Here is a 57671-nt window from a genome sequence, read left to right as displayed (position 1 = left end):
TACTCGTTAAACCTAATTTCTCAATAGTTTGTTTAATCGGTTTCTTTGCCTCATTGGATTCCTCCATCACTAATTCATCCGACGTAGGAATGCCTACAAACGTAAGTTCGGAAACAAAATCGGCATAAAAAAGACTGCTCTTCAACTGCCGAGTGCATTCTGAGAGTGGGGAAATCCTGCTTATTTCCTTCATTCAATTCCTCTTCAGCATGCGTAATTTTCACATTTGTAAAGTTTTAAGGATTTCTTACAAGACGACCTCATTTACCACCAATAATCTCCATATTCCAAGAATTAAGCCTCATTCGCTCACTTTAACTGGCTGTCAGCGTCTGCCGCTAAACCGTTTGATTGCTTCCTCGGTCACCGGCTTGAAGAGATTAACGAGGTTACCATCAGGATCGCGGAAAAGCACAGAACGGTTTCCCCACGGCATCGCGGTCGGTTCCTGTACCCAATCATCGACAGCTGACTTCAAACGAGCGTATTCGGCATCGACATCGTCGACGAGGAACTCGATGATGACAGAGCGGTTTTGGGCCGCCACTACGGAACCAGCGCCAAATAGCTGCCCCGTCTGGGAGTGGCCGATTGCCAAGGTGCATGAAGGTAAAATAAATTCGGCAAATACGGGCGCGGGGCGCTCCGCCGAAACACCTAAAACTCTCTCATAAAACTCGACGAGACGATCCACGTCGTCGGTTATAATGCGTACAGAAGCGAAATTCATAAGAAATCATCCTTTCTTAATAAATGATACAATACCGAATCATATCGCGGGCCAGGACCAGCGAAGTTTCCTTAAGGGACAATGCATCCGTAAAAGACTTGATTGGCTATGTCCCCAACCGATACAATTCCTATCTCACATTTATCTCCTTTATAGATTTACATATCCGAATATAAAACAACGCTACTGACAACGTTATGTCAGTAGCGTTTTAATATTTTTAGGGCTTCCTCACGAATCCGATCCCGGAATGCTGCAGGCTCCAATACGGTCACACCCGCTCCCCAGCCAAGCACCCATCGCAGCACTTCATCCTGTTGCCGAATTCGTAAGACCACATGTAAGCCATCGGGGTGCTCTTCCATATCCTCCATGTAAGGATAACCCGATTCTTTCACCTTATCTGCGAGGTCTGGGTTAAAAAGAAGGCGAACCCGCAAGTCCCGATCATCCTTAGGGGTATACTCCCTCAAGTTAAAATCTGCCGGCAATTTGAACCGTTCTTCCAGAGCGATTAGTTCGGTCATTCGGGACAAACGGAAATGGCGGATGTCTTGGCGTAGATCGCAATAGCCTACAAGCATCCAAGCTCCTTCTACGAGAACGAGACCATAGGGAGCGACGGTTCGATCACTATGGGGATTCCCGCCCGAATCCCCCATCTTTTTGGAATAATGAAATCTGATCTTTCGTTCATCTAGTAGGGCCTGACGGATCTTTTCGAAATATTCCCTTTCTTTGGACAGCGCGACTTGTTTACCGGGAGCCAGCAAACGCAGCGCCTTGCGCAGACGAGAGGCCTCACGGCGGACGTTCTCCGATAGGACGGCCTCGACTTTTTTTCGAACGGCTTGAGATCTGACACGATACTCCTCATCAAATCGCTGCTCGATAAAATCCGTTCCTATAAGCAAGGTCACGGCTTCTTCTACCGTGAAACTGACAGGCGGCAGGAAATAACCTTTCATTAAAGAATACCCTGTCCCCGGGGCACCTATAATCGGCACTCCCGCCTCACTAAGCGCCTGAATGTCACGATAGATGGTCCGCACGCTGGTTTCAAACAGGGCCGCCAAATCTTCGCCCCGTACAACTTCCCTGCTTTGCAGCTCCAGCACGATGGCCAATAAACGGTCGGTTTTGTTCATGGGGGCCTCCCTTGAGACTTACTTCTGTTCATAAATCACTTGCCGTCGCTTGTGGCAAAGTCTAGCGTAACGAGGCTAACAGCACTCTAAAAGAATTCAACTCCTATCCGGGGAATCCAGCTCACCACAGAACAGAAGCTTGTGGATTTTGAATATTTATACAAGATCGTAAAAGAAAATTACCCCTTTTTAAAGGTGAATCAAAGGGTTAATAGCTCGATTGGCTTGCTAACAAAGAGAAATATCGAAACCGGATTAAACGCACGAAAGATGATTCAAGCTTTAATCGCACGTTAAGAACCATTATAAATGAATTGAACAATGGATATACGAACTTAATGAATTCAGAGGAATATGAACACCTCAAGAAGCTATACACAATTACCAAAGAGAATGCGATCATCCACGAACCTTGGTGAGATGTAATTAACCAACCGACGGTTAAATCCAGATATGCTGCCGCTGAGAACTCTAACCTGAACAGCCAATTAGAGCAGTCAACCTCCCTCCCAGCAGCAGCGACAACTGAGATGATTAGTAAAGACATTGCCTACATAAAGATCCCAACCCTAGATACTTATCAAATTGAACCTGATATGAAGATAATTAAACCTTTTTTGCAGGGGCCAAGCGGTTGAAGAAATAGAAGCCGCTATATTTATCTATATAGGGGACTCTCATTCTCTTTCTCCCTGTCCCCTTGCCTTTTATTCGAATCAGGGCACCGCGGATTGACCGTACCAAAGAAAGAAAACGGTGTGATTCCATTTGCAAATAGGCTATCAATGAGCTTGACCAATTCTTCAGACGATAGATCTTTGCCGTTGCGTATCCAAAGGCGAAACATAGAAATTAATGTTGATATATAAAACTCAATTATGTAGGGGGCTAGGACATCATCTGTTGGAAAGTCCACAATCAATCTCTCAAAGGGAATTTCTCTTTTCAGGCGTTCAACAAAATGAACAGAACCATAGTCGCCCAAGAGGGCTTTAAGAATTGAAATTTCCTCTACATTTCCCAAGCATTGAAGGGCATCTTGGAAAGTATGTGTAGAGAACTCTCTGCTTGCCATTTCCTCGTTAATGGATTTCAAGACACGCTCTTCAACGCAGTCCAACAATTCATAGATATCCGTAAAGTATTGATAAAAGGTACTGCGGTTATATCCTGATTGTTTGGCAATCTCTTGAATCGATATTTTTTCAATGGGTTTTTGGCTATATAAATCACAGAATACTTGGATAAAGGTTTGTCTTGTTTTGTCCGTCACTTCAGGCTGCTTCTTCATGCTTAGCCTCTTTTCTATTTAATCAATGATCCGACAGATATTAAAAATCTGATGGTTGATGACCCTATAGGGAATGCATACAATACCATTATACAACACGTTGTCGGATCATCAACAAGGATGATCAACTATTTTTTTAAGGGGGCTAACATGCGAATTTTATTCTTCGGCAGAGGTTTAATATCGACCCAATATGCGTGGGCTTTTGAACAGGCAGGGCATACCGTGGAGTTTTACGTTAGGAAAGGGAGAACAGAAACCTACGGAAGTAGTATAGAGCTTGAAATGTGGGATGGACGAAAAGGGAAAAAGCTCATCAAAGAAAGTTGGAACATCAAACTTCATGAGGAAATCCTTCCCAAGTATGATCTCATTATTGCGAGCGTCAACACGGAACAGCTTCCGGGAGCGGCACAATTGCTGGCAACGGCTGCAGGCCATACTCCGATCCTCATATTCAATAACATCTGGCAAGACTTGAAATCATCAATCGCACCCTTGTCTATGAATAAGGTTGTCTTTGGTTTCCCCGGAGCAGGGGGCGGCATCGCGGACAATCGGCTTAGAGGCGGCTTTTTGAAAATGGTATTTCTGGAAAAACCACGGGCAGGCACAGAACAGATTAACAACAAGATCAAAGAACTATTTGAAAGTGCCCATTTTAAAATTAGCTGGATCAAGGATATGCAAAACTGGCTATGGAACCACTTTGCCATGAATGCGGCTATGGAGACGGAGGTGATCAGACGGGGGAGCTTTCCAGCGATATTGAACCATCGCGACTCTTTTTCCAATGTTGGGTTGAATATGAGGGAAATGATCCCTGTACTGAAAGCAAGAGGTGGAAAGCCGGATGCCATTTCTCTCCTGCTGACTAAAGTTCCTCCGGGACTTCTGGGCATCCTGTTTAACAAGGTCATTTTTGCAAAAGGCAGCTTGGCGCGGCTTTTCATGGAACACAACAACAGCAAAGCAGGTTTTGCGATACTTGAAGTTGTAAGAGAAGCCCAAAAGGCAGGCATTCCTTTGCCACGACTTACAGCGGCACTTGAAAACAGTGAATATCATAAGGCTATTGAAAATTCCATATTATAAAACATTTGCAGAGCTTAGCTTTTGACTATCTTGGAAGCACCCGCCTGGATCACAGCGTTAATAACGCGAAGATGTTGTACGCTTTCTATGGGTTGGCGTCCAGAAACGGCTTTTTTGCCGATATCCACGATCCCCTTATATATCCGGTCCTGAAATCCAGCCCCGCTTCAGGGTTCATCTGAAGAACAGGGAGCGGCGGATACCGGTTACTCTGAGTAACCTCTTTTTACTCCGCTTAGGAATTGGCAAGAAAAGTCTCAAAGAGGATCACTCCGCCTGCCAAGAAGCCGGACCGGAGTGCCTTTCCCCTTGCAACTGCTCCGCATACCGTTGCTTTTTATGTTCAATGAAAGCGATCTGCTCCTCTAGTTCCCTTTTCTTCTGCATGAGTATGTCCTCCTGATGCAAAATAATAGAATAACGCTCCTGGATACCTTCCTCCTCTATTGTCGACAACTCAATATAGTGACGTACATCCTCGATACTCATCCCTGAGCCTCGCATGCACTGGATTGTTCTTAAGCGCATCACATCATCGTCAGAGAACATGCGGATGTTGTTTTTATCCCGACTGACCTTGAGAGCAAGTCCAATCTCCTCGTAGTAACGGATTGTCGGCTTGGCTATATTCAACATTTTCGAAACCTGGCTAACCGGCTTTATTCAGGTTGCCGTTGATACGCTTAAAGAATTTCAGTTCAGCACTACGATTGGTACTGCCCAGGTGGTTCACCAGCCTGTCGGTGTCGTCGGCATGATTACTCCTTGGAACTCAAGTACGACACAAATCGCAAGCAAAATCGCTCATGCTGTAGCTTCCGGCTGCACCTGTGTGGTCAAGCCCAGTGAAATAAGCGGCCTTCAGACCCAAATTCTGCTGGAGTGTATTCATGAAGCAGGTTTGCCTGCCGGCGCCATCAACGTGGTGAACGGTTTAGGCGAGGTGGTAGGCACAGAATTGACTCGCAATCCAGATGTAGCCATGATCCCCTTTACCGGCTCCACCAACATCGGTAAAATCATTTACCGGGAATCCATAGCCACTATGAAACGAATCGTGCTGGAGCTTGGCGGAAAATCGCCTAATATTGTGCTAGAGGATGCCGATTTGAATAAAGCTATTCCGGGCGCTGTCATGCGCTGCTTCATGAACAACGGGCAGGCCTGCATAGCAGGAACCAGACTGATTGTCCCCGAGGGTCGGCTTGACGAGGTAAAAAGCCTGATCAAACAAACGATTGCCAACATTAAAGTCGGTGATCCTTCAGAGAAAGACACGCTGATCGGTCCCATGGCTACCGAGAAGCATTACAACAACGTTCAACGCTACATTCGTTTGGGTTTGGAGGAAGGAGCTGAGCTGGTTGCCGGAGGCGAAGGACATCCTGACGGACTGGAGTCAGGGTACTATGTGAAGCCGACCGTTTTCGCTCATGTAAACCAAAACATGACTATTGCTCAAGAGGAAATATTCGGCCCTGTGCTGTCCGTAATCACCTACCGAACAGAGCAAGAGGCGATTAAAATCGCAAATGACACCAAGTTCGGACTTGGAGGGTACATCAGTTCAACCAATCCAGTGAAAGCTCGGGAGGTAGCAGCCCAATTCGACGCGGGTGTTATACTGATCAACGATTCCACGTTCGAAATGAATGCTCCGTTCGGCGGTTTTAAGCAATCGGGAATCGGCAGAGAATATGGTCCATTAGGGATGGATGAATATATGGAGTTAAAGACGATCGTAGGTTAATATCAATTAGCTAAGAAATCTAGAATCAACTGTTTGCTCCTGGAAAATAAAGCACAAAAAGACGCTCGGCTGATTCGCCCGAGCGTCTCTTTTGTGTCAAATTATCACATATGAACACTACCTATCTGTACCCATTCCCTGGCAACCTTTGCTTAGTAGGCAAGATTTAATGTCAAAGTCCTAAATAGTCATATCACGCATGTCACCTTGCCCTCATCTCTCTCCGCCTTACAGCCACAAGGCTTTTCCCGCCCTCCCTCGTACCTATCCTCAATCCCTTCGAGCAATTAAAGTCGTACTACAAACATGGGGAAAACAGGGGCTACGACCGAGAAAATCCGGGACATAAAAGCAATTAAAGTCGTGTTATGGCAGAGGGATATCAGGGAATAGGGATTAGGTTTATTCAGAGGGAAAATCGAAGAAAGCGATCGAGTAAAACAGGAGTAAACCGTCCGAATCCCTTGTTCCATTTAGGCGTCCCCTGCTTTCCCTTATCCCTCATTCCTCCCCCCTGAATCAATGAAAATCCGAGGAAAAACAGGGACAGATCCCCGCTTCTCGCTCGGCTCGTAACACAACTTTTTAGGCTTTAATACGACTATTTAGGCTGTGAGATGACTTTGATTCATTTCTACATTTAATTTCTGACTAACAAGGCCACCGACTCCACATGCACCGTATGCGGGAACATGTCCACCGGCGTCACCTCCACCGTCCGGTACCCGCCTTCCTCCAGCACCGCCAAATCCCGCGCCAAGGTCGAGGCATTGCACGACACATACACCACACGTTCCGGCTTCATTTCGAGGATCGTATCCAGCAAGCGTGGGTCGCAGCCTTTACGCGGTGGATCTACCACAATAACATCCGCCTCAATCCCCTGCTCTTTCCAGCGCGGAATGACGTCTTCGGATGCGCCGACCTCAAACTTCACATTGTTCATATTGTTAAGCTGGGCATTGCTGCGCGCATCTTCAATCGCTTCTTTGACGATCTCCACGCCGTACACCTGGTCCGCATGCTGCGCCAGGAACAGGGAAATCGTGCCGATGCCGCAATAGGCGTCGATGACGGTTTCTTTGCCGGTCAGGCCGGCGTACTCCACCGTTTTGCCATAGAGCACTTCCGTTTGGACCGGGTTCACCTGGTAAAAAGAACGCGCCGAAATGGCAAATTGCACATCGCCGATGTAATCGTAAATGACATCGCGGCCCCAGAGGATGCGGGTTTCGTCACCGAAGATGACGTTAGTCTGCTTCGTGTTGACGTTTTGGCAGATGCTCGCCACATCGGCAATCTGTTCACGGATCAGGCCGATCCATTCGTCCTTGTGCGGGATGTCCCGCCCGTTGGTGACGAGGACGAGCATGATTTCGCCGGTGCGGAAGGCTTTCTTCACCACAACGTGGCGGAGCAGACCGCGGCCGGTTTCTTCATTATAGGCCGAGATGCCGAGCTCGCGGCCGATCGCTTTGACGCGAGAGACGACTTCGTCGTTATGCTCGTGCTGGATGAGACAGGTTTCCATGTCGATGATCCGGTGACTGTTCCGCGCGTAGAAACCGCCAACCAGGCCGCCTTCGGCTACGCCGATCGGCACCTGGGCTTTGTTGCGGTAGCGCCAAGGCTCGTCCATGCCAAGCGTGTCGCGGACAAGGATGCCCTCACCCCTGCCTATGACCGGCCCCTGTGCTCCTGCATCATTCTGAACCGAATCAGCCGAGTTTGCGAAGCTATCAGAAGGATTGTCCGTATTCAGGCCACCAGCGCTTTCGGATGTACTGGAACTATTCCCAGCACTCACGTCATTAACCACACCAGCACCAGCACTCGCATTAACATTCGCTTTTAAATCCGCACTCCCGTCAGCGTTCACCTCGGCAGCTGCATCGGTACTCGCCCCAACGTTCGCCTCTGCATCCGCTCCAATCCCCGCACTCCCCTGCACCCGCAGCTTCCCGATCCGCTCCAGCGCATCGACAACGCGCTGGCGTTTCCAGGCCAGCTGGCCGGCGTAGCTCATATGCTGCAGCTGGCAGCCGCCGCACTGGTCGTAGATCGGGCATGGCGCCGCCACGCGGTCCGGGCTGGCTTCCAGCACGTCCAGGAGTTTGGCGTAGCCGAATTGTTTTTTCGTGCTAATCACCTTGACCCGTACCTTCTCGCCCGGCAAAGCGCCCGCAACAAAAAGGGTATAGCCCTCCGCGCGGCCTACCCCTTCCCCGTCGTGATTCATACCGATGATCTCTATGGTGTAATCCTCGTTTTTCGTTACTGGCAGGTTCCATTCGGCGACGGCCGCAGTGTTGCTGCGATTACCGCCCGAAGAACGCCCGCCCCGTCCGGATGACGCGCCTGCGCGTGTTCGGCCCCGGTTGTTTTTCATCTTGATCCCTTCACTTCTTTCCATTTAATAAAAATGTATACTCCATTTATAGAAAAAGCCTTGCCCGGCCGCCTGGCCAGCAGCAAGACCTTTTGAATGTTCAGTAAGATGCCCAATTAATTCTTCCGCAAAATCCCCTCAAGCAAAAATCTGCATATGCGACGGCAAAATCTCGAACACGCCAGGCAGTTGGCCGCCAAGCTCCCCGTCCAGGTTCAGAAGAACCGGGCCTGGAGAAGTGATCTCCATCCGTTTCGTCTTGAAGTACACAACATGCGAATCGTTAAAATGGTCGCCCCGCAGCGCCATCGTCACCAGCCTGATAAACTCCGGCAGGTTGCAGCGTTTGACCGCGATCACGTCGAGCAGGCCGTCGTCGATGCGCGCGTCCGGCGCCAGCTTCTCGAAGCCGCCCACGGAGTTCGTATTGGCGATCAGGAACATCATAAACTCCCCGTGCATCTGCTCATAGCCGTCGGCCGTAATCGTCAGCTCGGTCGGGGAGAGATTCACCATTTTCTCGATGCCCTTCATATAATAGGCCAGCTGCCCGATCATTGTCTTCAGGCGGCTTGGCACCTCGTAGGTCAGCTGAGTCAAGGAACCGCCCCCGGCGATATTGATAAAATAACGGTCGTTCGCTTTTCCGATATCAATCGGCCGCGTTGCGCCGTTAATCACCAGATCGCAGTAGTCCTCCCAGCGTCTGGAGATGCCCATGGCGCGGGCGAAGTCGTTGGTTGTGCCCATTGGAAAAACACCCAGCGGCGGCAGGTTCTCCTTGCCCGCCATGCCATTTACAACCTCATTGAGGGTGCCGTCGCCCCCGGCCGCGATGATAATGTCATAACCGCGGTACACGGCATCCGCCGCTTCGCGGGTCGCGTCGCCTTCGCCGTTGGTGGCGTGGCAGGACGTTTCAATGCCGGCCAAATCCAGCCGGTTCAGAATATCCGGAAGCAGCCTTCTGATCTCTTCACGTCCGGATGAAGGATTATATATTAATCTGGCTCTTTTCATTCCTGCTGCAGCTCCATTTACACTCGATTAGTTTCATCTCTTCATTATATTCGAGATTTGGTCCCGTATCCAGTCACCCAGCTCCGGGTGAGGCAGCAGAGCCTCGCCATTATAGCGGTAGGTCAGGCCTTCCAGCCTGGACGGGATCACCTGCTTCGTGAAATACCCCGCGCTCAAAAATAACGGCGCCACGATTACCTCGTAGCCCTTATTAACCCATTCGGACACCTTCTCACGCACGGTGTCCGTCCGCAGCAGGCCATAATCGGCGGCAGCAACGCCGCTGATGGCCTGCACGCTGGCCGCCAGGGAGGCCATCCCTGCCTCCCAGCGCTGCCGGAAGCCGTCATGCCCGCTTCCGTGCCCGACCAGAACCACCACTTCCCGGTCCGGATCCCGGGAAAGCCCGCGCACCTTGTTCCAGACCATGTGCGCAATCCGCGGATCGTCGTCCATCGGGGTGCCAAACAGCACCCGCACCCCGGCTCCGATCCGAAAACGCTCCAGATCCGTCTCGAGCTCCGGCTCCGGCTTCAAACCCAGCGCATAGCACAGCTCATCGATATGCGTGCTGCCGGAAGAGACAAACAACGGAACGACGATCAAGTCAGCGGCGCCAGCCGCCTCCAGCCGGTCGATACCGTGCTGGATACTTCGGTCCCCGTCCGTCTCCAAGAAAGAAGCTTCCACCGGAATTCCGGTTGGAAGCTTCAAGGTTGCCACGGCGTCGTCGACGAGCTTGATCCAAGCGTCGTCCGGAGAACCGTGGCTGATAATGAGAACGCCTGGCTGCATTAGCGGTCCAGCCGATCCAATGTCATTTTATATCCGTCGTTGCCATAGTTCAGGCAGCGTTTGACACGGGAAATCGTAGCCGTGCTGGCGCCTGTCTCGGCTTCGATTTGATTATACGTACAGCCTTTGCCAAGCATGCGGGCCACTTCAAGCCGCTGGGCCATGGACTGGATTTCGTTCACAGTACAAAGATCGTCAAAGAAGACGTAACATTCTTCGAGGTTATCAAGAGTAAGAATTGCTTCGAATAATTGATCAATGCTGGTATCATTCAATTTCTTGAGCTGCACCTGTTTATCATCCCCTACCATTAGTAGTTTCATTGTACACGAGGGAAGGCCTCATTTTCAAGCATTAACGATTTCACGCGGTGCAGAGCCCGATCCGCATTTCCGCTCCTGCCCAGCCGCAATCCGGGCGTTTGTCTATACCCCGCTCCTGCCTAAATCATACATTATTGTAGAAAAGGCCTCCACGAATGTCTATCAAGCATAGACACAAATACTGGAAAAGGAACGTGATGCAAATTGCCTCATTATAACAATCCCCATCGGAACACGAATGCACAGGGCATGAACCGTCATGCGGATTATGCCCGTTACCGGAACATGAACGCCCCAAGAAGCGCCGCTCCTCCGGAGCTGCCCTCCGTCCCGCAATATTATCCCGGGGTGAATCCTTACGGAGCTGCCGGCACCTTTGCCGAGTCCTCGGCCCTGGTTCCTTATAATGCCGCCGGCTCCGCGCTGGGAGCTGCCGCTCCCGCAGCTGCAGCCGCAGAAACCGCAACCAGTGCCGGACTGCTCTCCAATCTCGGCAGTCTGAAAGGCGTCTTCGACCGGCTTGGCGGCATCGACGGCATTATGGGCCATATCGGCCGTGTGCAGAAGGTCATCGGCGGCTTTCAGCAGTTCGCCCCTATGGCGAAGCTGCTGATGGGCTCCTTCCTGCCCGGAGCCAAAGGCGCAGCCGGTGTAACGACCTCCGAACCGCTGGATGAATACCGCCCGCCGCGCAGACGAAAAAGCTCAGGCAGCGGCAAACGCCGCAGCTCAGGTTCCAAAGGTTCGTCCAGCCGCAAAGGCACGCGCCGCAGCTCATCCTCCAAACGCCGCAGTAGCTCCCGCCGCCGTTAAGCCGTTAAGTCGTCGAGGCTATAAACGTATAAACGCTAGGCGCATAAACGCTTAGGCTCAAACGATCAGCTTAAACGACCGTGCTAATACCGATCAGGCCTGAAGTACCGTGCCAATAGGTGAACACCGCCCGTTGGATAGCGCTTTCACAACTTCCCAATTTACATCTTACCCAACATCTTAATAAACTTCCAAGTAATTTTCTTATCGGAATTTTTAATCAGCTTATTTTCTGGTAAACGGCCCAAGCTTAGGGGCCATTTCCCCTTATGATTCTGTTTTGCAGAGGGAACTCTTAACCGGTTCATTCCCTTAATCCGGCGTTCACCAGCTCAGTAAAACCTGTTCGACCTGAACGCTTCCTTGGCTTCCTCAAGAGTGACTTCCGACTTCCCGGCCCTTCTTGGCACGAATCGCTTCAGAAGCACTTCAAGGTTCTCTAACTTCTGCCGCAGCTATCCCATCAGCCCAGTGGCCTAACAGCTTATCAGCATCTTCCCGCAGCACCATCCCCAATCTAGGCAATATCTGCACTGCGAGGCTGTTAGCCCGTCGGCTATAATACTTCGCTGACCATTCTGCACCGCCACTACAACCGGATGTGCTGCTCACCAACATACTACTACCAGCTATACTGCTCGCTGGCTATGCCGCACTGGCATACTACTACCGGCTATGCTTCCCAACCCGATACTGCTTACCGACAACTACAACCTTTGCTGCCCAACCGCATGCTTCTCACCGGCAATACTGCCGGCTATGCCCATAAGCATACTGCTCACCGGCACCACTGCCATCGGCAGGGCCCGCCCCTTACTCAATAGCCCACTCGCCAAACAGGCGTGCAGACCCGTCCGCACGCCTTTGCTTTTTCTCATACGGAGGAACTTGGCTTCTCCCTCACTTTCTCACCCTAACAATCTACTTAAACCAGCCCCGCCGGTTAAACCACAGCACCATCCATAGGGACAAGCCGGCCATAAACAGCAGCACCGTAAAATAACCATAAACATAATGAAGCTCCGGCATATGATCGAAGTTCATCCCGTAAATCCCGGCGATCAGCGTAAGCGGCATAAAGATCGTCGTGATCACCGTCAGTGTCTTCATGATGCCATTCATGCGGTTCGAGTTCAGCGAGATGTAGGAGTCGCGTAGATCGGCCGTCATCTCACGGTCCGCTTCGATCATATCAGACAGCTTGAGCAGGTGATCATAAATATCTGCAAAATAAGCCCGGTGCATCCCCTGTTCCTGCAGATGCTGGGAGTTGATGATCCGGTACAGCAGATCACGCATCGGCACTACCGAACGGCGCAGCTTTAGCAGCCGCCCCCTCAGGTCGAACACCTGGTTCATCAGCTGCTCGACCGACTCTTTTTCCCCCAGTGATTCAATGTCCGCAAGCTCGTCTTCTATCGAATACAGACTTGGAAAATACGAGTCCACCAGATCGTCGATCACCGCATAAGCGGCCGCCATCGGGCCCTGACGCAGATCCCGTCCTCCCCTGATCCAGCCGATCATCTGCTCCCAGGCCTGCTCTACCTCCTCAAGCTTGTGTTTATGGAAGGAAACGATCAGCCTCTCGCCCACAAACAGATTCACTTCCCTTGCCTTCAGGCTCTCCGGATCGATCGCGTGCAGCACGTAAAACCTCACATCCTCATAAACATCCAGCTTTGGCCGCTGCAAATTGTGCAGCACGCAGTCCTCAATCGCCAGCGGGTGAAAGTGAAAATAGCTGTCCAGCAGCTTACACTCCTCCTCCGTCGGCTGGCCGAAATCGACCCAAACCCACTCGGAGGCCTCCAGATCAAGCCCATCCAGGCCGCTGCCTTCTACAATCTCATTATTAGGTAAAATAGATAAAGTGCGAATCATCGAATGCTCATTCCTCATTTCATTTCAAGAACGTTTGGGCATGCCGCCGTGCGGCTGTTTGCAGCCCGTTCAGCTTTATTTTAGCCGATACGCCTGAAATTAACTAACCTTGTTCAATTGCTCCTTGAGTTTTGTCACTAATCCCCTGCAGAACAAAAAGACCGACCAAAACAACAATTGTAATTGCAAGGTCAAGGTAGAAATTTGTAATCAAGAACGCAATGAACAAACCAATAAGGACAAGGATGCTCAACTAACCTCTGGACCATGAAACACGCCAGACTCCACTCTCCCGCCAACAAAAAAAACGGTGCCAAAGACTTCTCAAGTCTCCAGCACCGCCTGCTTTGTCCCGTTTCACTCTGCTTAACCGCCTTAACGGCAACCCACTTCCGCACCTTAAGATACCTTACAGATCCAGCAGCCTTATCAGCTTGCCCTCAATCTTCCTGCCGCCCTGCTGCATCCAGCCCTTGAATTTAAGGCTTCACCCAAGCCTGCTGCAGATCCATCTCCCGGATACATTCCTCGTCATCATGCTGATTACCGCCAACCCTTGGCGTCACTGCGTAAACATTCATCTCTTCCGCCGCATGAGGCCGCAGGATCGGATGCAGGGCATCCAGATCATTGGTATCCTCATCAAGCCAGCGGGCGATATCCTCCTGGCTCAAAATAGCCGGCATCCGGCTTTCGAACTCTCCAATCAGCAGATTGGCTTCCGTCATGACCAGCGTGCAGGTGCGGAGCGGCTCCCCGCGCGTATCCCGCCAAATTTCATACAGACCGGCTACGCCGAACATGCTTTGGTCCTTCATGACTACCCGGACCGGGTAACTCTTTTTGCCTTCCTGCCGCCAGTAATACAAACCGTTGCACGGAATGACGCACCGCTGCTGGTCCACGATTTTGCGGTAGCTCGGATTGCCGTGCACATTGCGGAGATCGGCGTTAACCGCATCTTTGCCCCAATAGGGCATAAATCCCCAGCGGAATTCGTCCAGAATCCGCTCCCCGTTCTGCTGCAGCACCACCGACGTAGGTTGGGTCGGACTAATGTTATAGCGGTTCTTATAGTAAACCATCACCCGATCAATCTGAAAATGCTGCTGAACCTCCGGCAGATCTGCCGCCATCGAGAAACGTTGACACATACCCATCAGCTCCCTTTTGACCGTAGTATTTGTCATGGGAGGAAAAATATGCATCTGAATTTTGCGTAAAAGCCCCTCCTTCCTTCAAACCATTGGGCTATTTTGAGTGATGAAGGATTTTAATAGTGCAGCCTTTGATGGAAATAAACCCTTTAAATGTAAGAGAATCAAAACAAAATGCAAGTTCCATACGTCTATTAGGGTAACGGAATTGCAAGTCGATAACTTTACCAAAGGAGCGATTATAGATGCAAATGAGAAAAATACTCCCGGCCATCCTGCTTACAGGAGCGCTGACCCTGGCAGCCAGCACGCTGCTCCCTACTGCTTCCCCTGCCCATGCAGCCTCTGCCGCTCTATCCATCCAAATTGACGGAGCAGCTGTTCAGTCCGACGTGAAACCCGTGCTCAGCCACAACCGGACGTTGGTGCCGCTGCGTGTGATCAGCGAGAATTTGGGCGCCAAGGTAAACTGGTCCAATTCGCAGGTTACTTTTACTAAAGGAGACCTAAAGGTCACGCTGAAACCCGGCAGCACTTCCGCCGTAAAAAATGGCAAAACGGTTCAGCTTGACGCCAAACCGTATATCCAAAAGAACCGCGTCATGGTTCCGCTGCGCTTCCTTGCCGAAACGTTCGGCTGCAAGGTCGGCTACAGCAGCGGCGGATCGTCCACAATCACAATCAGCACTACGCCCCTTGTCATCGGCCAAACCCCGGTGAAAGCTTTGCAGTACGAATACCATATGACCATGGGCGGCGTGATCTCGCAAATTAGCGGCAACGCTTATAACCAAACGATTTATGATCTGTTAGAACAAAATAAAGGCGCCAAGGTTGACGCCCCTGCTAACTATTCCTGGATGCCAAACATTGATGTGCCCGGCTCTTATTATAAATTGGGGCAATATGATTTCCTGGACAAACAAGGCAACAGCATCAAGCGCTATGACATCTATGATCTGGTTGGAGCATTCCCTGCTGAAGAATTAGCCGGATTTGAGAAAGACTTGCTTTACGACGTAACGGAAGATCAATGGTACATTTTCAGTCCTTCTGCTGCAGAAACCATTTACGAGCAAATCAATACGGCGTCACGGAACGGATTCCTGAAGGAGATTAGCAATACAGTGGTTTAAGAATCTGATCTTGTCCCCTCCACAAACAAAAAAAGCTCTCCGCTATCGAATCGATTGGGGAGAACTTCTCATCAGCTAATGAAGTAATCTTTTATAAGGTAAACGATAAGTTAAACGGTTTAAACGTCCGATCAAGACCAGCCGAACAGCAGCTTGTAGATCAAACCAGCCAAAACGGCGGAAATCGGAATGGTAATGAACCAGGTGATCACGATTCGTCCGGCAAGTGACCAGCGCACAGCGGAGAAGCGTTTCGCAGCGCCTACGCCCAGGATCGCCGGGGTAATCGCATGTGTGGTGCTGACCGGCAGGTGCAGCAGCGTAGCCGAGAAAATGACGGAGGCCGCCGAAATGTCGGCCGCGAAGCCGTTGATCGGCTCGATTTTGAAGATTTTGGTGCCCATCGTTTTGATGATTTTCCAGCCGCCAACCGAGGTGCCGAGCGCCATAGCCAAGGCTGCCGAGATCTTAACCCACAGAGGGACGGTTAAATCGGAAAGCTCGCCGGATGTCACCAATGCGAAGGTAATGATCCCCATCGCCTTCTGGGCATCGTTAGTGCCATGCGTGAAGGACTGCAGCGCAGCCGTCAGAATTTGCAGCGTGCGGAAGCCTTTGTTCACGCTATGAGGACTTCTTTTGGCGAAAATGTATTTAAGTATCGTCATGACGATATAACCGACAATAAAAGCGATAATCGGCGACAGCAGCAAGCCTTCCAGAATCTCGCCAAAGCCGGACCATTTCACTTGGTCCGAACCGGCTCCGACAAACACGGCGCCCACCAGCGCACCGATCAGCGCATGGGAGGAGGACGATGGAATGCCGAAGAACCAGGTCACCAGGTTCCAGATAATCGCTGCCAGCAGCGTGGCTATTATGACTTCAAGACCGTTGTCCATCGTGGTCGGGTCGGCGATTTTGCCCCCGATTGTCTTCGCTACCCCTGTAAACAGGATCGCGCCCAGGAAGTTCATCGAAGCGGCCAGCAGAATCGCTCTGCGCGGCGTCAATGCCCGGGTCGAAACGGAAGTGGCGATCGAGTTCGCCGTATCATGGAACCCGTTGATAAAGTCAAAGGCAAGCGCAAGGATGATGACGACGCCTAATACGAGCAAAGTTGTATCCATGTGTTTGTCAACGCCCCTTACGAATTGCGCATGATAATGGATTCCAGCATGTTAGCTACGTGCTCGCAGGCATCCGTCGTCGTCTCAAGACGCTCGTAGATTTCTTTTTTCTTGATCAGCTCGATCGGATCGGTCACCGATTGGAACAGCTCGTTGATGCAGATGCGAAGAAGCTCGTCGCCCTGGTTCTCCAGATCGTTCAGGCGGATCGTGTGTTCACGGATCGCCAGCAGCTTTTTCGAAGAGAGCAGGTGTACGGCCTTCTGGATTTCATAAGCGGAATTGCGCAGAATTTCACCGAACTGCACGATATATTTATCCGGATTGCCCAAATGATACATATAGAAACGGGATACTGTGGCTTCGAGTCCGTCAATGACGTCGTCCATGGTTGTGACCAGACCCATAATGTCATCGCGTTCAATAGGCGTAATAAACGTTTTGTTCAATTCTTTAATGGTCGTATGCACAAACTCGTCGCACTTCTTCTCAAACTCTTTCATAGCTTTGGCAAAATCGGAAATATTGTCGAAATCCGAAACGTTTGCCGTAAAATAGTCAGCGGCTTGTACAATTGTATCCGCCATATTTTCGAGTGTCTGGAAAAAAATATCCTTCTTCTTGACTCTCACCTGGATATCCCCTTTTTCAAATAATTTGATGAAATAGCTCTATTGATGACAACCCTTGTTATCTTACCAACCTGAAAGACGTATTGTAAAGGTTATGTAAACGCATTATTAAAAACTTTCAGACAATATTTAATTAACATTACCCCATCTAGTACCTGCTATCCCTAATATTAGTAAAAAGAGGACTTTCCATGCATCACAGGCCTTCCAGAATTTGAATATGACTGTCGAAATCGGGACTGTTCGGCACGATATTGAAGTACGTTTTTCCCGGGTACAGCGGTACCTCGGTGCCATCCTTTACGAACCGGATCACATCGTTTTGGTTGTGGACCCACTGCCCTGTTATGACCCTGCCCCGCTGGAGCAGCAGCGCTTTGCCGCCCGCGGCCAGATCCACGCTCAGCCGCCCGACATCATCCAGCACCTTGTGGTCAGCCCCCATTACGATGACATTGCTCATCGTCAGCGGTTCGCCGGTTTCCTTGTCCGCATGCACCTTGTCGCCGATATACCTCGTATAAAGCTGCGTCCCGGCATCGTAACGGTAAGACACCTTATAGCTCTCCTGCAAAAATTTCACCTGCACACCGGCCGCGGCTTCGCCTACGGTGAGCGGCTCATCCGCCTGTCTAAAGCTATAGGCCGGAACGGCGTCGTCAGTCGCCTTGAAACCGGACTTGTCCACGCCTTCGCGCAGCTTCTCCAGACTTGTATAGAGATTGTGCGGAGCTTTGCGGGCGGAGTCCCGCCAGAAGTAGGCGCCCGCTTTGCCGATTTCGTCCAGCTCCTCTTTATGCTGGGACTGCAGAATCGAATAGGCGTCCGGGCTCCCGCCCGCGTGCACCAGCACGCCGTGGTAGCTTTCGCCCAGCTCGATCAGGTAAGGCCGGATGCTGCGCACCGGCCCCAGCTTGGCCGCTCCGCCGCTTTCCGCGCTTTGAAAAATCGCCACAAGGCGCGTAATCCCGCCTTCGGCCAGCACCTCGTACACCACGTCCGCATCCTGCAGACCAGACTGCGGACGGGCCGCCGGCGCGTTGTTGATCATCACCGCGACCGGCCGGTTGTTGACCGCTTCTTCGGCCGTAAGGCCGGTCAGCGGTGACGTATAGGCTCCCGTTGGCGCGGAAGCCGAAGGGGACGGCGCCAGGTCCGGCGCCGGTGACTCCGTCGCAGGCGGCTGCGACGGCACGGGCTCGTCCGCCTGCTTCGAGCTGCAGGCGGACAGCAGCAGCGAGGCCGCGGCTGTGAACACCGCCGCGGCAGCGGACCATTTTCTCCAATTCTGATTCGGCAATAGAACTTCCTCCTTCGATCCTGAATGGGTCATTGTTCCATTATAGCGGAATACGGCGGTACCGGAACCGTTTAATAGGAAACCGAAGCGTTTCATCCTGGTTTACCTTCCCTGCTTCCCCTCAACTGGAACCGGCAGCCCGGCCCTCTGCTCCTGCACACTCAATTCCCAAGCCAAGCCGCACACTCCCTGCCGCAGCTGCTCCTGCCTCACTCCCTTCTGCATGGGGTCCCGGGCTCAGCGAAAAACGCTCTTATGTCTATCCCTATGCCCATGCCCGACATCAAAAAAGCCGCATCCCTTAGGATACGGCCTGTTTTATAGTTTGTCCTGATGTTTGAATCTGCCTTAAAATTTACGTCAGCCTTGCCGATCTCACCAGACTTCCTTAGATCTCGCCGAGATCGGTTCCCCCGAACTGCCAGACATCCAGGTTCAGCGCTCCCGGTCTGCGGTCCTGGAACAGCCGTTTGGCCGTCCGTTCATTGTCTGCCGCTCCCATAGCGTAGAACAGCGGGCAGAAATGCTCGGCGGCGTACGAAGGCACCGCGTCCCGCACATTGGGCGCCAGCTTGTCGAAACGGAACAGCTCGGACAGGTTCCACTGACTGATTTTGTCGCTGACCCACTGATCGAAGGCTTCGACCTGCGGCACAGGGCCATTATCGCCGGATAAGCGAAGGTTATGCACCAGCGCTCCGCTGCCGATAATCAGCACGCCTTTGTCCCGAAGGGCGGCCAGCATTTTTCCGATTTCGTACTGCTCCATGGGTGAACGTTTGGAATCGATCGACAGCTCCAGCGCCGGGATTTCGGCATCCGGATACAGCCGCCTTAGAACGACCCAGGCCCCATGATCCAGCCCGCGGTCCGGCACCGTCTTGAACTTCAGATTGCTTTGCTGAAACAAGTTCTGCACTTCATAAGCAATCTTCCGGTCGCCGGGAATCGAATAACGAATTTGATACAACTCCTCAGGATACCCGTAAAAATCATGAATCGCTTCATAACGGTCAGCGTCCGTCAGCAGCTGCTGCGGATCATCCCAGTGGGCCGAGAAAATGGCAATGGCCTTAGGGACGGGCAGGCGACGGCCCAGCCGCTGCAAATAAGCGGTGTATGCGCTGTCTTCTAGTGCCAGCATCGGAGAACCGTGTGCGATAAATAAGGATGGCATCGTCATCCGGGCCACCTCCTTATCCCTTGATAGTGTATATATATTTATTCTATCGCTTCCCCGTCTATTTTACCACTCGCAACCTTCTACCAATAAAGGCTCTTGATTACCAGCAACGAAAAAAGCGCCCCGTCTGGGACGCCCTATACTATTAAATCATCCAGTTCTGCCACTGCGTCTGCAGGGTTTCCTGTCCGTCCAGCCACTCTTTCGTCGTCTTGATCAGCTGGGCGCGGTGCTCGCCGCTCGAATACGTATGATTGGCCTGAAAAATAATCTCCTTGTCGCAGCGTCCCTCATGGCGGGTCCAAAGGACCTTCTGGTACAGAAACGCATAATCGACCGGAATCACATCATCGGAAGTGCCGTGAACGACCAGCACATTGCCCTGGAATTTGCTCACTTCCTGGAACGGCTGATAAGCGGCCAGCGACTCGAAAAAGACTGGCGTCAGCTCATAGCCGAGATAATCCGAATGCCCGAATTTCACGGCATCGTCATACAGCTGACGGCCTGTAATCTTCACAATATCGCTGAACGGATACCCGACGCTCGACCAGAGCACCAGATTCTTCACCCTCCGGTCTGCCGCTGCCGTTACTACCGCTGCTGCCCCGCCCAGGCTGTGTCCGATCAAGGTCACCTGCGTCGGGTCCACATCGCTGCAGCTTATTCCGTAATCCAGCACCGCCTTCGTTTGAGCCACCATCGAAGCCAGGCCTTCCCGACCGTAGCTGCCCGTACTCTCCCCGCAGCCCAAATAATCGAAGCGGATGACCAGATAACCGGCGTCCGCAAGTTCTCTGGCCGTCGTAACGAACAGGCGGTCCACGCCGATCCGGCTGCCTACAAAACCGTGGCAGATCAGCACAAGAGGTACGCGGTTTTTACAGCGCCCCTCCTTCAAAGGCGTTTCCGCTGGATAATGCAAGCTTGCGGCTATCGTTTCCTTGCCGTATTTTATCGTAATCTGCCGCTCCATGCGGTTTCCCCCTTCAAGCTCAAACCAAAAATTTTGGACGGAACAAGCTTCAAAGCTCCAAAACTTATAATTCCGATTTGTTTAATTGTAATTAATAATATCATTCCGCCAGTCTCTTTGTCAACGCAACCTTCCCTTTCCAATTATCGTCTAAAGGGTAAGAAAGGGAAGCACCCAAACTGGAGGTTGATGACATGATAACCAAGTCCATTAGGTCCACATTCCCGGCAGTCTGCCTGCTGGCTGCCAGTCTGGCCGCTGCCCCGCTAAGTGGAGCAGCCGGACCGGCCGATAATGGGACAGCTACGGCCGCTACGGCTTTGCCTAAGGAGGCAGCCGCTTTGTCCGCTTCAGCTCAGTCAACGGCTAACAGCCAAACCTACGGCCGTTACGAGGCTCTGCTGGCCAAAGATCAGCTCGTACAGGCCGTATCGTATTTGAAGCAGCATCTTCCGGAAGTGAATGCCTATGAGGCTACACTCATGACTTTGCATCTCGAGAATGCGCAGAAACGGCTGCTGCCAAGTTACACGAATAAGTTGTCCGCCGCAAAGGTTCAGCTCCAAATCGTCAAGCTTTATAAGAGAGGCGATACATTGTCCTCTCTGGCCGCCCGCACAACCAGCTCTTCCCTGCGCAGCCTGCTGAAGGAAACGGAAGCAGCCGGGTATAAGCTGGGGACAGCGGAGGGTTCTTTTTACCCGGTTATAGATTATGAGTCCTACAAGGTTTACCGACCGTATGTAAATCGTGATATTCAGGCCTATATCGATATTATGGCGGAGGAATCCCGGCAGGTTCCGGCCAGCGATGGCGCGCTCACGATCGGCTATCAGCAGATCACCGCGCGTGCGGTGGCGCAGGAGCAGTTTATCCAGAGCTATCCTTCCTCCAACCGGACTCAGCAGATCCGCAGTCTGTTTAACCTTTATAAGCTGTACACCTTTTACGGGCTGTCTAATACGCCGCTATTCGATTATGATCATAAAATGATCCAGCCGAATGCTTCCAAAGGCTATCAGGCTGTGCTGACCTACCGGGACCCGGCAAGCAGTGCTTATCTGACAGAGCTGGCCGCCTTCATGAAAGTCGTGAAAGCAAACAACGGCAAGCTGACTTCGGATGTTGAGCAATACCGGAAATCCCATTTCCCTATAGAGCTGTAAACAAAATAAGAACCGGTGGCCCGAAGGCTGCCGGTTCTTTAATGAACTCACCGATACAAGTTTCCGCCCTCTGCTCGAACAAGGGCATTCCTTTATCTTTAGTCGTAAGACTGAAGATACATCTGCCGGGTCAGATCCCGGCCTTCCCACTGGGCATAAAACGGCTCCTCTTCCCCCGTGTCGGCCGCATTTACGCCAGTCAGGCTTGTCCATTCAACCGGATCATCTTCTCCGGCCACTTCCTCCAGTGATCCGCGGGATTGGCTGTTCAAGAGCATCGCCCGCGTCATTTCTTCACCTGAACGTTCCATTATCCCACTCCTCCTATTTGCTGCTGGACAGCCGCACCTGGTTACTGGAATTTGTTCCAGGCACGGCCTCTGCTTCATGGCTATTGTTGGGCGAATGAACTTGAATTATTCTCTTGTCACCAAATGTCCAAAAGTCTCCGGATTTTGGGCGCAGCGCTTCATTATCCCCCCACAGCTCTTGCGGCAGACAGGCCCGTACAGTATACTCGGGGCATTGAGGGCTGCTTCCGCCGATGCGGAAGACAAAGCTCTGCCGGCCCTACATTGGCAATAGGTGTTACAAATTCCAAACTTGCAAGAGGCCGCCTGCCCGCGGCAGAAGGAGAATCAGAATTTTCATGAACATGCAGAAAACCGAACAGGAAATCGAGCGGATCAGCGGACAGCTGACGGAAGCGAACCGGCTGTTTCTGGCCGAGGTTGACCGCCGCATCAAGGAGAGCGAATTCAACGGGCCTGCAGCCCGGGAGGCCTTGCTGGATACGGCCCGCCAGATGCTGAAGCATCAGAAGCTGGGACAATCTTTTCTCGAACCCTATGGCTATAACCCTGAAGTCTACGCTGCGGAGCTTTTATCCGATCTGGAGATGCGCAGGCCGCGCACGACGAAAGATAAAGTCAAATATTACACGATGATCCCCTGGCTCGCTTTAACGTGGGTATTTTTCATCTATATGGTGTTAGGTTTCTTTAGCAAGTGGTCGAAGGGCGGACAAGGGGAAATGACAATCAATACGACGTCTCTTCTGCTGATTGCGGCGGGTTCGATTCTGCTGGTCGTAATGATCACCCGTTTCCTCGGCTCGCCGGATAAAGAGAAGAACCCTGGCGGACAACGGACGCTCAAGGCTGATATCAAGACTTTCGTGCTGTCTATAGGCGCAGCGGTCGTTATTATCGCGTTTTATATCATGCTCCGGCAGATGCTGCCTTCGTTTACCGTCAGTCCCTGGACAAGCCTGATTATTTTTGCGGTTGGTTTTGTCGGGCAGTTTTATTTCCTGCGCCGGCCGCGCAGAGGATGAAGATGCAGTCTTCATATTGTTAAGTATTAAGTCCGCCAGTTTGCCAAAAAAGAAAAGCCCTCTCTTCTTCCCTTGTCTCCTCCCCTTCGCCTGACTTAATCAGGTTTCGGGGAAGACGGGAAGGTCCGGAGAGGGCTTTTTATTTGCTTTTTTGCTTGTTTTTTTAATAACGTTAAGGTTTCATAGGCTTAGTTTGAGATTAGGAATAGTTCATCGCCCGGGCCACAAGCACGAAGACAGCGCCGATGATCAGCCACATGACCATGATCGGCCAGAAGAAGCGGACCCACTTCTGGTAAGGGATGCCGGATACAGCGAGACTGCCCATCAGCGCGGACGAGGTCGGCAGGATCATGTTGGAGATGCCATCCCCCAGCTGGTAAGCAAGCACCGTAGTCTGACGGCTGATGCCCAGCAGGTCGGACAGCGGCACCATAATGGGCATCGTGGTGACCGCCATGCCGGAGCCGGACGTAATAAAGACATTCATTACGTTCTGGAACAGATACATGCCAAGCACCTGTACTGAACCCGGCAGCCAGCCGACCAGCGTGGACAGCCCGTAAACCACCGTATCAATCACGTTGCCTTGATCCAGCGTAACCATAATGCCGCGGGCCAGGCCGATAATAAGCGCTCCGTACGTGATGGCGCTTGCCCCTTTAACAAACTCGGATGCAATCCGGCTCGGTCCAAAGCCGGCACAGAATCCGGATATAACGCCCATCGTCAGGAACAGGGCCGCCAGCTCTTCCATCCACCAGCCAAGCTTGGATACGCCCCAGATCAGAATGGCAAAACCGGCGATAACGGTCAAGATCGTCAAATAATGCTTAAGCTTCATGGCAGGCAGACTTGAGAAATCAATCGGTTCGCCTGCCGCTTCTTTTTCCATATCGTAAACCAGACTTTGCGAAGCGTCTTTCCGAACACGGCCGGCATAACGCACCAGATACAAGCTGGTCACCACAATCAGGCAGACAAGCAGGACGATCCGCAGGCCGGCGCCGGAGAAGATCGGAATCTCGGCGATCGCTTGGGCAAGCCCGACGTTAAAAGGGTTCAGAACCCCTGCAGTGAATCCGCAGGCTGCACCAAGCGTGATCATGGCCGTTCCTGTCAGCGCATCGAAGCCGAGCGCCCGGGCAATCGCGATGCCGATCGGCACGAAGACCATAACCTCGGTGGACATGCCCATCGTAAAACCGCCGACCGAAAACAGCGTAATGAAGATCGGTATGACCCATCTGCCTTTGTCGGCAAACTTGCGGGCCACCCGTCCCGTCACCGCCTCAATCGTCCCTGTGGCTGTGATCACCTGGAACGCTCCGCCGATAATCAGGATGAAAAAGACGACATCCGCCGAATCCACCATCCCGTGCACAATCGCTTTCGGAATGCCGAACAGGCTCACCGGGTTGTTCTCTACGTGGTGATAAGAACCAGGAACCACCAGGGTGTCCCCTGTCACCGGATCTTCGGCACGGTCAAATTCACCGGCAGGAATCAGATAAGTAAGCGCCGCGCCGACAAGCACTAATACTACGAGAATAACGAAGGTATGAGGCATCTTGAACCGCTTGCGCGGCTTTACGTTTGAGGTTTGGGTTTCTACATTCATCAGGTTTGCTCTCCTTCCAGCTTCCAGGCTTCAAACTCTTCCCGCACCCGCTGCAGCGCCTGCGGATCGGCAATCAGATCATAGGCAGTAAGGGCAAGCGCCCGAGCCGCCTGGTTCAAATAAAGCATGCCGGCTTCTCCGCCGGCCAGCGCCGCAAATTCCGGGGTATGCGTTCCCGCATCCCCAAGGCGGATATACGGGTGAATAGCAGCCGTTACCCGGCTGACATTGCCGATATCCGAAGAGCCCACGCCTCCGCTCTGCGGCGGATCGCTGACTTCAAGACCCATCGCCTCCAGGTTGCCGCGGAACAATCCGGCCAGCGCTTTGTTGTTGTTGCGCTCCGCGTAAATCAGCCCTTCGGCGATTTCGACCTCGGCGCCCACGCCTTCAGCCGCGCTCCGCACGGCGCGGTAGACCTTCTCGCGCACCGTCTTCAGACCGTCAACCGTAGCCGCCCGCAGGATGAACACCGCCTCGCACAGCTCCGGCACGACGTTCGGCGCATCCCCGCCTTTGGTAATGATGCCGTGGATACGAACGTCATCCTTCACGAACTGGCGGATCGAGTTGATCGCCACAAAAGCGTTGATCATAGCGTCCAGCGCGCTGATCCCGCGTTCCGGCGACGACGAGGCATGCGCCTGCTTGCCATGGAACGTAAACGTAGCGTCCACGCAGGCGAGTCCGCCGCGCAGCACCATCGTTTTCTCCTGCGGATGGCACATCATGACCGCGTCCACGTCATCAAAGATGCCCGCTTCGCTCATGATGATCTTGCCTCCGCCTTCTTCTTCGGCAGGCGTGCCGAGCACGACGATCCGTCCGGGCAAATCCGGACACGCTGCTTTCAGAGCCAGCGCCGCACCTATGGCGGAGGTGCCGATCAGGTTATGCCCGCAGGCATGGCCTACACCCGGCAGCGCGTCATATTCCGCCAGCAGGGCGATCGTTGGTCCGCCTGCCGCGCCTTTCCCGCCGCTCTCGCCTTCCACGTCTGACGCGCCTTCTGCCCCGCTGCCGCTCCAGCTGGCCCGGAACGACGTTTCCAATCCGGCCAGTCCGGTTTCTATGACAAATCCCGCCTCCTCAAGCGGTGCAGTCAGCCTGCGCTGGGCCCGGTATTCATGAAAGCTGAGCTCCGGATCGGCATGGATTTCCTTGGCGATCGCGCGCAGCTGTTCATCGATTGCATGTACGGCTTGTTCAATTTTCTGCTTCTGTTCCTTGTTCGGCACCTTGTTCGGCATGCTGTTAACCTTCCTTTGTTCTCGATGGGACAAGCTATTTCTATGCTTGGTTATCCCTCTTTGTTTTTGACTTCTTGTTTTCCGCTTGATTATCCGTCCGTATATTTATTCATTTTTATGAATTATATTAAGTTCTTTAGATGGATAAGTAAAATTAATATTTTTTCGTATCAAACTTAAAAATATTTTATGTAAGCTGCAAATCCTAGGAAAACAAAAAAGCGCCCTCCCCCTGGAAAGGCACCTGACAAAAAACAAGCCCGCTTTAGCTTTTATCACACAGCCGTCAAAACACCTGAGTTTTACGTCTCTTTGACCAGGCTCCTAAACTAGATCAGTCTCCTAGTTCAACTCCAGATCAGTCCCTTGATCCGCCTCCACAGATCAGTCAGTCCCCTCTGGCCGCTTCAAAGGCATGGCCGCCTTCACCGTGCTCCTCCTGCATAAAAGCAATAAACCGGCTGACCGTTGCAAGCTCCAAGGACGGTTCACGGTACAGCATCCACGTACTCCGCCTCAGCGGCGTTCCGTCCAGACGCGCAAGCTCATGCGTGTACAGCCCGCTTCCCCGGGGCACAAACACGCGGGGAACAAACGAATAACCCAATCCATGCTTGACCATTTCCCGGCAGGTCTCATAGGCATCCACCTTCATCACCACATGCGGCGGCTCGTCGTAACGTTCTCTCCACCAGGCCTGAATGTCCTGCACGAAAGAGGAAGGCGTCTGCCGCGCGGCTCCGCCCCTCGGGTCGGAATATTGGATCAGCGGCAAAGCAGGAAGGCCTGCAAGGTCAAGCTGTTGTTCAGCGATCAGACAAATCGGCTCGTCATGCAGAAGACGCCGTCCCTCCGGCCAAGGATAATCCCCGCGCACAATGCCAAGATGAATCTCGCGTCCGTGGAGCAGCTCCATCACTTCCGAGCTGAGCGCGCACGTCACATCAAACTGCACCTCGGGATACAAATCCCGGAATTTCTTCAGCAGCGGCGGCAGCATATACAGTCCAAAATAACTGGATACGCCCAGCCTGAGAGTGCCTTTAATCCGGCCCCGCATACCCTGCAGCTCGTCCTTCACCCGGGCCAGCTCTTCACTCATTCTGCGCGCATGGGCGGCAAGCGCTTCTCCCTCCGGAGTCAGATGCGTTCCTCTGGCATGCTTGACGATCAGCGGCACGCCGAATTCCCGCTCCATCTGCTGGAGCCGGTAGGTAAGCGCGGGCTGTGTTACATACAGCCGTTCTGCTGTCCGGGTCAGGCTTTGTCCCTCTGCCAGATAACGCAGCATGGCGGCGTCTTTCTCATCCATGTTCCTGTTCCCCTTCCGAATCGTCATTCTTGTCCCTTAGACTACCACGGATAAGCCCGCAGTGGAAACACAAAAGGAGCATTTCCGTGGGCGTTTGAGCCCGCTGGAAAAATGCTCCTTGTTCTTTTTTGTCTGTTAGCCCGATCTGGCTATAGAAGTTCGATCCAGCTTTAAGCGTTCTGCCCTATCGCGGCCTCTTATTTCGTTTCCACCCGCTTATCCAGCAGCTTGACCATAACCACAATCATGATCACGCTGACGATCAGTTCAAATACCGTCGAACCGTACAAGGAACCCAGGCTATACGAATTTAAAATATCGGGGATTACGGAAGCCGAAGAATTTGATTCGTTGTACAATCCATACTGTATCCATCCGAATTGCGGTAACTTAAGAGCACTCTCGAGCCAATCCAGTCCATTCTGAAGGATTAGAAAGGAGATTACCATAATTGCAGCTCTTCCTTTGGTGTGGAAGCTGCGGCCAATTGTATAAGCCAGGAAGAAGATGAGCAGCTGGAACATCGCTGCCTCAAGACTTGCAGCAGCTATCAGCACCATTTTGCCCGGATTGACATCAAGCAGCGCATCAAACGGAGGATACGACTTGAACATGCCGCTTACCGAGTAGTGGAACAGAAACACCAAACCGAGGATTAAAGCCCCCAGCAGTCCCATCACCAAAGGGGATAAAATATGCTGCAGGCTGCCTACCGGCAGCATACGCCGGCTGGCCGAGATAATATTACGAGCATAAGATCTAATGGTGACTACAACAATAATGACCGCCGCCGAGAAATATCCTATGAATGACAGAACCAGGGCCTCCTCCTGATTGTCTATAAACAGCTCTGTCGCAATCTCAAGGATGACAAACAAAGCCAAAGCGCTTAGCAGGAACACTGCATTTCTTTTCCAATCGTATTTGAGCAAACGGATCATTCGGCAAACACCTCTCTAAATAATTCGTCAACGCTTTTTCCCGTCTTCGTCCGCAGCGTCTCCACTTCGTCCATCAGCACCAGTTCCCCGTTCCGGATCAACGCCACCTGATCAAAAATCCGCTCGATATCCCGTACCAAATGGGTCGTAATCACAATGCTGCTGTCTTCATCATAGAACTCAAGAATCGCATCCAGTATTTTGCCGCGGGCCACCGGATCGACGCCGCCGATCGGCTCATCCAGCAAATAAAGGCGCGCTCTGCGGGACAACGCAAGGGTCAGCTGCAGCCGCTCCAGCATCCCTTTGGACAAGGAGTTTACCCGGTCGCGCGGATTTAACTTCATGAACTGCAGCATTTCGGACGCCTTCGCTTTGTCAAAGTCAGCATAGAAATCACGGTAGTAGCTGATCGCGTCCTGCACCTTCATCCAATCCTCGGTCACCGGCACATCCGGCATGAAGGAGACCATCCCTTTGGTTCGGATGCCAATCGGCTCCCCGCATACCTGCGCCGATCCGGCGCTTGGCTGCACCAGTCCCGCGGCGATTCTCATCAGCGTGCTTTTACCGCTGCCATTCGTGCCGAGAAGCCCTACAATGTGGCCCGGCTCAATGTCAAAGGTGATATTGTTTAACGCCTGCTTGCTCCCGTAGCTTTTGGATACCTGTCTGATACTCAGGATGGGCTTACCGTCCGAAAGCTGTGCCCGGGTATTTAGATTCGCTGCCTCATGATTCATGGCGTTCATGGTTCTCCCCCTTACCTTCATACGCTACAGCTTCTGACACTATGGACACAATGTCCCTGTCCGCGAAGCCCAGCTCCTTCATCCCCTGAACAAACTTCTCCAGCAGGTCGCCGGCCATCTCTTTCTTGATCTCCATAATCTTCGATCCCTCACTTGTCACGAATCTCCCCAGTCCGCGCCGGGTCTCTACGATCTCTTCCCGTTCCAGCTCCTGAAAAGTCCGCTGGATGGTATTCGGATTAATCTGCAGCTCGGCTGCCAGCTCCCGTACGGATGGAATTTTATCTCCGGGCGCAAGGCTTCCATTTACGATCTGCCGCTTGAAGTAATTCATGATCTGCAGATAGATCGGTGTGTTGTTATCAAATTCCAGGCTCATCTGCTCGCCGCCCCTTTCTTCCGTTGCCGGATGATGTTTCATCATCTTCTGTATTATCGTGTCAGTGTTATAGTTAAATAGTACACTAATAATGTATGCATGTAAAGAGTGAATGATGATTATTCTGGAAAAAAGCTTTGGACGCAAAAAAAGAACAGCTCCAGCCTGGTCAACTGCCCCCAGCTGGTTCTGTCCTTCTTCGTCTCTTTCCAATTTACCTGTCTATTCACCTATCAATTTACCTGTCTATTCCGCTTAAATCAGCAGGTTAAACAAATTCAGGTCACGGTTCAGCTCCGTATACGGAATGCCCTTGGCTTCCATGCGGCGGATGAGCGGAAGATAGTCTTCCTTGTTCATCAGCTCGATGCCGACAAGCGCCGGACCGTTTTCCTTGTTGTTTTTCTTCGTATATTCAAACCGCGTAATGTCATCATTCGGCCCCAAAATATCCGCAAGAAATTCGCGCAGCGCTCCCGCCCGCTGAGGGAAATTGACCATAAAATAATGCTTCAGCCCCTCATAAATCAGCGAACGCTCCTTCATTTCCTGCATCCGGTCGATATCGTTGTTGCCGCCGCTAATGACGCAGACGACTGTCTTGCCTTTAATCTGCTCGCGGTACATGTCGAGAGCTGCCACAGGCAGCGAACCTGCAGGTTCGACGACGATCGCATTTTCGTTGTAGAGCTCCAGGATGGTGGTGCAGGCTTTGCCTTCCGGTACCTTGATCACATCGTCCAGCACGGTTTTGGCGATTTCAAAGTTCAGATCCCCGACCCGTTTAACCGCTGCACCGTCAACGAACTTGTCGATCGAATCCAGCGTAACGACCTTGTCCTGCTTCAGCGCTTCCGTCATCGAAGCCGCACCAAGAGGTTCAACCCCGATCACTTTGGTGGTAGGGGCAACCATTTTCATATAAGCACCTACACCGGACACCAAACCGCCGCCGCCAATGGTCACGAACACGAAATCGGCAGGCTGCTTCAAATCCTCCATAATCTCCATGCCGATCGTCCCGTTGCCGGCTACAATTTTCTCATTATCGAACGGGTGAATAAACGTCATGCCCTGTTCGCGGCAGGCCTTCATCGATTCCTCGTAAGCATCGTCGTACGTATCCCCCGTCAGGATCACCTCGACATGTTTCCCGCCAAAACGTTTCACCTGAGTCACCTTCTGGTTAGGCGTCGTAGCCGGCATGTAGATTTTCCCCTGGATCCCAAGCGCATTGCAGGAAAAAGCGAAGCCCTGCGCGTGATTCCCCGCGCTAGCGCAGACAATGCCGCGGGCGCTCTCCTCCGGAGTCAAGCTCCGGATCATATTATAGGCTCCGCGGATTTTGAAAGAACGGACGATTTGCAGGTCCTCTCTCTTCAAATACACATTGCAGTCGTATTTCGCCGATAAGACGGCATCCCGCTGCAGCGGGGTCCGCACGATTACCTCGCGCAGCACGTGATGCGCCCGTACGATATCTTCCATGCCCACAGACGCGGAAGAGGCGGTCTTCGGTTTGTCTGTCTGTTTCATCTTGGTCTCCACACTCCGCTTTTCTGATAATATATTCGATTTGCTGCACCTTGTTTGCTTAATACTCCTATTGTACCACCTCGGGTGGACAGCAGGGGAAGTTTCTTTTGCCGATCATGGCCTTATTATCCCTATTATCCTAGCTAAACTCGCGCAGTTGAAATTCCGGCAGTCTTCGCTCAATGGACGATCTCTGCATTTCCAGCTTGTCTGGCAGCATCAGCTCCCGGCCCAGCTCGCCTGCCGTTTCATCCGTTTGAAAGCCGGGAACCTCCGTCGCCATCTGAAAAAGAATCCCGCCAGGCTCGCGGAACCTCACCGTCTTGTAATACTCCATGTTGATCGCCGGCGTCGGATCAAGCCCGCTTTCCTTCAGCTGCTCCTGCCACAAAATCTGTTCGCTGGCATCGCTGGTGCACCAGGCTAAATGCTGCACAACACCAGCGCCAGCCGTCCCGGCCGGAATCGGCTCGATGCTCAAATCGATCCGGCTGCCCAGTCCTCCATGGGTCTCATACCGGGCTATCCCTTCTTCACTGCCCTTGTAGAGCAGGCCAAGCACAAGCTCCAGCACATCCGCCGTCTGATCCGGCTTGCGGCTGAACAGCAGCACCCCGTCGATGCCGCGGATCGCATAAGCCTCTGGAATCGGACCCTGAGCCGTGCTCCGGACAGCCGCCGGAACGGCTCCAGCCTCAAGCTCCACCAGATCAATCAGCATCCCGCTCAGATCGGTGAAACGGACATAATCCCTCCCAAATCGGCGGGTTTCCATGAAGTCGATTTTGTACTTTTTCAACCTTTGGCGCCAAAACAGCAGTCCGCCCGCAGGCACCATAAATACGATAACGCCCACCTGGCCTCCGCCCAGCCTGCCCGCAGGGAAATCCTCCCGGCATAACAAAGACAGAATCGTGCCCGGCTGGCCGAATTCGTTGCCGAAATACAAATGATAAACATCCGGGGCTTCAAAATGAACCGTTTGTTTGATCAGCCGCAGTCCCAGAAGTCCTGCATAGAAGTCAACGCTGGACTGAACGTCCTGCGCGTAAGCCGTGATATGGTGAATACCAGCCGTTTTAAGCAATCCGAATCCTCCTCGGCATTCCATTCCATTTTCCCATTTTATGGTTCTTAAAACCTATAACTCTTATTATAAGATAAACCTCTTACTACGTACATTCCGGGAAAAAAGATCGGGTTCGACAGCTGTTCTCCCCGCACCCCGCCCAAATTTCAAAAAAAGGATTGCAAATTTGCATCTCATCGTTAAAATATGATTAACGTTTAAATTATTTTAACGTTAATAAAAATTGAATGATGAGGTGTATAAACATGAATGAGCGGGCCGCCCAGGCTGCTGCACCGGCCTTATCCTCTGCTTCCCCGGCAACTGAAGCAATCCCTTTGTCCAAAAATAAAGATTTCCTTCTGCTCCTCTGCGCCAAGGCGATTTCCCGATTTGGCGATTCCGTCGACGCCATTGCCTACAGCTGGATCGTTTACATGCTGACCGGCTCCAAGCTCCTGATGGGCACCCTGTTTGCGGTCAATACCCTTCCTGCTATCGTACTAAGTATCTTTACAGGCGTCTTTGTGGACCGCTGGCCGAAAAAAATCATCGTCATCGCCGCCGACTACGGTCGCGGAACGATCGTTTTCCTGACGGGCCTGCTTTATTTGACCGGACAGTTGGAAGTCTGGCATTTGTTCCTATTTACGCTGCTGATCTCGTCTCTGGAAGCTTTCACCTCCCCGGCGGAAAATGCCTGGATTCCCTCCATCCTCGGCAAATTCCAGCTGCTTAAGGGCAACTCCTTGTCCGGCTCGGTCGCGCAGAGCGCAGAGCTGATCGGTCTGGCCGCCGCCGGCGGGATCATCGCCTTCTTCGGGAGTACGGGTGCCTTGTGGGTGGACGCCGCCACCTTCCTGCTGTCGGGTTTACTGCTCGGTTTTGTCCGTTCGGCCCATTCAACCCATTCAGCTTTACCCGCTGATGAACCAATTCCCTCTAGTCCCTCTGTTCCTGATAACAGAAGCACTTCTTCCGTAACCCGTCAGCCTTCTCGTGCCCGCTCCGCTATCAAGAGGTATGTGTCCGATTTGAGAGAAGGGTTCGCCTACGTAAGAGGCAATTTGTTCATCTTCACGTCCATCCTGCTGGCCGGCATCGTCAACTTCGGTTTGGCGCCGATCAACGTGCTCCAGACCGTATATGTTAAGGAGCATCTGCACGCGGATGCAGGCATGCTGAGCGTCCTCGGCGTCAGCTTAACCTGCGGCATGATCTTATCCGGGCTTTGCTTGGCTAAGTGGGGAGACCATTTTCGAAAAAGCACGCTGATCCTCACCTCCTTCCTGCTGCTCGGCTGCAGCATGGCCCTGCTCTCATTCCCACCTATGCTGCACAGTCAGTTGGCTTGGGGTCTCGCCGCCCTGCTGATGGCTTTGCTCGGCGTCTCCGTCAGCATGGCTTCCGTCCCGCTCCGCTCCTACGTCATGGAGGTCACCCCCGGAGCAATTCTGGGCCGCATTTCGGCTTTAATCAGTATGGTTGCTTTAAGCGCCATGCCGCTTGGCGCCACCTTAAGCGGCTTTGCCGCCGATTTCATTCCCGTGCCCATGCTGTATGCGGCCATGGGGATTATGATAGTCGTGGTTGCGCTTTGTCTGCTGCCTAATAAGGCGTTTCGGCGGATTTAGCAGATGAGAAAGTTTAAATCGGGGAGGGCCTAAGCAGTCCTTCTCTCTCCTGTTTTCCTTTGTATTCCTCCCTCCCCTCCGATATAATGAAAAGAATGACAAACCGGGATCGCTGCATTTGGATGGGCGGCGAAAGCGAATATGAGGTGCTGCGAGATGAGGAAGTCCCTGGAATTAAAAACACCGGAGGAGATCAAGGTTTATTCCGATCCCTACCGGCTCAAAATATTTCATACCTTTAACAAGCTCGGTCGGCCTTCCACAGCCAAGGAAGTTGCCGATGCCATGGGCGAAGTGCCCTCCAAGGTCTATTATCATGTCAAGAAAATGGAGAATATCGGACTCCTGACGGTCGTGGAAACCCGTGAGATCAACGGCATTATCGCCAAATACTACGAAGCCTTTCAAGGAGAAATCCGCTTAAAGCATAAGGATATTGAACCTGCTTTAAATCAGGTTTATCTGTCCGAAACACAGAAGCTGATCAACGAAATGTACGAGATGAACAAACGCAAATTTCTGGACAGCATTGACGGCACCAAAAAAGCATCCGGTCAGCTGACCCACAACACCGTCTACCTGACCGAAGAGGAAGCGGCCCAGCTCATGAGGGACTTTGAAGCTTTAATTCAGCCGTACGTCTCCCGCCGCAAAGGCGAAAATGTTTATTATCATGAACTATTTCTCTCCTTAATTAAAGAAGATGCAGTAGAGAAAGAAGACACCTCCAAGGAATAATCCAAGCCTATGAAAAATGAACAGCCGCCGGCGGTCTGATCAATCAGACTGCCGGCGGCTTCTGTATTTATTTCAACAGCTTAAACCAAAGCTTTAGCCGCAATGTCGGAACGTTGATGTTTGCCTTCGAATTGGATCTTTTCCGCAGCTTTGTAAGCCTGCTCCCTGGCGGCGGCAATGTCGCGGCCGCGGCCTACGACGCCCAGCACGCGGCCGCCGCTTGTCAGCCATTCTCCGGATTCGTTCCTCGAAGTACCCGCATGGAACACCAAAGCCTCGGCTTCGGAGACCGTATCCAGCCCCGAAATGACCAGGCCTTTCGGATAAGAAGCCGGATACCCCGGCGAAGCCTGCACGACGCAGACCGCCGCCTCTTCGCTCCACTCGATTTCGACTTGGTCAAGCGTACCGTTCAGCGAAGCCAGGAAAATATCGAGCAGGTCGCTTTTCAGGCGTGGCAGCACGACCTGGGTTTCCGGGTCGCCGAACCGGGCGTTAAACTCGACCGTCTTCGGTTCGCCGCCCGGCGTAATCATCAGACCGGCGAACAAAACGCCGCGGAAAGACCGGCCTTCCGAAACCATCGCTTTGGCGGTCGGTTTGATGATCGTCTCAACCGCTTCTTCAATAATGGCGTTGTCGATATGCGGCAGCGGGGAGTAAGTCCCCATCCCCCCGGTATTCGGCCCTTTGTCGCCGTCGAAGACCTGCTTGTGGTCCTGGGCGGCTGCCATCGGCCGGACGGTTTCCCCGTCCACGAAGGCCAATATCGACATTTCCTGGCCTTCCATAAACTCCTCGATCACCACCTGGCTGCCGGAGCTGCCGAACACCTTGTCCACCATAATATCCGCAAGCGCCTGCTCCGCTTCCTCGCGTGTAAAAGCAACCGTAACCCCTTTACCCGCCGCAAGGCCATCCGCCTTGATGACGATCGGCACCGGCCGGGAACGCAGGTAAGCCAAAGCGGCCTCGTAATTGTCAAATTTTTCGTAAGCCGCCGTGGGAATGTTATATTTCTTGAGCAGGTCCTTCATGAAGGTTTTGCTGCCTTCGATATGCGCGGCGTTTTTGCGCGGTCCGTATACCGGAATGTTTTTGGCTTCAAAAACGTCCACGATCCCTTCCGCCAGCGGATCATCCGGCCCGATCACTACCAAGCCGACCCTTTTTTCCTCGGCAAAAGCCGTCAGCCGCTCAAACTCGTTTACCTGAATCGGTGCCAGCTCCGCGATTTGCCCGATGCCTGCATTGCCCGGCGCGCAGTAGATCTTGTCCGCTTTCGGGCTTTTCGACAAAGCCCAGCAAATCGCATGTTCGCGGCCCCCGCCGCCAACGACCAAAATATCCATCGACATAAACCTCCTATGGTCCTTTAAAGTTCAAGAAAATGTATAAAGCTCAATTGCTCAAAGTTAGATTCTTTAAAACCGATAGATTGCGCAAAAGTTCGATCGTTCAACGGCTTCCATACGTTCCGTGATTTTAAATAAGGCCCGCATGGGCGGGCCTTATTAGTCATTTTTTTCGAAAAGCTGCAGTGGGACTTGTGCCTTGCTGTTAGCTGTTGCAAAGATCAGTGATGCTGCTGTTGCAAAATTAGCGCTCCACACTCCGCGATATCTTAATGTTTAAAATGACGCACGCCGGTGAAGACCATCGCGATACCGTATTCGTTAGCCACTTTGATGGACTCTTCGTCTTTGATGGAGCCGCCGGGCTGAATAACAGCCGTAATGCCCGCTTTAGCGGCGAGCTCCAGCGTGTCCCCCATTGGAAAAAACGCGTCGGAAGCAAGAACGCTGCCTTTAGCCTTATCTCCAGCTTGCTCGATGGCAATTTTCGCTGCGCCTACGCGGTTCATCTGTCCTGCGCCTACGCCGACGGTCATGCTGTCATTCGCCAGTACGATCGCGTTGGATTTCACGTGTTTGACTACTTTCCAGCCGAACAGCAGCTGCTTCAGCTCTTCTTCGGTAGGTTTGCGGTCGGTAACGACCTGCAGGTCGTCTGTGCTCATCGAATGGACGTCGCTCTCTTGAACGATCATGCCGCCGTCGATGGTCGTAATCGTGAAGCTTTTTTCGCGGTTTTCACCGGATTTCAGCGAACCTACTTCAAGCAGGCGGATGTTTTTCTTCTGGGTCAAAATCTCCAGCGCTTCCTTCGTAAATCCAGGCGCCAGAATGATTTCAAGGAAAATTTCCTTGAGCAGCAAAGCTGTATCCCCGTCAATGATCCGGTTGGCCGCCACAATGCCGCCAAAGATCGAAGTCGGATCAGCCGCGTAAGCTTTTTTGTAAGCTTCCAGCACGCTGCCGCCGATGCCGACGCCGCAAGGGTTCATATGTTTGACCGCCACAACGGCAGGTTCTTCGAACTCTTTGACGATTTGCAGAGCCGCGTTGGCGTCATTGATGTTGTTATAAGAAAGCTCTTTGCCGTGCAGCTGCTTCGCCGTGGTCAACGTGTCGGCTGCAGCAAGAGGTTTTTTGTAAAAAGCGGCTTTCTGGTGCGGGTTCTCCCCATAGCGCAAGTCCTGGATTTTCTCGTAAGTCACCGTAAAACGTTCAGGCAGCGGGTCGCCGGTTACATTCGACAAATAGTCGGAGATCAGCGCATCGTAAGAAGCGGTATGACGAAATACTTTGGCTGCAAGGCGTTTGCGCGTTTCCAAAGAAGTGTCGCCTTTGATTTTGATTTCGTTCAGGACGGCCGGATAATCGGCGGAATCGACGACAACGCTGACGAAAGCGTGGTTTTTGGCGGCGGAACGCAGCATGGTTGGCCCGCCGATGTCGATATTTTCAATGGCGTCTTCATATTCGACATTCGGTTTGGCGATCGTTTCCTGGAACGGATACAGGTTCACGACAACCAGATCGATGTAATCGAGACCAAGTTCTTTCATTTGAGCCTGATGCTCCGCGCTGTCGCGCACAGCCAGCAAACCGCTGTGAACGGCAGGGTGAAGCGTCTTGACGCGACCGTCCAAAATTTCAGGGAACCCGGTCACCTCGGAAATGCCGATGACTGGAACGCCTTCTTTGGCCAGCAGATTTTTTGTACCGCCTGTCGAAATGATTTCCACGCCCAGATTGGACAACTCGCGGCAAAACTCCACAATACCCGCTTTATCAGACACGCTGACCAGCGCACGTTTGATACTCAAAAGAAACAACCTCCTTAGTTTTAATGGGAACGGAACCAAACTGCAAACAGATTCGCTTCGCCCGCCATTTTGCAAGATTTATCAAATGCATAGATGCACAGATGTACCCATTGAACTCATTGAACTCACTGAACCCATTAAACCCTTGTAAAAGCCTGTACTCCCTATACTTCCTATACTTCCTATACTCCGCCAGTCTAGGGCTCCGGCTTCCCGCCCTTGCATAATCTGGCTTGTTTTCAGCAATCGACGGCGTCTGGAGCCGCCTGACAGCAAGCGCTCTATTCCAGAAAATTAGCAAATATTTCTCGGGAAATATCGAATTGTCCCTTTCAAGAAACCCCATTCGTCAAAGTGGGCGTTTTTCCCATTTTCTTGGACAATACCAATAACCAATTTGCCTTATCACCGTCCGACAAGGGTCACCTTTCGTCCCTCTACCGTTACGCGCCCTTCGGCAAAAGCGGCCACCACTTCCGGATAAAGCTTCGTTTCTGCCGCATGGATCTTCGCTTCCAACGATTCGCGGCTGTCTTCAGCCGTAATTTCAACGGCCTGCTGGGCCACTACCGCTCCGGTATCCATGCCTCCGTCGACCAAATGCACTGTAATGCCGGTAAGCTTCACCCCATAATCGAGGGCTTGACCAATAGCGTCCTTTCCGGCAAAAGCCGGCAGCAGCGAAGGATGGATATTCACCATCCGGCCTGAATAGGACTCCACCAGGACCGGGGTGATCAACCGCATGTAACCGGCGAGCACGATCAGATCAATACCGCGGCTCTCAAGCTCCGCTTTAATCTCCGTTTCGTAAGCTTCACGGCTGTCATATTCCTTCGGACGAAAAACAAAGGTGTCCACGCCAGCGGCTTCGGCCCGTTTGACGACGGGCGCTTCCGGTTTGTCGCACACCAGCAGATCTACCGTCGCTCCGCCAAGCCGTCCCGCCGCAGCAGCATCAGCCAAAGCCTGAAAATTGCTGCCCTGGCCGGACGCAAAAACCGCAACCCGAAACATTACACCTCAGCTCCCGTAAAAGTCACGATCTGGCTGCCCTCAGTCACTCGGCCGATCACATAAGGCGTTTCCCCAGCTGCGGCCAAGGCCGCTTTCGCCGCTTCCGCGTCTTCCTCCGCTACCACGATCACCATGCCGATGCCCATGTTAAACGTCGTAAACATATCGCGGTTCGACACTTGGCCTTTCTCTTGCAAAAGTTTAAACACCGGCAGAATCGGCCAGGAAGCGTAGTCGATTTCGACATTGACGCCGTCCGGCAGCACGCGCGGGATATTTTCGATAAATCCGCCGCCCGTAATATGCGCCATGCCTTTCACCTGCACTTTGTCGACAAGGGAAAGCACCGGTTTGACGTAAAGACGCGTAGGCTCCAGCAGCACGTCGCCGAGTTTCGCGCCGTCCAGCTCAGGCAGCGTATCCTGCAGGCTATAACCCGCATCTTCGAGCAGCAGCTTGCGGACCAGCGAAAACCCGTTGCTGTGCACGCCGCTCGACGGAAGCCCGATTACCGTATCGCCCGGTTTGATCGTGCTGCCGTTGATGATTTTCTTTTTGTCGACGACACCAACCGTAAATCCCGCAATATCATATTCGCCTTCCGCATACATGCCCGGCATTTCCGCCGTTTCGCCGCCGATGAGCGCGCAGCCCGATTGGAAGCAGCCTTCGGCAATGCCCGCCACAATGGCTTCAATTTTGGATGGAATGACTTTGTCGCAAGCCAAATAATCCAGGAAAAAGAGCGGCTCAGCGCCCTGCACCACGATGTCGTTCACGCACATCGCCACCGCGTCGATGCCGATCGTATCATGTTTATCCATCGCAAAAGCAAGCTTCAGCTTCGTGCCGACGCCATCCGTACCGGAGACCAGAACCGGCTCCTCGTATTTGTCTTTGTTCAGGCCAAACAATCCGCCGAAGCCGCCCAAATCGGTCATGACTTCCGGACGGAAGGTCCGCTTCACATGTTTCTTCATACGTTCGACTGCTTCATTACCCGCCGCGATATCGACGCCGGCGCTTTTGTAGGCTTCAGACACTGGGACACTCTCCTAAGGAATAATATTTGAAAAAAAATAACGGGACTGGGCGATTAAGATGCGGCCTTGAGCCCTCTGGGATATGAGGGTGATGCTTCGGAGCCTCTGGGGCTGGAACTGCTATCATCTGGCTTGAGCTTCGAAGCCTCTTCGGCTGCGCCGGTCCGCTCGGCATTCGGATTGTGGTTCCGGTCGCTGTTATTACTGGATTGCTTGATGGTACCCTTGCAGATGCAATCCAGTAATAGGCCTATGCTTCCGAAGTAGCTTTCCTGCGGAAAGCTTTTAGGCAAACACTAACGTTCCTCCACCACAATTCCGCCTGCTGTCGCTCTGGCGCTAAGCTATTCCTTGCAGCTGCGCTGCCCTGGCCAGCCTTGCAGCAAAGCCACGCGACTTGCTTCACTGGTTCCCCTGTCCCCCTGCTCCACCATCCTCGCCAAGGCTCGATTTTGTTTCAACATGGGGAAAGCAGGGAGAGGCTCGCCGCTATCGCCCCGCTCGCCTTCATTTATTTCACGCCGGGAAATAGTAACCGGCTTAAAGATTAAGACCGTAAGGGCCGGTTGGCTAAATAACCGCCAACCGCGCCCCTGTTCTCCCCCCATCAGTTGGGATAAGGGGGTAAGCAGCAATAGATGCGATGCGAAGGGCGAAAGCGAGGGGGCGGAAGGGTTCTGGAGAAGCGATAGCGTTCGCCTTTGTTTTCGGATTTCTACCTTCCTGATAAAATCAGGAAATCCGAAAACAACAGCGATCGGAAGAAGTTTCCGACACCGCAGTGATTCGCCTTAAGCTTTTCTGCCCTAATGGTTTGCTCCCTCGACTCAGCAACCGCACCCAAACTGCTCCTCGCCCCCGAAATCAGTCTGCGTAGGATAATCATTGTCAAAGCAGGCCATGCAAAGGCCGCCTTTATAGTCGGCTACATTGCCGCCGCCAACGGCTTCGACGAGACCTTCCGGGCTGAGGAAGGACAAGGAGTCGGCGTTGATCTCTTTGCAGATCTCTTCGACCGTTTTGGACGAAGCGATCAGCTCCTTGCGGTCAGGCGTGTCGATGCCGTAGAAGCAAGGATTTTTGAATGGCGGAGACGTAATGCGCACATGCACTTCGGTGGCGCCCGCCTCGCGTAGCAGGTTGACGATGCGGCGCGAGGTGGTGCCGCGGACGATAGAGTCGTCGATCATGACGACCCGTTTGCCTTCGACGACGCGGCGTACGGCGCTGAGCTTCATTTTGACGCCCTGCTCGCGCAGCTCCTGGCTCGGCTGGATGAAGGTCCGGCCGGTGTATTTATTTTTGATGAGTCCAAGCTCGTAAGAAATGCCGGTTTGTTCGGCGTAGCCGATCGCGGCGGAAATGCTGGAGTCCGGCACGCCGGTGACGACGTCCGCGTCGATGAAGGATTCCAAAGCCATGCGCTGGCCCATGCGTTTGCGGGCCGAATGCAGGTTGGAGCCGTTCATGTCGCTGTCTGGACGGGCAAAATAAATATACTCCATCGCGCATAACGCCTTGCGCTGCGGCTCGGCAAAACGGTCTTCATGCAGACCGTCCGCGTCCAGCACCAGCAGCTCGCCGGGCTGAATGTCGCGAATGATTTCGGCGCCTACGGTTTCAAACGCGCAGGTCTCCGAAGCAAACAGATAAGCGTCGCCCAGACGGCCCATCGACAGCGGGCGCAGCCCGTTCGGGTCGGAAGCGACGATCAGCTTGTCGTTGGTAAGCAGCAGGAACGCAAACCCGCCGACGATTTGGCGGAACGCGTCTTTGGCCGCTTCGACAAGCGGTTTCTTGGATCTGGCGATCAGATGCGCCACGACCTCGGTATCGCTGGTCGTCTGAAAAATTGACCCGCCCTCCTCCAGCTCCCGCCGGATCTTCGGCGCGTTGACGATGTTGCCGTTTGTGGCAACTGCCAGGTCGCCGTCGCGGTATTTGAATACCAGTGGTTGTGCATTCGTCAGCCGGCTGTCGCCGCTGGTGGAGTAACGCACATGACCGATGGAGAGACTGCCGGTAAGCGATGCGAGAAGGTCTTTGTCGAAGACCTCTTTCACAAGTCCCATGCCTCTATGGTAGTGAAATTCGTTACCGTCGGTAACACACATCCCTGCACTTTCTTCCCCGCGGTGCTGCAAAGCGTGAAGCCCGTAATAAGACAAGGAGGCGGCCTCCGGATGTCCGAAGACACCGAAGACGCCGCATTCCTCTTTTAGCGTATCGAAAATATCATTTGGGCCTGTGCCCTGATTGTAATAGTCGCCTGTCCAAAGCTGGTTCTGTTTTATTTCATCCGACATGGAATGGCTTCCTCCCAGACCTGCTTCAAACCTTCAACTGGTTTGTTCAAGGCCGAAACGCGGTTGATTTCGATGCTCAAGCTGTTGCCTTGGGTGCGTCCGATTACAGCCACCGGCACGCCTTGGCCGGCGATATATTGTTCAAGCTCCTCTGCTTTATCGGCAGATGCCGTCAACAGAATGCGGGATTGCGATTCGCTGAACAGAAGGTGGTCCGGACGAAGCCCGGCAGATTCCAAGGCGATGTTGGCACCGATGGAACCGCTGATGCAGGACTCGGCCAAAGCCACGGCAAGTCCGCCTTCGGACAAGTCGTGCGCCGAGTTGACCAAACCTTTTTGAATAGAAGCAAGCACAGTGTCGAGCAGCTTTTTCTCCGTTTCCAGATCCAACACCGGAGGACGGCCTTCAGTTACGCCATGCACAACGGCCTGGAATTCGCTGCCGCCAAGCTCCGCTTTCGTTTCGCCCAGTAGGAAAATGACGTCGCCTTCCTGTTTGAAGCCCTGCGTCGTAATGTGGTCCACATCGTGCACCAGACCCACCATGCCGACAACTGGAGTCGGGTAAATCGCGCCTTTGGCATTTTCATTGTATAGGCTGACGTTGCCGCCGATTACTGGTGTCTCCAGCACACGGCAGGCTTCCGCCATGCCGTCTACCGCTTTTTCCATCTGCCAGAAAATATCCGGTTTCTCCGGGCTGCCAAAGTTCAAGTTGTCCGTGATTGCCAGCGGCTCAGCGCCGGAGCAGACAATGTTGCGTGCCGCTTCGCTCACCGCGATGCGTCCGCCCACTTCAGGGTCGAGATAAACGAAACGTCCATTGCAGTCCGTCGTCATCGCCAAAGCTTTGCGGGTTCCGCCAACGGTTACAACCGCTGCGTCCGAACCCGGACGAACCGCTGTGCTGGTACGCACCATGTAATCATATTGCTCGTAGACCCAAGCTTTGCTGGATACGGAAGGGGACCCGAGCACCTGCTCGAGGGCTGCACCCAAATCTTTTACCTCTGCATAACGGGTGGTGTCTACGTTTTCGTTCTCTGTATAGTAAGCCGGCACTGTAGAAGGCTTGTTGTAAATCGGACATTCGTCGACGAGCGCCGTTACCGGCATGTCGCCAACCAATTCGCCGTGATGGAACAGCTTCAGCTGCCCGTCATCGGTCACTTTACCCACTTTGGCGCAGATGACGCCCCAGCGGTCAAAAATTTCTCTCGCCTGCGCCTCGTCCTTCGGCTCTACGACAAACAGCATACGCTCCTGGGACTCGGACAACATCATTTCATAAGCCGTCATGCCCTCTTCGCGCTGAGGCACCTGGTCCAGATAAAGCTCCAGGCCGTTGCCCGCTTTACTTGCCATTTCCGCACTGGAGCACGTCAGGCCCGCAGCGCCCATATCCTGAATGCCGAGCACGATACCCGTGTCGATCAGCTCCAGGCAGGCTTCCATAACGAGCTTCTCCATAAACGGATCGCCCACTTGCACGGCTGTCCGTTTCGCTTCGGACTCCTCCGTCAGTTCCTCTGAAGCAAACGTTGCGCCGTGAATGCCGTCGCGGCCGGTTGGAGGTCCCACGTAGAACACTGGGTTGCCCACGCCTTTGGCGACGCCGCGCTGGATTTTATCGTGATCAATCAGCCCTACGCACATCGCGTTAACAAGCGGATTGCCTTCGTAGCTTTCATCAAAAACAACTTCCCCGCCCACCGTCGGAATGCCGATGCAGTTGCCGTAACCGGCGATGCCGGAAACGACATGCTCGAACAGGTATTTCACGCGGTCGCTTTCCAGTCTGCCGAAACGCAGGGAGTTCAACGATGCGATCGGTCTGGCGCCCATGGAAAAAATATCGCGGATAATGCCGCCCACACCTGTCGCCGCGCCTTGGAAAGGCTCAACGGCCGAAGGATGGTTGTGGCTTTCGATTTTGAACACAACGGCCTGGTTATCGCCGATGTCTACAATGCCCGCGCCTTCGCCCGGTCCCATCAGGACGCGGGGTCCGTCTACCGGGAAACGTCTGAGCAGCGGTTTCGAGTTTTTGTAAGCACAGTGTTCGGACCACATCACGCTGAACACGCCAATTTCCGTATAGTTAGGTTTCCGGCCGAGGAAACCGCAGATCAGCTCATATTCGCTGTCAGAAACGCCCATTTGCTTGTAAATTTGCTGCTCGGCGATTTGCTCCGCCGTCGGCTCCTTAGCGGATAGTTGCTGCGTCATGTTGATCCCTCCATGCTTTCAAAATAGATGTAAACATCCGTTTTCCGTCTTCGCTGCCCAGCAGCGTGTTCACCGCACGCTCCGGATGGGGCATCATGCCGACCACGTTGCCGCGTTCGTTCGAAATGCCGGCAATGTTGGACAAGGAGCCGTTCGGATTGCTCGCATAAGTGAAAATAATCTGGTTGTTCGCCTTCAGGCTCTCAAGCGTAGCCTCATCGCAGTAGTAGTTGCCTTCACCATGGGCAATCGGGATCGTAATTTCTTCACCCTGCTCGTAATCCACTGTAAAAGGATTGTCGTTGTTCTCCACACGCAGCACCACGTCGTGGCAAAGGAATTTCAGGGACGTGTTGCGGAGCAGCGTGCCCGGCAGCAGGCCGGCTTCGGTCAAAATCTGGAATCCGTTGCAGATGCCCAGAACGTATTTTCCCTGCTCAGCCGCTTTAGCGACTTCCGCCATAACCGGAGCAAAACGGGAAATCGCGCCGCAGCGCAGGTAGTCGCCGTAAGAGAAACCGCCCGGCACCAAAATGCAGTCATAAGCGGACAGGTCGGTCGCCGTATGCCAAACATAATCCACCGGCTCGCCCAGCACCTCTTCTACGGCTTTGTAGCAGTCAATATCACAATTGGAACCCGGAAACACAAGTACAGCAAATTTCATGGCGGTTAGCCCTCCAATTCAAAGCGATAGTCTTCCACGACTGTGTTGGCCAGCAGCTTTTCGCACATCGTTTTAACGCGGGCTTCCGCTTCCGCGCGGTCCGTAGTGTCGAGCGTCAGTTCCATGTATTTACCGATGCGGGCACTTTCAACTTCGCCGAATCCCATAGAATGCAGCGCGCCTTGCACGGCAACCCCCTGCGGGTCGAGTACGCTTTGCTTGATGGTGACGTATACCTTTGCTTTTAACATGGTCCTTGTGTTCCTCCTAAGAATGGGGTTTATTTTAAAAAGCTTGCTGGGTGATGCGTTGCGATGCCGTGTGCACCTGTTTATGCGTGGGCTGCGGGGCGAATGTTCTTACAACCGCTGTTGTCCTCGGATTCTTAATGAATATAATTTTATGGTTATAATCCGAGGACAAAGGCGGACGCTATGCTTTTTCTGAATCATTCGCCCCTCCGCCAGTTACGGCGTGCCGGGTGCAACTTTTTCAAATAAGGGGTGATGCAGCAGAAGGCAAAAGTTTAGCGAAGCTAACTTTTGGATCACTTCCGGCTGTCCTCTAGTGCCTCATTGATGCCTCTACCACCTGCTGCTTGCATCTGCCTTTAAATTCTGACTCTATCATATGCTGCCTGCTGGTGGCTCTTTATACTTTTGCTATTCTTGGTGACGGCTTCTAATCACTTGCAACGCTGCTGACGACTTCTAACGACTTAATCCCTTCTGCCCTGACCAGCCTACTTTTTGTTTAGCCTTGCAGAGCCCAGCCTCAGCCTAGCTAAGCTCTTCCCCCGTCAGACGGCGGTAGATTTCGCGGTAGCGGTTGGTAGTCTCCTGGACGACGAGAGGGGGCAGAGGGTCGGGCGCGCTGTTCATATCCCAGTCGGAATTCGCCAGGTAGGTGCGGACCGGCTCCTTGTCCATGCTATCGATGTCGATGTCGAGGGCATAATTTTCTTTGGCCCAGAAGCGGGAAGCGTCCGGCGTAAACATTTCGTCGATGACGATCAGCTTGCCGTCCAGCAGGCCGAATTCCAGCTTGCAGTCGGCGAGCAGGATGTCGCGTTCCTCGCAGTAGTCGCGGACGTAGGCGTAAAGCTCAAGCGTGCGGTCGCGAAGCTGCTCGGCGAGTTCGCGGCCGACGAGTTCGGTCATTTTTTCAAAAGAAATGTCCTCGTCGTGGCCGACATCGTTCTTAGCCGCAGGCGTAAAAATCGGCGCTTCCAGCTTGCTGTTCTTGTGCAGGCCTTCCGGCAGCTTTATGCCGTTGACCTCGCCCGTTTTCTCGTATTGGCGCCAGCCCCCGCCGGTCACGTACCCGCGCACCACGCATTCAATGTCGATACGCTCGGCTTTACGGGTGACCATGATCCGGTTGCGAAGCAGCTCCTTGTCCTTGATGACGTTGCCCAGCAAATCCACGTCGGTGTGAACGACATGGTTGTCCATGATGCCCTTCGTGCGTTCAAACCAAAAAGCGCTGAGCCGGTTAAGCACATTGCCTTTGTCCGGAACCGCCGGATCCAAAATGTAGTCAAACGCCGAAATGCGGTCGGTCACAACGATGAGATAATGTTCGCCAAGATCATAAAGCTCTCTGACTTTCCCCTTGTAAATCAGCGGCAGATCAATCAGATCCACGGCCGTCGAAATCGCGGTTGCTGCCAAGTAAGCCCTCTCCTTTATCCGCCTGCTCCAAGCGGAATATTTCTATTCAGACCGTTAAGATCAACCCTTCAGGCCCAATCTCGTAAAAATCGTCTCCACATGCTTTAAATGCCAAGCCGGATTAAAAGCGTCGTCGATCTCCTCAGCGCTCAGCGCTTCCGTAATCGCCGGGGTTCCAGCGATAATATCGCGAAACTGGCGCTGCGTTTCCCAAGCCTGCATGGCCAGCGGCTGCACGGTGTCGTAAGCCTGCTCCCGGCTGAAGCCTTTGTCGATCAGCTTGGTCATAACGCGGCCGGAGAACGGCACGCCGTAAGTGCGCTCCATGTTGCGTTTCATGTTCTCCGGGAACACGGTCAGGTTTTTCACGATGTTGCCGAAGCGGTTCAGCATGTAGTTGAGCAGCATCGTAGCGTCCGGCAGAATGACGCGTTCGGCGGAGGAGTGCGAGATATCGCGCTCATGCCAGAGCGTTACGTTTTCGTAAGCCGTCAGCATATGGCCGCGGATGACGCGGGACAAGCCGGAGATGTTTTCGCAGCCGATCGGGTTGCGTTTGTGCGGCATGGCCGAGGAGCCTTTTTGACCTTTAGCAAAAGCTTCCTCCACCTCGCGGAATTCACTCTTCTGCAAAGCGCGGATTTCCGTGGCGAACTTGTCCAGAGACGTGGCGATCAGCGCCAGCGTCGCCAAGTATTCGGCGTGGCGGTCACGCTGCAGCGTTTGCGTCGAGATTGGAGCCGGCGAAGTGCCGAGCTTGCGGCATACGAATTCTTCGACGAACGGGTCGATGTTCGCGTAAGTGCCGACGGCGCCGGAGATTTTACCGAATTGTACATTGTTTGCCGCATGGCGGAAACGTTCCAGGTTCCGTTTCATCTCTTCGTGCCACAGGGCCATTTTGAGACCAAAGGTGGTCGGTTCGGCGTGAACGCCGTGCGTGCGGCCCATCATCGGGGTATTTTTATAAGCGATCGCTTTATCCCGTAAAATTTCAATGAAGTTAAGGATATCCTTCTCAAGGATTTCGTTGGCCTGCTTCAGGATGTAACCCAGCGCCGTATCCACGACGTCCGTGGAGGTCAGGCCGTAATGGACCCATTTGCGCTCCTGGCCAAGGCTTTCGGATACGGCACGCGTAAACGCGATCACGTCATGGCGGGTTTCCTGCTCGATTTCATAAATGCGGTCAATATCGAATTTGGCATTGGCGCGCAGCGCTGCCGTGTCTTCCTTCGGAATAACGCCGAGTTCGGCCCAAGCTTCGCAGGCGCAAAGCTCCACTTCCAGCCAGGCCTGGAACTTGTTCTGCTCCGTCCAGACGGCTCTCATTTCGGGTCTGCTGTAACGTTCGATCATGGTTGTTGATTCCTCCAAATCTTGGTTTGCTGTATCCAGTCCAGCCCTTGCTGGACGTCTTGGCATAACAGGTTGATGTGGCCCATTTTCCGTTTCGGGGCCGAACCGCTTTTGCCGTACAAATGGACTTTCGGCACAACGCCGTGTGCCCCTGCCATTGTATGCTTCACTGTACTTGCTTCTGTATCCGCTGCGTCTGTCCCTGTCTCTATATCTGTATTAGCTATATCTGTAGTAACTATATCTGCAGCAGCTATATTTGTATTTGTATTTGTATTTGTATTTGTATTTGTATTTGTATTTTTATCTTTATCTGTATGTTCCGTTCGTTTCCCCTTAAAATTGCTGTCCGCTGCGTTTGTATGCACCCGTTCCCCGGCTTCCGCTGCCGATTCCAGCCATGCCCCGTCCGCTGTCCGTTCGATGACCACTTCCAGATGTTCGCCGAGGACGTTCACCATCACTACCGGCGTCAGCAGGTTTGCTTCGCCCAGCGGCAGATTGCACACCGCCCGGACATGCTGCTCAAACTGCGAGGTCGTGCAGGCTTCCATCGTATAATGCCCCGAATTGTGCGGACGCGGCGCAAGCTCGTTGACGTACAGCCGGCCGTCTCCCGTCAGGAACATTTCCACAGCCAGCAGGCCGACAGCTCCCAGCGATTCCGCGATCCTGGAGGCCAGCTCTTCCGCCTGCGCCTGAATCTCCTTCGAGACTCTTGCCGGCACTATGGAAATATGCAGGATATTGTCGACGTGGATATTTTCCGCCGCCGGAAAAGTCTTGATTTCGCCGCGCGAGCTTCTTGCCGCAATAACCGATAGCTCTTTCTCGAAGCTGATGAACTGTTCGAGCACCAGCTCCGCCCCGCTGCGGCTGAGCGTCTCGTAGGCCTCCGCGATTTCGCTTTCGCTGCGGATGACCCACTGCCCTTTCCCGTCGTAACCTCCGGTGGCCGTCTTCAGCACGCTCGGAAGTCCGAGCCTGCCCACCGCTTCCCGCAGCTCGTCTTCGCTGCGGATTTCCGCGTACGGCGCCACCTGCACGCCTGCCGCTTCAATGGCCCGCTTCTCCCGCAGGCGGTGCTGCGTGGTGTAGAGCAGCCCGCTGCCCTGCGGTACCGAGGACAGCTCCTCCAATAACGCCGCGACTTCGGAATCAACATTCTCGAACTCGTACGTGATCACGTCCGCCCGCTGCGCCAGCTCGCGGGCCGCTTCCTTGTCGCTGTAGGCCGCGACAATCTGGTCCGCCACCTGTCCGCATGGGCTGTCCGGCGTCGGATCCAGCGTCACGAACCGGTAACCCAGGTTCGTGCCCGCCAAAGCCATCATGCGGCCCAGCTGTCCGCCTCCGAGAAGCCCGACCGTAGATCCGGGCTTCACTACCTGCGGCTCCCGGCCGCCTTGCCCATTCAAGCCGGATCCTTGCGTCCCCGCTTGTCCGCCCTTCACCGCTTCCTGAGCGCCGACTTCTCCGGCCTTCGCTTTCTGAGCACCGGCTTGTCCGCCATACATCATGTCCGCTCCGCTTCCTTGTCCGCCGCTCACAGCTTCACCTGCTCCAGCTCTTCGCCGCTTTCGAGTACTTCCGCCTTGATCCGGTCGCGCCGGGCCTGAACCTTCTCGCTCAGTGCCGGATCAAAAGCGCCGAGGATTTGAGCTGCCAGCAGACCGGCGTTGGTAGCGCCGGCTTTGCCGATCGCTACGGTCGCCACAGGAATGCCGCCAGGCATCTGAACGATGGACAGCAGCGAATCCAGACCGTTTAAAGCCGCTGATTTGACCGGAACGCCAATGACCGGCAGTACCGTCTTGGACGCGACCATGCCCGGCAGATGCGCCGCACCCCCGGCTCCGGCAATAATGACTTTAATTCCGCGTTCCGCTGCGCCTTCCGCAAACTCGAACATCAAATCCGGCGTGCGGTGAGCGGAGACGACCTTTTTCTCGTAAGGAATTCGCAGTTCCTCCAGCACCACACATGCATGGCTCATCGTTTCCCAATCCGACTTACTGCCCATGATTACAGCTACCTGCGCTGACATATTCCGACCTACTTTCCTTGTTATTTCAACAAAAAAATCCGATATCTCAGAAAATACAACATTTTCGCGATATCGGACTACGCGGGCAAGCACAAGCAAAAACAGCTCTGACGTCCAGCAGGACGAAAGCGTCTTTGCATCCATGATCAGCCCTCGTAGTCCGAAAATTTACGGTTTTCAGGTAGAAACTGCCGGGCCTTATCCCCGGCGTTATACGATTATTGGCTATATAAACACGAATCTCGTTCGTGCTCTTCTACCTCTAGTTTATCAATACCGATCATGCCATGTCAACTTAAACCCGAACGTTCCTTTTTACACTTATTTAAATGTTCGTATTTTGCTTGTTATCTAAAAGAAAGCTTTGCTTTTCTGCCTCCGAACAAACAAAAAAGGAATGTCCCAGCGGACATTCCTTTTCATCTATTCTCTTATTTCACTACCAGCACTGGGATTTGGGCATGCTGCACAACGTTATGGCTGACACTGCCGAGCACAAATTCCCGGATGCTGCCAAGCCCGCGGCTGCCAAGGATGATCACGTCATGGTCGTTGTCTTTCGCGTATTCCAGAATGCCTTCTGCCGCCGGTCCCTGAAGCATCTCAACTTTGCCAGATACTCCAGCTTCCTTGAGGCGTCTCTCCGCTTCATCAGAAGTTCTGGTCGCCAGCTCATAGAAATCTTCATTGACACTGGCAGGAACCGGAGCAAAACCTTCCGCTACATAAAAACGTGGAAAATCATAAACATGAATAACCGTCAATTCCGTTTGGCTCAATTTCGCGAGTTCAATCGCTTTATCGAGCGCCTTGTTCGAAGCTTTAGAACCGTCATAAGCCACCAAAATTTTATTGAATAACATGCGCTCCACCTCTTCCTATGTACTTGAACATTCTGTAAACCACTCTTCCCATCCTTGAAACGGCCATGCATTCCGCTGGAAAGCTGTCTATCTCAGAAAATAAGTATAAAGAGCCGCATTAAGAAACAGCAGCAGCGGAATTCCGACCACAAAGCTGCCATGGCGGGTTTTATGGCGTTTGGTATACATGGCGATGAGCACGCCTAGCGCCCCTCCCATAACCGCCAACAGGAACAGAGTCCGCTCCGGTATGCGTTCTTTTCTCTCTCTGGCTCTTCGTTTATCATCCGACATGACCAGATAAGCAATGAAATTAATGAACACAAACCAAACGAGCAAGGCTTCCCTCATGGAATCATGCCTCCTTACCGGACCTTGGATCCACCTTTGCACCTCTATTATAAATCCGTCTATTTTTAAAAACAAATCCCTTCGGCCGGTTTCCCCCGCTAAAGCTCGATTAAACACAAACACGGCGCCGCCTCCAAGACAGCACCGTGTTCAGAAAGAAATCCGTATCCAAGCTGTCCCGATCGATCAGCGGCTTCGATTCCTTTTATAATTTGGGAACCCCATTCAGACTCGCCGGATAATCGGCCTGCTTTTTGGTTTTCGTCTCCCTTGCTTCTTCAGTAATGCTTGATTTGTTCTGCTGGTTGTTCAGCTTCTTCGGTTTATGATGCGGCACGGAATCTCACCTCCTGAGGTTAACATCCCACTTCCCATAATGATTTATTCCGGGGAGAGTTATTCCGGGATGATTTATCCCAGGGCGAGTTATTCCGGCGAGATGTCCCGATGAGTTACTCCAGGTGAATTATTCAGGAGGATTCATTTCACGCATCCTTCCAGCCGCTCAACTTCCCTTATTTGTTCTTCTGCTCCATAGCGGCTTTCAGCAGCTCGCCGAGGTTGGAGCCGATCGACTCCTGTTTGGCATACTGCTTCACCAGCTTCTGCTGGTCACGTTTGCTGACATGGTTCGTATCTTTATTGAGCGTTTCGGTAATTCCGCATGGCAGACATTGAACGTAAAGGCCGGCTTTGCCTTCTTTCAGCTCCATTTTCTTATGGCACTGAGGACAACGGCGATTGGACAGCCGTTTCTCACCCGAACGGGTATACCCGCAGTCATCGGCCGGGCAGATCAGCAGCAGGCCGCGTTTCGTTTTCTTCTCCAACAGTCTTGTACCGCAGTTCGGACAATGGCTATTGGAGACATTATGTGGTTTGTATACCGCATCGCTGCCCTTGACCTTGCCGACCAGTTCCTCTGCCATATGACGAATATCCTGTAAAAAAGGCTCCGGCTTGCCGCTTCCCCGCGCAATCCGTTCGAGCTCTGCTTCCCATTTGGCGGTCAGCTCAGGGGCCCGAAGCTCTGTCGGCGCCAGGTCAATCAGCTGTTTGCCTTTGCCGGTCGGATGCAGGGCGTTCCCTTTACGCTCGATGGTATCTGAGCTGACCAGCTTCTCGATGATGTCGGCGCGGGTAGCCGGTGTTCCCAGTCCATGCTTCTCCATCTGAGACAGCAGCGCCGCTTCCGTGTAACGTTTGGGCGGCTGGGTTCTTCCAGTCTCAAGCCGGCAGCGGTTTACCTTAACCTTCATGCCTTCGTGCAGCTCCGGCAGAGCTGCATCAGAGGAGGCTTCAGCGTCCGGACTTTCGTCTTCATTTTCCCCTGTCTCTTCATAATCGGCACTTTCGTAGACGGCTCTCCAGCCCTGATCTTTCATCGTAATGCCTTTGGCTGTCAGCGTTTCTCCCTGAATGTCAACCGTCACGGCTACCTGGTCAAAACGGGCCGGACCATAAAACAAGCTGATAAACCGTCTTACAATCAGATCATACAGCTTGCGCTCGTCGCTGGTGAGCGTATTCAGCAGCACCGTTTGCTCCGTCGGGATGATGGCATGGTGATCGGTTACCTTGCTGTCATCGACCACCCTTTTTCCCAAAGTCAGGTTGCCTCTCAGCAGAGGGCGCGCCATGGATGCATACGGGCCTATGGCCACGCTGCTCAGCCGTTCCTTCAAAGTCCCAACCATATCAGACGTCAGGTAACGGGAATCCGTACGGGGGTAAGTGACCAATTTGTGCTGCTCGTACAGCTTCTGGAGCACATTGGAGGTCTGCTTGGCCGAGAATCCATATCGGCGGTTTGCATCCCGCTGAAGCTCCGTCAAGTCGTAGGCCTGAGGATGCGGAACCGTTTTTTCGCTTTTCTTCACCTTAACGATTGTGCCGCTTCCGCCTTCCAGCTTCGATTGCAGCTCCTTCGCCTTAACCTGATCAAAAATCCGGCTGTCCCCGCCCCGGCCCTGCCAAAGCGCTTCAAATCCGCCAAGCTCGGCTTTGATCCGGGCATACTCTTCCGAACGGAAAGAGGTGATTTCCTGTTCCCGGGCCATGATCATGCCCAGCGTAGGCGTCTGAACCCGGCCGGCCGACAGCGGAGCGCTAAATTTCGTAGTGAGCGCCCGCGTAACGTTCAGGCCAATCATCCAGTCTGCTTCCGCCCGGCATCTGGCCGACTGGTACAAACGGTCAAACTGACTGCCAGGTTTCAGCTGGGCAAAACCGTCCTTAATTGCCTTGTCCGTCTGCGAGGAAATCCACAGCCGTTTGAACGGCTTGTTCCATTTCGCCATGTCGATGATCCAGCGCGCCAGCAGCTCGCCTTCCCGGGCAGCGTCGGTCGCTACGATCAATTCGCCGATGTCGCTGCGGCGCATCAGCTGCTGAACCGCTTTATACTGATGGTTGGTTTCGCGGAGCACCTTCAGCTTCATTTTTCCAGGCAGGATAGGCAGGTCCTCAAGGTTCCAGGTAGCATATTTATGATCGTAATCCTCCGGTTCGGCCAGTCCCACCAAGTGTCCCAATGCCCAGGTTACGACATACTTCGGTCCTTCAAAATAACTTTTATGTTTATCGCGGCTTCCCATTACTCGTGCAATTTCCTTTGCCACGGATGGTTTCTCCGCAAGTACTAATGTCTTCATTATGTTCCCCCTTTGCTCTCTTTGTATTATAACATTTCCATCCCTATCCTGTTTCGTTCAAATCCTAAAGGTTAATAAGTAGACATCAGCAGCTGTTACATTAACCAAATATTCAAAGAGGTGATTGAAAATGGCATTTCTATGGTCGTTGATTATCGGCGGTATTATCGGTTGGCTGGCAGGCTTGATTGTGGGCAGAGATGTGCCGGGAGGTATTATCGGTAATATCATTGCAGGTTTTATCGGAGCATGGCTGGGCAGCTTCCTGCTTGGCAACTGGGGTCCGGAAACAGGCGATTTCTACTTCATCCCGGCTCTGATTGGCGCTATTGTGCTGATTCTGATCGTCAGCCTGATTATGGGTGCTGTGAGAAGACGAAGCAATCCGTAAGAATAGGTTCGTTAATGAATTAAGGATTGATGATTGATTGTTGAGAATTTCTAATTGAAAAAAATCATCATAACAAAAACCGGCGGAGCCTTGGCTCTGCCGGTTTTGTTCTTTTTCCTATTCAGATCTGCTGATCCTTAAACTTAACTTAACTTAACGGCCTACGAATTCCTGTACCCAGCAGCCGTTGTAGTAACCTACACCGATTACGGTATAGTTAGCGTTCATGATGTTCGCGCGGTGTCCTGCACTGTTCATCCAGGCCGTCATGACTTCCTGTGGAGTCTGCTGGCCTTTGGCAATGTTCTCGCCGGCATAGCTGAAGCTGATATTGAACTGCTTCATCATGTCGAACGGAGAACCGTAGGTTGGCGAGTTATGGTCAAAATAATTGTTCTGGCTCATATCTTTTGCCTTCACCAAAGCCATGTTGGACAGAGCGCTGTCTTCTGTCAGCGGTTTGAGGTTCTCTTTCGCCCGTTCCTGGTTAACCAGCGAAATAACCTGTTTCACAAAATCAGACTTGTTATCCGTACCTTGCTGCTGTCCAGCATTCACATTGCTTCCGCTATTGCTCGGAGCTGGTGTAGGCGTTTGAGTCTGGCCAGAGCCGGACTGGGCTGGCTGCTGTGCCGGTTTGCTTGGCGTTGTAGACGCCGGTGGAGTGACCGGTTTAGGTTTAGGTGCGGCCGGCTGCTCAGTTGTTGGCTGCTTTGCAGGCTGCTGCGCCGTGTCAGGTTTCGATGGCGCAGGTTGACTTGGCTTAGCTGGCTGAGCCGGCTTCACCGGTTGAGTTGGCTGCTCCTGCTGTGCTTGTCCGCCTGCGCCTTGCAGCTCGCTGAGCAGCTCGTTCCAATCAAAGTTATACAAATAACCGGACAAGTTTGAGAAGTTAATTGTAGTTGTTTTTAAGGAAGTCACTTTATAAATGGCTGTTGTCGTTTGATGGTTAGCTGTTGTGTCACCGTTTGAAGACGCCGCATAGGTTGGCAGGACCAAGCCCATGGACATTAATACTGCAAATCCTCCGGCTGCGATACGTTTCGTTATTTTCTTGTTCATCCTGTCATCTCCTTGTTAGGTGTAAAGATTAGTAGTTACAAAAAAGTAACAACGCTGTAACCTTTACTATCATAACATGAAGACCGGTTGAAACTAACCCTCAGATATTGCCAATTGCTCGGGAGAGCTTTTGGGTGAAAGAGCTCCGGTCATAATAATCGGTCTTAAACCAACTAATTTTCTTAGCTCCATGATGTAGCCCAATAGACAGACTCCTTTTCACTTTTAGTTCAAATAGAAAAAGCTCTTTTAATTTATAGTAATATTCAACATTAATGAAAAAAAAATCAACTAAAAATTCAATCAAATTAAAAAAAGAAACACCAAATTAAAGGGTAATCAATACCCCATAATCCGGCTGTATGCAGGGCCTATTAAGCGCCGCGCTTCTCCTCTTTTTACGAAAAATACAAACACGCTTCAAATCCAACCGTCTCGTCTCCACTTTCTTCATCCACAGCTTGTCCACGAATGTAGATACGCCCATCGGTAAGGGGAGAACGTAAAATCCGCAGCTTGTCTCCTAATTTTCTTTCCTTAATATATGTAATGTGAAAACGACGTAAATCCAGGTTCGCCAGTTCCTCGCTCGTGAGGGTATCGTAACAAAAATCAGCATAACGGGCGTTGTTGACATGACCATTAATATCAACACTGCTGTATTGAATATCCAGCATGGTCGTTTCTTCTAGTTGGACGTCACCCGGTATATTCACTTTGTCAGGCAGATCCCCAACCGAATCCTCCGTATAAGGAGGGACCTCCACCGGCAGCGCTGTTGGACGGAGTATTTTACGTTTATGGATGTCCACCAGACTCCAAGTCGAACGGGCTGCGGCAGCCTCTACGGCCTCATTACCGTCATGCCCTGCTACCCGATAATCCCGCTGCCAAATAGGACCCTTGGTTCCTTTGCTCCAGGTACTGATCTTGACCGTATCTCCAAACTTCGGAAGATGGTAAATATCCAGATCCAGTGTCATAAGCATCCAGCCCATGCCGGAATCCAGCATTTCACGCCAGCTGATCCCTAAGGCATTTACGGCCGAATCCGCCGCCTGCTGCAAATAATCAAGCAGCACCGACAAACGGCAGTTTGAACGGAAATCAGCCTCGCTGGTGTGAATGGTTCGCTCTTCCGTCCAGACTAAAAATGATTTATCCACATTTTATTCCTCCTCGGCTCTTAGCAACACCTGTTTAACACTCTAACACAACATTATACACAAATCTAAAAATCGAATGCTCTTTCAGCTGATCAACTTGTAGAAGTTATAGGGAGTAATTTGTGAGTATTGGGGATTAAATTGTGAATTTGTGGAGAGTTTTTTAAAAATATTTGCTCTTTTCAAGAAAAACTCTGAAAAAGCTGTGAATAAACGAAAAAAATGCCGCAATTTGCAGCAAACTGTGGATGAATATGTAAAGAGGGACCAACTATTCACTTGTGGACAAAATAAGACCACCGTCGATGTTATCAACAGTGGTCTTCAGTTTGCTTGGCGGCGTCCTACTCTCCCAGGACCCTGCGGTCCAAGTACCATCGGCGCTGGAGGGCTTAACGGTCGTGTTCGGGATGGGTACGTGTGGAACCCCTCCGCCATCGCCACCAAACATGATTTTTGCGCTGCTTTACTTCCGCGTCTTTCGCTTTAGCAAAATATCAGACCTTAGAAAGGACTTGCAGCTTAAAATCGGTTCAGATGTTTAATCACCTGAAAACTGGATACGAAACAAAATTGCGAATTAGTTGTTCTCGGGGCCCCCGCAAAGGATTCGGAATCAGCTGCGAAGCTAATCTTCACTTTGTGGGGTCCATTTTGGATAAGCCCTCGACCGATTAGTACTGGTCAGCTCCATGCATTGCTGCACTTCCACCCCCAGCCTATCTACCTCGTCGTCTTCAAGGGGTCTTACTAGTTGGGAAATCTCATCTTGAGGGGGGCTTCACGCTTAGATGCTTTCAGCGCTTATCCCTTCCGCACTTAGCTACCCAGCTGTGCTCCTGGCGGAACAACTGGTGCACCAGCGGTGCGTCCATCCCGGTCCTCTCGTACTAAGGACAGCTCCTCTCAAATTTCCTACGCCCACGACAGATAGGGACCGAACTGTCTCACGACGTTCTGAACCCAGCTCGCGTACCGCTTTAATGGGCGAACAGCCCAACCCTTGGGACCTACTTCAGCCCCAGGATGCGATGAGCCGACATCGAGGTGCCAAACCTCCCCGTCGATGTGGACTCTTGGGGGAGATAAGCCTGTTATCCCCAGGGTAGCTTTTATCCGTTGAGCGATGGCCCTTCCATGCGGTACCACCGGATCACTAAGCCCGACTTTCGTCCCTGCTCGA

The 57671-nt window shown here is 52.6% G+C and carries 52 protein-coding genes, 2 rRNA genes and 1 riboswitch (1 of these 55 only partly in view); of the genes, 9 read left to right on the top strand and 45 right to left on the bottom strand.

The genetic code is table 11. The features are described 5' to 3' along the window. Nucleotides 1-325: 325 nt before the first annotated feature. The 3 genes from CBE73_RS17645 to CBE73_RS17635 form a co-directional block, all read right to left on the bottom strand. Nucleotides 326-730 carry a VOC family protein gene (locus tag CBE73_RS17645; protein ID WP_094095343.1) on the bottom strand — a complete coding sequence of 135 codons (405 nt, stop codon included), beginning with the start codon at nt 728-730 and terminating at the stop codon, nt 326-328. Nucleotides 731-930: 200 nt separating this feature from the next. Continuing rightward, nucleotides 931-1878, bottom strand: coding sequence for a helix-turn-helix transcriptional regulator (locus CBE73_RS17640; RefSeq protein ID WP_094095342.1), 948 nt, complete (start codon nt 1876-1878; stop codon nt 931-933). 658 nt (nt 1879-2536) lie between these two features. Continuing rightward, nucleotides 2537-3169: a TetR/AcrR family transcriptional regulator gene (locus CBE73_RS17635; protein ID WP_094095341.1), complete on the bottom strand. Its 633-nt coding sequence runs from the start codon at nt 3167-3169 to the stop codon at nt 2537-2539. Between the two features lie 150 nt (nt 3170-3319). On the opposite strand from CBE73_RS17635, the gene CBE73_RS17630 reads away from it, so the two are divergent. Next, entirely contained in the window at nt 3320-4264 is a 945-nt protein-coding gene (locus CBE73_RS17630) for a ketopantoate reductase family protein (protein ID WP_094095340.1), read from the top strand. A 267-nt stretch (nt 4265-4531) separates the two neighbouring features. Here the strand turns inward: CBE73_RS17630 and CBE73_RS17625 are convergent, their stop codons facing one another. Then, nucleotides 4532-4900, bottom strand: a complete 369-nt coding sequence (locus tag CBE73_RS17625) for a MerR family transcriptional regulator (RefSeq protein WP_094095339.1) — start codon at nt 4898-4900, stop codon at nt 4532-4534. Between CBE73_RS17625 and CBE73_RS17620 the strand changes: the two genes are divergently transcribed. Beyond that, nucleotides 4884-6014 carry an aldehyde dehydrogenase family protein gene (locus CBE73_RS17620; RefSeq protein ID WP_229752876.1) on the top strand — a complete coding sequence of 377 codons (1131 nt, stop codon included), beginning with the start codon at nt 4884-4886 and terminating at the stop codon, nt 6012-6014. The genes CBE73_RS17625 and CBE73_RS17620 overlap by 17 nt on opposite strands. A 640-nt stretch (nt 6015-6654) precedes the next feature. On the opposite strand, the gene rlmD is transcribed toward CBE73_RS17620, so the two are convergent. From rlmD to CBE73_RS17600, 4 genes are all read right to left on the bottom strand, one after another. Beyond that, entirely contained in the window at nt 6655-8403 is a 1749-nt protein-coding gene (gene rlmD / locus CBE73_RS17615; RefSeq protein ID WP_094096392.1) for a 23S rRNA (uracil(1939)-C(5))-methyltransferase RlmD, read from the bottom strand. 138 nt (nt 8404-8541) lie between these two features. Beyond that, nucleotides 8542-9423, bottom strand: a complete 882-nt coding sequence (locus CBE73_RS17610; RefSeq protein ID WP_094095337.1) for a diacylglycerol kinase — start codon at nt 9421-9423, stop codon at nt 8542-8544. Nucleotides 9424-9456: 33 nt separating this feature from the next. Next, nucleotides 9457-10218 carry a sirohydrochlorin chelatase gene (locus CBE73_RS17605; protein WP_094095336.1) on the bottom strand — a complete coding sequence of 254 codons (762 nt, stop codon included), beginning with the start codon at nt 10216-10218 and terminating at the stop codon, nt 9457-9459. Then, a complete protein-coding gene (locus tag CBE73_RS17600) occupies nt 10218-10508 on the bottom strand; it encodes a YerC/YecD family TrpR-related protein (protein ID WP_094096391.1) in 291 nt (96 codons plus the stop codon). The genes CBE73_RS17605 and CBE73_RS17600 overlap by 1 nt, the downstream gene beginning before the upstream one ends. 282 nt (nt 10509-10790) lie before the next feature. Between CBE73_RS17600 and CBE73_RS17595 the strand changes: the two genes are divergently transcribed. After that, a complete protein-coding gene (locus CBE73_RS17595) occupies nt 10791-11354 on the top strand; it encodes a hypothetical protein (RefSeq protein ID WP_174704765.1) in 564 nt (187 codons plus the stop codon). Between the two features lie 921 nt (nt 11355-12275). On the opposite strand, the gene corA is transcribed toward CBE73_RS17595, so the two are convergent. Both corA and CBE73_RS17585 read right to left on the bottom strand, forming a co-directional pair. After that, nucleotides 12276-13238, bottom strand: coding sequence for a magnesium/cobalt transporter CorA (corA, locus tag CBE73_RS17590; RefSeq protein ID WP_094095334.1), 963 nt, complete (start codon nt 13236-13238; stop codon nt 12276-12278). Between the two features lie 479 nt (nt 13239-13717). Beyond that, nucleotides 13718-14392 (bottom strand): SOS response-associated peptidase, encoded by a 675-nt coding sequence (locus CBE73_RS17585; RefSeq protein WP_094096390.1) that lies wholly within the window; start codon nt 14390-14392, stop codon nt 13718-13720. Between the two features lie 248 nt (nt 14393-14640). Between CBE73_RS17585 and CBE73_RS17580 the strand changes: the two genes are divergently transcribed. Further along, complete coding sequence (locus CBE73_RS17580) at nt 14641-15531, top strand: copper amine oxidase N-terminal domain-containing protein (RefSeq protein ID WP_308420968.1); 891 nt, start codon at nt 14641-14643, stop codon at nt 15529-15531. Between the two features lie 131 nt (nt 15532-15662). Here the strand turns inward: CBE73_RS17580 and CBE73_RS17575 are convergent, their stop codons facing one another. The 6 genes from CBE73_RS17575 to CBE73_RS17555 all read right to left on the bottom strand — a co-directional run bounded on the left by CBE73_RS17575 (nt 15663) and on the right by CBE73_RS17555 (nt 20752). Then, a complete protein-coding gene (locus CBE73_RS17575; protein WP_094095333.1) occupies nt 15663-16661 on the bottom strand; it encodes an inorganic phosphate transporter in 999 nt (332 codons plus the stop codon). Between the two features lie 17 nt (nt 16662-16678). Further along, nucleotides 16679-17293 (bottom strand): DUF47 domain-containing protein, encoded by a 615-nt coding sequence (locus CBE73_RS17570; protein ID WP_094095332.1) that lies wholly within the window; start codon nt 17291-17293, stop codon nt 16679-16681. Nucleotides 17294-17489: 196 nt separating this feature from the next. Next, the gene (locus CBE73_RS17565; protein ID WP_229752877.1) at nt 17490-18593 is read right to left on the bottom strand and encodes a DUF3048 domain-containing protein; all 1104 of its coding nucleotides are present in this window, start codon (nt 18591-18593) and stop codon (nt 17490-17492) included. Between the two features lie 102 nt (nt 18594-18695). Continuing rightward, on the bottom strand, nt 18696-18818 hold the full coding sequence (locus tag CBE73_RS22595) for a hypothetical protein (RefSeq protein ID WP_280522995.1): 123 nt from the start codon (nt 18816-18818) through the stop codon (nt 18696-18698). 163 nt (nt 18819-18981) lie between these two features. After that, nucleotides 18982-19776, bottom strand: a complete 795-nt coding sequence (locus CBE73_RS17560) for a DODA-type extradiol aromatic ring-opening family dioxygenase (protein WP_094095331.1) — start codon at nt 19774-19776, stop codon at nt 18982-18984. Between the two features lie 145 nt (nt 19777-19921). After that, nucleotides 19922-20752, bottom strand: a complete 831-nt coding sequence (locus CBE73_RS17555) for an alpha/beta hydrolase (RefSeq protein ID WP_094095330.1) — start codon at nt 20750-20752, stop codon at nt 19922-19924. A gap of 194 nt (nt 20753-20946) precedes the next feature. Here CBE73_RS17555 and CBE73_RS17550 point away from each other — a divergent pair, with 194 nt between their 5' ends. Further along, on the top strand, nt 20947-21918 hold the full coding sequence (locus CBE73_RS17550; protein ID WP_094095329.1) for a hypothetical protein: 972 nt from the start codon (nt 20947-20949) through the stop codon (nt 21916-21918). A gap of 98 nt (nt 21919-22016) precedes the next feature. On the opposite strand, the gene CBE73_RS17545 is transcribed toward CBE73_RS17550, so the two are convergent. Next, nucleotides 22017-22229 (bottom strand): hypothetical protein, encoded by a 213-nt coding sequence (locus tag CBE73_RS17545; RefSeq protein WP_094095328.1) that lies wholly within the window; start codon nt 22227-22229, stop codon nt 22017-22019. A gap of 338 nt (nt 22230-22567) precedes the next feature. On the opposite strand from CBE73_RS17545, the gene CBE73_RS17540 reads away from it, so the two are divergent. Then, on the top strand, nt 22568-23254 hold the full coding sequence (locus CBE73_RS17540) for a DUF1129 family protein (protein ID WP_157739614.1): 687 nt from the start codon (nt 22568-22570) through the stop codon (nt 23252-23254). 199 nt (nt 23255-23453) lie between these two features. Here CBE73_RS17540 and CBE73_RS17535 read toward each other — a convergent pair whose 3' ends face one another. The 8 genes from CBE73_RS17535 to CBE73_RS17500 all read right to left on the bottom strand — a co-directional run bounded on the left by CBE73_RS17535 (nt 23454) and on the right by CBE73_RS17500 (nt 32132). After that, nucleotides 23454-24875 carry a YfcC family protein gene (locus CBE73_RS17535; protein ID WP_094095326.1) on the bottom strand — a complete coding sequence of 474 codons (1422 nt, stop codon included), beginning with the start codon at nt 24873-24875 and terminating at the stop codon, nt 23454-23456. Further along, nucleotides 24875-26125 (bottom strand): M20 family metallopeptidase, encoded by a 1251-nt coding sequence (locus CBE73_RS17530; protein ID WP_094095325.1) that lies wholly within the window; start codon nt 26123-26125, stop codon nt 24875-24877. Before CBE73_RS17530 ends, CBE73_RS17535 begins: the two co-directional genes overlap by 1 nt. 388 nt (nt 26126-26513) lie before the next feature. Beyond that, nucleotides 26514-27437 carry a LysR family transcriptional regulator gene (locus tag CBE73_RS17525; RefSeq protein ID WP_094095324.1) on the bottom strand — a complete coding sequence of 308 codons (924 nt, stop codon included), beginning with the start codon at nt 27435-27437 and terminating at the stop codon, nt 26514-26516. Nucleotides 27438-27634: 197 nt separating this feature from the next. Beyond that, entirely contained in the window at nt 27635-28378 is a 744-nt protein-coding gene (locus tag CBE73_RS17520; RefSeq protein ID WP_094095323.1) for a hypothetical protein, read from the bottom strand. After that, nucleotides 28375-29121 carry an ABC transporter ATP-binding protein gene (locus CBE73_RS17515; RefSeq protein ID WP_094096387.1) on the bottom strand — a complete coding sequence of 249 codons (747 nt, stop codon included), beginning with the start codon at nt 29119-29121 and terminating at the stop codon, nt 28375-28377. The genes CBE73_RS17520 and CBE73_RS17515 overlap by 4 nt, the downstream gene beginning before the upstream one ends. After that, on the bottom strand, nt 29111-29509 hold the full coding sequence (locus tag CBE73_RS17510; RefSeq protein ID WP_094096386.1) for a GntR family transcriptional regulator: 399 nt from the start codon (nt 29507-29509) through the stop codon (nt 29111-29113). The genes CBE73_RS17515 and CBE73_RS17510 overlap by 11 nt, the downstream gene beginning before the upstream one ends. 255 nt (nt 29510-29764) lie before the next feature. Continuing rightward, on the bottom strand, nt 29765-31045 hold the full coding sequence (gene ilvA / locus CBE73_RS17505; RefSeq protein ID WP_094095322.1) for a threonine ammonia-lyase IlvA: 1281 nt from the start codon (nt 31043-31045) through the stop codon (nt 29765-29767). A 139-nt stretch (nt 31046-31184) separates the two neighbouring features. Continuing rightward, nucleotides 31185-32132: a VOC family protein gene (locus tag CBE73_RS17500; protein ID WP_094095321.1), complete on the bottom strand. Its 948-nt coding sequence runs from the start codon at nt 32130-32132 to the stop codon at nt 31185-31187. Nucleotides 32133-32380: 248 nt separating this feature from the next. Between CBE73_RS17500 and CBE73_RS17495 the strand changes: the two genes are divergently transcribed. Then, nucleotides 32381-33748, top strand: a complete 1368-nt coding sequence (locus CBE73_RS17495; protein ID WP_157739613.1) for an MFS transporter — start codon at nt 32381-32383, stop codon at nt 33746-33748. Nucleotides 33749-33904: 156 nt separating this feature from the next. Beyond that, complete coding sequence (locus CBE73_RS17490) at nt 33905-34486, top strand: winged helix-turn-helix domain-containing protein (protein WP_157739612.1); 582 nt, start codon at nt 33905-33907, stop codon at nt 34484-34486. 80 nt (nt 34487-34566) lie between these two features. Here CBE73_RS17490 and purD read toward each other — a convergent pair whose 3' ends face one another. From purD to CBE73_RS17405, 16 genes are all read right to left on the bottom strand, one after another. Next, entirely contained in the window at nt 34567-35838 is a 1272-nt protein-coding gene (purD, locus tag CBE73_RS17485) for a phosphoribosylamine--glycine ligase (RefSeq protein ID WP_094095318.1), read from the bottom strand. A 272-nt stretch (nt 35839-36110) separates the two neighbouring features. After that, nucleotides 36111-37658: a bifunctional phosphoribosylaminoimidazolecarboxamide formyltransferase/IMP cyclohydrolase gene (purH, locus tag CBE73_RS17480; RefSeq protein WP_094095317.1), complete on the bottom strand. Its 1548-nt coding sequence runs from the start codon at nt 37656-37658 to the stop codon at nt 36111-36113. A 405-nt stretch (nt 37659-38063) separates the two neighbouring features. Then, nucleotides 38064-38675 carry a phosphoribosylglycinamide formyltransferase gene (purN, locus tag CBE73_RS17470; protein ID WP_094095315.1) on the bottom strand — a complete coding sequence of 204 codons (612 nt, stop codon included), beginning with the start codon at nt 38673-38675 and terminating at the stop codon, nt 38064-38066. Beyond that, nucleotides 38675-39718, bottom strand: coding sequence for a phosphoribosylformylglycinamidine cyclo-ligase (gene purM / locus CBE73_RS17465; protein ID WP_094095314.1), 1044 nt, complete (start codon nt 39716-39718; stop codon nt 38675-38677). Before purM ends, purN begins: the two co-directional genes overlap by 1 nt. Nucleotides 39719-40545: 827 nt before the next feature. After that, nucleotides 40546-42024 (bottom strand): amidophosphoribosyltransferase, encoded by a 1479-nt coding sequence (gene purF, locus CBE73_RS17455; protein ID WP_094095312.1) that lies wholly within the window; start codon nt 42022-42024, stop codon nt 40546-40548. Further along, nucleotides 42009-44255 (bottom strand): phosphoribosylformylglycinamidine synthase subunit PurL, encoded by a 2247-nt coding sequence (purL, locus tag CBE73_RS17450; RefSeq protein WP_094095311.1) that lies wholly within the window; start codon nt 44253-44255, stop codon nt 42009-42011. Before purL ends, purF begins: the two co-directional genes overlap by 16 nt. Beyond that, nucleotides 44233-44922, bottom strand: a complete 690-nt coding sequence (gene purQ, locus CBE73_RS17445) for a phosphoribosylformylglycinamidine synthase subunit PurQ (protein ID WP_094095310.1) — start codon at nt 44920-44922, stop codon at nt 44233-44235. The genes purL and purQ overlap by 23 nt, the downstream gene beginning before the upstream one ends. A gap of 5 nt (nt 44923-44927) precedes the next feature. Beyond that, entirely contained in the window at nt 44928-45173 is a 246-nt protein-coding gene (gene purS, locus CBE73_RS17440; protein ID WP_094095309.1) for a phosphoribosylformylglycinamidine synthase subunit PurS, read from the bottom strand. Nucleotides 45174-45701: 528 nt separating this feature from the next. Beyond that, nucleotides 45702-46595 (bottom strand): phosphoribosylaminoimidazolesuccinocarboxamide synthase, encoded by an 894-nt coding sequence (locus tag CBE73_RS17435; protein WP_094095308.1) that lies wholly within the window; start codon nt 46593-46595, stop codon nt 45702-45704. A gap of 60 nt (nt 46596-46655) precedes the next feature. Then, on the bottom strand, nt 46656-47954 hold the full coding sequence (gene purB / locus CBE73_RS17430) for an adenylosuccinate lyase (protein ID WP_094095307.1): 1299 nt from the start codon (nt 47952-47954) through the stop codon (nt 46656-46658). Beyond that, nucleotides 47951-49504: a 5-(carboxyamino)imidazole ribonucleotide synthase gene (gene purK, locus CBE73_RS17425; RefSeq protein WP_229752878.1), complete on the bottom strand. Its 1554-nt coding sequence runs from the start codon at nt 49502-49504 to the stop codon at nt 47951-47953. Before purK ends, purB begins: the two co-directional genes overlap by 4 nt. Then, nucleotides 49501-50001 (bottom strand): 5-(carboxyamino)imidazole ribonucleotide mutase, encoded by a 501-nt coding sequence (gene purE, locus CBE73_RS17420; protein WP_094096385.1) that lies wholly within the window; start codon nt 49999-50001, stop codon nt 49501-49503. The genes purK and purE overlap by 4 nt, the downstream gene beginning before the upstream one ends. 136 nt (nt 50002-50137) lie before the next feature. Then, nucleotides 50138-50239, bottom strand: a riboswitch (purine riboswitch). A gap of 193 nt (nt 50240-50432) precedes the next feature. Next, a complete protein-coding gene (locus CBE73_RS17415; RefSeq protein WP_094095306.1) occupies nt 50433-50864 on the bottom strand; it encodes a universal stress protein in 432 nt (143 codons plus the stop codon). 87 nt (nt 50865-50951) lie between these two features. After that, a complete protein-coding gene (locus CBE73_RS17410; RefSeq protein WP_094095305.1) occupies nt 50952-51215 on the bottom strand; it encodes a DUF1294 domain-containing protein in 264 nt (87 codons plus the stop codon). A 205-nt stretch (nt 51216-51420) separates the two neighbouring features. Beyond that, complete coding sequence (locus CBE73_RS22590) at nt 51421-51552, bottom strand: hypothetical protein (protein WP_268237199.1); 132 nt, start codon at nt 51550-51552, stop codon at nt 51421-51423. A gap of 178 nt (nt 51553-51730) precedes the next feature. Continuing rightward, entirely contained in the window at nt 51731-53869 is a 2139-nt protein-coding gene (locus CBE73_RS17405) for a DNA topoisomerase III (protein ID WP_094095304.1), read from the bottom strand. A gap of 130 nt (nt 53870-53999) precedes the next feature. Between CBE73_RS17405 and CBE73_RS17400 the strand changes: the two genes are divergently transcribed. Continuing rightward, entirely contained in the window at nt 54000-54260 is a 261-nt protein-coding gene (locus CBE73_RS17400; RefSeq protein WP_094095303.1) for a GlsB/YeaQ/YmgE family stress response membrane protein, read from the top strand. A gap of 153 nt (nt 54261-54413) precedes the next feature. Here the strand turns inward: CBE73_RS17400 and CBE73_RS17395 are convergent, their stop codons facing one another. From CBE73_RS17395 to CBE73_RS17380, 4 genes are all read right to left on the bottom strand, one after another. Then, the gene (locus CBE73_RS17395; RefSeq protein WP_094095302.1) at nt 54414-55322 is read right to left on the bottom strand and encodes a CAP domain-containing protein; all 909 of its coding nucleotides are present in this window, start codon (nt 55320-55322) and stop codon (nt 54414-54416) included. 398 nt (nt 55323-55720) lie between these two features. Continuing rightward, nucleotides 55721-56488 carry an acyl-[acyl-carrier-protein] thioesterase gene (locus tag CBE73_RS17390; RefSeq protein ID WP_094095301.1) on the bottom strand — a complete coding sequence of 256 codons (768 nt, stop codon included), beginning with the start codon at nt 56486-56488 and terminating at the stop codon, nt 55721-55723. 331 nt (nt 56489-56819) lie between these two features. Continuing rightward, nucleotides 56820-56936 (bottom strand): 5S ribosomal RNA (gene rrf, locus CBE73_RS17385). A gap of 206 nt (nt 56937-57142) precedes the next feature. Beyond that, nucleotides 57143-57671, bottom strand: a 23S ribosomal RNA gene (locus CBE73_RS17380); it runs 2415 nt beyond the window's last position.

The organism is Paenibacillus physcomitrellae (genome assembly GCF_002240225.1).
Taxonomy (GTDB): Bacteria; Bacillota; Bacilli; order Paenibacillales; family Paenibacillaceae; genus Fontibacillus; species Fontibacillus physcomitrellae.
Note: the sequence above shows the minus strand (reverse complement) of the source record. Positions and strands in the feature narration are given on the sequence as shown.

Excerpts from the sequence above, each read along its gene's own strand:
- CBE73_RS17645 (WP_094095343.1), bottom strand. The coding sequence starts at position 730 with ATGAATTTCGCTTCTGTACGCATTATAACCGACGACGTGGATCGTCTC.
- CBE73_RS17640 (WP_094095342.1), bottom strand. The coding sequence starts at position 1,878 with ATGAACAAAACCGACCGTTTATTGGCCATCGTGCTGGAGCTGCAAAGC.
- CBE73_RS17635 (WP_094095341.1), bottom strand. The coding sequence starts at position 3,169 with ATGAAGAAGCAGCCTGAAGTGACGGACAAAACAAGACAAACCTTTATC.
- CBE73_RS17630 (WP_094095340.1), top strand. The coding sequence starts at position 3,320 with ATGCGAATTTTATTCTTCGGCAGAGGTTTAATATCGACCCAATATGCG.
- CBE73_RS17625 (WP_094095339.1), bottom strand. The coding sequence starts at position 4,900 with ATGTTGAATATAGCCAAGCCGACAATCCGTTACTACGAGGAGATTGGA.
- rlmD (WP_094096392.1), bottom strand. The coding sequence starts at position 8,403 with ATGAAAAACAACCGGGGCCGAACACGCGCAGGCGCGTCATCCGGACGG.
- CBE73_RS17610 (WP_094095337.1), bottom strand. The coding sequence starts at position 9,423 with ATGAAAAGAGCCAGATTAATATATAATCCTTCATCCGGACGTGAAGAG.
- CBE73_RS17605 (WP_094095336.1), bottom strand. The coding sequence starts at position 10,218 with ATGCAGCCAGGCGTTCTCATTATCAGCCACGGTTCTCCGGACGACGCT.
- CBE73_RS17595 (WP_174704765.1), top strand. The coding sequence starts at position 10,791 with ATGAACCGTCATGCGGATTATGCCCGTTACCGGAACATGAACGCCCCA.
- corA (WP_094095334.1), bottom strand. The coding sequence starts at position 13,238 with ATGATTCGCACTTTATCTATTTTACCTAATAATGAGATTGTAGAAGGC.
- CBE73_RS17585 (WP_094096390.1), bottom strand. The coding sequence starts at position 14,392 with ATGTGTCAACGTTTCTCGATGGCGGCAGATCTGCCGGAGGTTCAGCAG.
- CBE73_RS17580 (WP_308420968.1), top strand. The coding sequence starts at position 14,641 with ATGCAAATGAGAAAAATACTCCCGGCCATCCTGCTTACAGGAGCGCTG.
- CBE73_RS17575 (WP_094095333.1), bottom strand. The coding sequence starts at position 16,661 with ATGGATACAACTTTGCTCGTATTAGGCGTCGTCATCATCCTTGCGCTT.
- CBE73_RS22595 (WP_280522995.1), bottom strand. The coding sequence starts at position 18,818 with ATGCAGAAGGGAGTGAGGCAGGAGCAGCTGCGGCAGGGAGTGTGCGGC.
- CBE73_RS17560 (WP_094095331.1), bottom strand. The coding sequence starts at position 19,776 with ATGACGATGCCATCCTTATTTATCGCACACGGTTCTCCGATGCTGGCA.
- CBE73_RS17555 (WP_094095330.1), bottom strand. The coding sequence starts at position 20,752 with ATGGAGCGGCAGATTACGATAAAATACGGCAAGGAAACGATAGCCGCA.
- CBE73_RS17550 (WP_094095329.1), top strand. The coding sequence starts at position 20,947 with ATGATAACCAAGTCCATTAGGTCCACATTCCCGGCAGTCTGCCTGCTG.
- CBE73_RS17545 (WP_094095328.1), bottom strand. The coding sequence starts at position 22,229 with ATGGAACGTTCAGGTGAAGAAATGACGCGGGCGATGCTCTTGAACAGC.
- CBE73_RS17540 (WP_157739614.1), top strand. The coding sequence starts at position 22,568 with ATGAACATGCAGAAAACCGAACAGGAAATCGAGCGGATCAGCGGACAG.
- CBE73_RS17535 (WP_094095326.1), bottom strand. The coding sequence starts at position 24,875 with ATGAATGTAGAAACCCAAACCTCAAACGTAAAGCCGCGCAAGCGGTTC.
- CBE73_RS17530 (WP_094095325.1), bottom strand. The coding sequence starts at position 26,125 with ATGCCGAACAAGGTGCCGAACAAGGAACAGAAGCAGAAAATTGAACAA.
- CBE73_RS17525 (WP_094095324.1), bottom strand. The coding sequence starts at position 27,437 with ATGGATGAGAAAGACGCCGCCATGCTGCGTTATCTGGCAGAGGGACAA.
- CBE73_RS17520 (WP_094095323.1), bottom strand. The coding sequence starts at position 28,378 with ATGATCCGTTTGCTCAAATACGATTGGAAAAGAAATGCAGTGTTCCTG.
- CBE73_RS17515 (WP_094096387.1), bottom strand. The coding sequence starts at position 29,121 with ATGAATCATGAGGCAGCGAATCTAAATACCCGGGCACAGCTTTCGGAC.
- CBE73_RS17510 (WP_094096386.1), bottom strand. The coding sequence starts at position 29,509 with ATGAGCCTGGAATTTGATAACAACACACCGATCTATCTGCAGATCATG.
- ilvA (WP_094095322.1), bottom strand. The coding sequence starts at position 31,045 with ATGAAACAGACAGACAAACCGAAGACCGCCTCTTCCGCGTCTGTGGGC.
- CBE73_RS17495 (WP_157739613.1), top strand. The coding sequence starts at position 32,381 with ATGAATGAGCGGGCCGCCCAGGCTGCTGCACCGGCCTTATCCTCTGCT.
- CBE73_RS17490 (WP_157739612.1), top strand. The coding sequence starts at position 33,905 with ATGAGGAAGTCCCTGGAATTAAAAACACCGGAGGAGATCAAGGTTTAT.
- purD (WP_094095318.1), bottom strand. The coding sequence starts at position 35,838 with ATGGATATTTTGGTCGTTGGCGGCGGGGGCCGCGAACATGCGATTTGC.
- purN (WP_094095315.1), bottom strand. The coding sequence starts at position 38,675 with ATGTTTCGGGTTGCGGTTTTTGCGTCCGGCCAGGGCAGCAATTTTCAG.
- purF (WP_094095312.1), bottom strand. The coding sequence starts at position 42,024 with ATGTCGGATGAAATAAAACAGAACCAGCTTTGGACAGGCGACTATTAC.
- purL (WP_094095311.1), bottom strand. The coding sequence starts at position 44,255 with ATGACGCAGCAACTATCCGCTAAGGAGCCGACGGCGGAGCAAATCGCC.
- purQ (WP_094095310.1), bottom strand. The coding sequence starts at position 44,922 with ATGAAATTTGCTGTACTTGTGTTTCCGGGTTCCAATTGTGATATTGAC.
- purS (WP_094095309.1), bottom strand. The coding sequence starts at position 45,173 with ATGTTAAAAGCAAAGGTATACGTCACCATCAAGCAAAGCGTACTCGAC.
- purB (WP_094095307.1), bottom strand. The coding sequence starts at position 47,954 with ATGATCGAACGTTACAGCAGACCCGAAATGAGAGCCGTCTGGACGGAG.
- purE (WP_094096385.1), bottom strand. The coding sequence starts at position 50,001 with ATGTCAGCGCAGGTAGCTGTAATCATGGGCAGTAAGTCGGATTGGGAA.
- CBE73_RS17415 (WP_094095306.1), bottom strand. The coding sequence starts at position 50,864 with ATGTTATTCAATAAAATTTTGGTGGCTTATGACGGTTCTAAAGCTTCG.
- CBE73_RS17410 (WP_094095305.1), bottom strand. The coding sequence starts at position 51,215 with ATGAGGGAAGCCTTGCTCGTTTGGTTTGTGTTCATTAATTTCATTGCT.
- CBE73_RS17405 (WP_094095304.1), bottom strand. The coding sequence starts at position 53,869 with ATGAAGACATTAGTACTTGCGGAGAAACCATCCGTGGCAAAGGAAATT.
- CBE73_RS17400 (WP_094095303.1), top strand. The coding sequence starts at position 54,000 with ATGGCATTTCTATGGTCGTTGATTATCGGCGGTATTATCGGTTGGCTG.
- CBE73_RS17395 (WP_094095302.1), bottom strand. The coding sequence starts at position 55,322 with ATGAACAAGAAAATAACGAAACGTATCGCAGCCGGAGGATTTGCAGTA.